Genomic DNA, 52,214 nt, shown 5'->3' with positions numbered 1-52,214 from the left:
AGCTTGCGCTCGCGCTGCTGCGCGTCGTTGAGGTCGTCCGTGGTCATGTTCCACGGCACGGTCTTGTTGTAGCCCAGGCCGATCGGCACGGACAGCTGCGTCACGTCCGCGAAGGAGGCGGAGATGTCGGTGCCGGCCGAGCCGTCGATGGAGACGGACACGTAGGGCATCGGACGCCAGACCTGCAGGTTCTGGGAGCGTTCCAGCAGCACCGGGTCGGCTTTGTAGACCGCCACGTTGCGGCCGAGGACCAGGCGGTCGTCGAAGCCGGCGAGCAGGTCGTCGAAGAAGACCAGCTCCTGCTTGGAGAACGCGGTGGCGCCGGCCACACCGATCATGCTGGCGGCCGGCGGATCGATCAGGCCGAACTGGAAGAGCGCGATCGCGGCGAGCGCAATCAGCAGCATGGGGATGTTGAGGGACGAGAACAGGCGTTTCATGATGGGTGCGAACCTCACTTCTTGCCGGCGGCTTGCAGCTGGCGCTTGAAGGCGGCCACCTTCGACCGGTCCCCCGTGCGCTCCGCCTCTGCCTCCAGGCGTTCAAGGGTTGCCTTCGAATTCCCGGAGGCGCCGCCTTGGCTCCTCACAGTCGTCTCGGGCGCGGGTTTGGTGCTGGTGCGCTTGGTCACTTTCACTTCCGTTTCCAGTTTTCCGATCGCCACAGCGAACTTCACCGGGTCCTTGATCGAGGCCAACTCCTGCAGCCGCTTCGGGTTCTTGCCCAGCGCATAGACCAGCGCGCCCGGATTCCTCGGACCGGTCTTCAGGATTGCCTGTCGCCAGTCCTCGGGGATCGCTGCCGCCACCGCGTCCTCGGCTTCGCCAAAGTCCTTGACCTTGAGCGAAGACTTGGACGCGCTGTAGGCCTCGTTCGCCTTCCGCGCGCGCTCTTCCTGCGCATTGGCCGCGGCTTGCTGGTTCGCCTCCCACGAGTCGAGCTCGCGCTTCTTGACGTCCCAGGCGTCGCGCGCCTGCTCGAACTTCTCTTCGTCGTAGTCGATGTCCGAATCGGACATCTTGGGCTTTGGCGGCAGCGTCGGCTTTTGCTGTGCGCCCGGTTGCCCGGTGCCCAGCTTGGCGCGCAGTTCTGCGTTTTCCTTCCGCAGCCGCTTCTGCTCTACGCGAAGTTCCTTCACCCACGGGGGGGCGGTTACACTCGTGTCCTCGGAGGCTGGGGGTTCCTCTTCGCCGAACTGGACGACCGTCTCGTCTTCGCCTTCGCTGCCTTCTTCGGCATCGTCGGCACCATCGCTGCCATCGGCCCCTTCTTCGCCTTCGTCCGCGCCGTCCTGCGGCTCGTCTTCGGCTTCGTTGTTGCCTTGTTCCAGCTCGGTATCGAGCGCGTCTTCCTGACCGGCTACACCCATTTGTCTGACCCTTCTTCACTCGCGCCTTGACCGTGGCGGCGGATACGTTGGGCGCGATTCTGTGAACGCGCGCACGCAACGCAAAGGGTTTCTGTGGGGTTTGCCTTAGTGAGGATCGCTGAGGAGTCGCTGCTTGCAGCGCTCCAACAGCCAGAGCACCGTGCCGCCATCCGCGTAGCTGGATGCGAACACCTCGTTGCCCTCTTTGTCCCAACCCATGATGACGACGCCGGACAGGTCGCCCTTGTTCCGCTCAAGGATCGTGTCCGGGTCGAGGTCGAGCCGCGTGATGCCCGTGAACTGGATGACCTTGGCCGTCATGCGGGCTGCTGCTCGGGCTGCGGCTGCGCGCCAGGCTGCGCCGCCGGTTGCGTGGCCTGCGTCAGGCTGTCCACCATACGCATGATCGTCTCGATGTCCAGCGCTTCGATCTTCGCGAGCTTCTCCGCGGCGGTGGCTTCGTGCTCCTTCGCCTTGGACAGCAGCGTCTCGATCTCCTGCATCATCTTGGCCGCGGCGGCGCGCGACTTGTCGGCCTCGGCCATCAGGAATGCATCCTGCGCGCTGGGCTGCTGGCTCTGGCGGGCTGCTTCCAGTTCGGCGGCCTCTTTCTCCGTGGGCTTCGTCACGCCCATGGTCAGCATCTTCTTGCGCCAGTACTCCTTCACGTCCTGCAGGCCCTCGCCCTCCAGGTTCTGGATCGCCACGCCCGTGAGGACCGCCTTGTCGTTCGGATCCTCCACGAACTGCAGCATGCCGGTGATGGCGCGCACCGTGCCGTCCCGGCGCGTCGTGAAGCTCGGACCGACGTCGGCCGTGACCTTGAACTTGCCGGCGCTCGGATCGTTCGCGTAGCCGGAAGCTCCGTCCTTACCGGTGGTGGGCTCGCGCAGCCTCAGCACCTCGTCGGAGCCGTCGGGCTTGACCACGCGCATCGGCCGCTCGTTCTCGTCGTACAGCTCCCGAGACATCGACAGCCACACCTCGCCGGCCCAGCGCATGGACTGCTTCAGGTTGTCCATGAAGATGAAGTCCGCCATGTCCAAGCGGTTCTGGATCAACTCCACCGCCTTCGCCGAGATGTTGGAGACGACCTCCTGCTGGTCGCCATCGGCGCCGAGCAATTCCTTCAGGTCCATGCCCACCAACTGGATCAGGCCGGCGAGGGCCGGGGGAACCGCAGGCGGCTTGGTGTACTGGATCACCCGCTGAATCGTCGTGCCGTCGGGGCCAAGGATCGGGTTCAGCAGCTGGTACGGGTGCGGGTTGACATCGTCCTCCGCCCAGAACTGCTCATGCCCCGCGATCTCCTCGGGGTAGAGGATCGGCTTTTCCACCGGGGACTTGACGCTGATCTCCGCCAGCAGTGAAGCCAGCATGTTGTACAGGCGCTGCGCATCGATCGCCAGGCGCACCCGGCCCGACACCCGCTCCACGCCGTCGACGATCTGGCGCTTACCGTAGTACGGGATGATGGGGATGAACTTGCCCGCGATGTAGCCGCAGTCCTCGATGACGCGGTTGCCGTCGATCAGGTACTTGTGCACGCGGCGGCGCTTGATCTTCTTCGAGCGCGCGAGGCGGAAGCCCTGGTCCTCCAGGCGCTTGATCGCCTCGGCGTATTCGTCCTTGTCGGCGTACTGGCTGCGCTTGATGCGCTCCTCTTCGCCGCTCGCGTCGCTGACGTAGACCGACAGCGTGTCCTTCGTCAGTTCGACCTCGTAGTACTCGGCGACGTAGATCACGTTCGGCTGGAACCAGTCGAACACGCCGATCTTGCTCACCTTGTCGAAGCTGGTGATGTCCTTCCTGTCGCCGCGGCGCAGGTTGTACGCAGCACGCTCGGGGATGGCGGCTTCCGCCTCCCCGGTTTCCTCACCATAGGCGTCGTCCTGCAGGCCGGTGATCACGAACGCGCACAGGGCGTCGCGCTTGTCGTAGCGCTTGGCATCGGCGTCGAAGAACACCGACTGGTCCGCGTCGGGGATGGGCACCAGGTGGATGCGCTGGCGCTCGTCCTCCTCGTCCTCGTCGTCCTCGTAGCAGTTCATCAGGCGCCAGGCGCCCATGCCGCCGGCGACACCCTCCTCGAACGCGGTGTCGTAGGCTTCCTGCCCGCCGGAATCCACTTCGTCCGCGCGATACAAGCCGTCGAGGAATTCAGCCGTGTCGTCGTTGGCGGCCTCGTCTGCGGGCCGGAAATCCACCGTCACCCGGTTGTTGCGGTACTCCGAGAACGTCCGCAGCACCGATTGGTGCATCTTGTTGATTTCGAAGCGGGGGCGGTTGGCGAACTGGTCTCCGAGCACCCCGTCGTACTGCGCCCCGGGGACGAAGACGAAGCGGCGGTCCTGCAAGCACTGCTCGCGGATGTCGCGCTGCAATGCGTAGGTGCGGTCGTAGCGCTCCAGGGCGCGTTCGTGCACCGCGGCGAGGCGCTGCTCTTTCGACTTTCCGGCCATGGTCGCGGACTCTATGACCTTCGGCCCGATCCGCTGAGCGTTACCGTGGGGTTTGCCTTAGCGGCGGGCCCAGTGGCTGACGGTGGGGACCGGTCGAGCCTGGGCCTGTTGGACAGGCGGGCGGCGCTGGATGGTCTCGATGGCGTCGAACATGGGGTCCATCTGGTCGTCGTGGGCGCCGTTCGGAAACTTCTCCGCCTCGGCCAGGAAGTCCGACAGCCATTCGGCATCGGCGGGCAGAAGCACGTTCCCGGATTCGATGAAGGGCGCAGCATCGTGGCCGCGGCTGATCTTGTCACGGTCGCGGGGGATCGGCAGGATCGGAATGCCCTCGCGGCGCAGCGTCTGGATCAGGCCGGTCCCGCTCACCTTGTCTTCCACGCCCATGCGGCGGGGATTGAACACCGTGCCCTTGTGCTTTTGCCAGAACGCCCGGGCATTCACCAGCAACTCCGGCGCCTGCCACTTGCTGCGGCGCTGGTCGATCAGCACGCCCTGCCCCGTGGTCGACCGTCCCCACAGCTGCAAGACGCAGTAGTCGTTCTCCTGGCCATCCTTCTGGGCGGTGTCGACGAAGATCTCGGTGAATTCGAGCTGCGGCAGGACCGTCCAGTACTTGAACCACGCCGTCTGAATGATGCCGCCGCCGCGCGGGGACGGGTTCTGCTGCAGCTGGCCGGCCGTGCCGTAGCTGCCCAAGGTCTTTTCCAGCTCCTGGACCTGCTCCTCGCCAAACCGCTCGGGGAACATCAGCTCCCCCTCCACCGTGCGCGGGTCTTCCCATCCGATGGAGGTCGTGCACTTGCGCGCGGGTTCGAACCGCATCGGAATGCACAGGTGGACGTAGGGCAGGCCCATGTCCTTGATCACGCCCGAGATGTCCTTCTCGTTCAGGCGCTGCATGATCACCACGATGGCCGACTTCTCGGAGTTCACCCGAGTCGGCAGGGTCTCGGTGAAGGCGATCCGCGCGGCTTCGAGCTTGGCATCGGAGTTCGCGTTGTCGGCGCTGATCGGGTCGTCCAGGATCACCCGGTCGCCGCGGACGCCGGTCATGGAGGTGAAGGACCGCGCCTGGCGCACGCCCTTGCGGGCGTTGCCGAACTCCCGCTTTCCATCCAGGTCGGCGGAGAGCTCCACCGGCCAGAGTTTCTGGTACCACTCCGACTTGATCAGGTCGCGGCAGCGGCGGGAATCCCGGATGGCCAGCTGCTCCTCGTGCGCGGTGCCGACGAAGCGCATCTCCGGCATGCCGCGCGGACCCCACTCCCACGCCGGCCAGATCACGCCCGTGAGCAGCGACTTCATCGAGCCGGGCGGCACGTTCATCAGCAGCCGCGTGATCCGGCCGTCCGTGACCGCTTCCAGGTGCTGGCAGATGGCGTCCAGCGCCCAGCCCCATTTGAGCTCGGCGACCGGCTCCAGCACCTTCCACGCGCGCTTGGCGAACTCCGCCAGCGATCGGCGGCAAAGCTCCCGCTCCACCGCGGTCAGGTCAGCCTCGCTGAGCTGCATCCTTGGCTCGCATGATCTCGGCCAGCGCCTGCGTGGACAAAGTCGAGACATCCAGCGCCGCCCGGACCGGGGGAAGGTCTTCCGCGCCGCCGATTGCGACCTTCTCGCCGTACTTCTTCGGCACCAGCTTGGACAGCAGCCACTTGCGGTTGTCCGACTGCAGCCTCAGACCGGCGACTTCCACCGCCGTCTTCGCCCGGGCCGCGCGCTCGCCGATGTCCTCCAGCTCCTCGGCTTTCATGTCGAGAAGCCTCACGCGTGCGCGCGCGTAGTGTTCGGCGAGATCAGGGTCGGTGTCGCACCATCCGAGGAACGTACCAGGCGGTACATCGGCGTGCTCGCAGGCCTGCCGCAGGCTCATGCCGCTTTCCATGGAGGCGAGGACGATCAGGGCGCGTTCTTCGTCCATCAGCGCACCGACACCCAGCCGCCAGCAGTGGTGACGTGCGTGACGCGGAACACCCGCGCTCGCGTCGGATGCGGACGCCTGGTCAGCCAGCACCAGAGCCGCACCCGCCAGCGCCGGTCCGGTTCGTTGATCGTGATCGCGTCGCCTACGCTGATCGTGCTCATCCCGCAGCCTTCGCCTGTTCGGCGGCGATGCGCCGATCCAGCACCGCCACGGCATCCGGAGCCGAGAGGCCCACCAGGCGCCCGTCGATGTCGTTGATGAATTGGCGCTTGGCCTGCTCGGGACGAATGGAGCCGTTGCCCATGGCTTCGCGGATCTCGACCAGGCGTTGGAGCTTGGAGGAATCAGGCACTCAGCGCCTCCGACCGGTAGCGGTATTCCGCGTCCAGCGCCGCCTGGGCCGGGCCCGCGCCTTGGTGGATGGTGAGGGTCTTGCCGTCGGCCGCGACGGTCACGGTTTGGCCCATGGCGATGCGGCGCGCGAGGTCTTGGCGATCGCGCTCGATGGCGCGCATCGTGCCCACCGCGTGCGTCGTGTGCAGTGCGCCGCCGTGATACAGAGCATCTACCGAGCAGCGAATGCGCGGTCGGTGTGGCCTGAATTGCATGTAAGTTGCGGGCATGACCTAGCCCTCCTTGGGAAGGCGTCCGTACTGTGGCGCGATGATCTTCTGCCGTCCAACGGCTCTGTTGGGTTTGCCTTGCTTCAGGCCGTTGGGGATCTTGGTGGTGAGGTGGAAGTCCCCGCAGAGGGTGCACCTGTAGGGGCACTGCTTGCCTGTGTTGGGGTACTTCTTGGCGAGGAGCACAGCCCGATCGCGAGCGGCGTTCCTGCTGTCGTATCTCACCTTGTCCAGGCACGACCGCTTGGCATGCTCCACCGTCACGGTGGTGCCGATGCGGTCGTAGCCGGATTTCATGCGGCCGCCGGTGTCAGACCTGGTACCAGTCTTCGGCCAGCATGTCGCTCTGCGACGGCAGCCACGGCACCGACTCGCCGCGGGTGTTGTGCAGGCACACGTGCGGCAGCCGCCGCGTGGTGCCGCGATCGCCGAAGGCGAACAGGCTGGAGCGGATGCCGGAGAGCAGGCCCGAGCGCTCGTAGGGGTCGCTCGGATCGGACCCCGCCTCGATGTAGATGAACTGGCCGGGGCCGTTCCACCCATGGCGCGACATGCGCTGGCCGTCCTTCACGCGGGCCAGCGCCAGCCCGAAGTCGAAGCCGATCCTTCGCTTCTGGTTGCCGACGTTGCCGGGGGACGTTGCGCGTTCGCCCAGCATCGAGCCGGCCCCGGTGACGATGCCAGCGCCGTCGCTGGTCCCGTACTCGCGCGCCTGCTGCGCGCTCTGGTTCATGCCTTCCATGGGGTGCATTGCTCCTGTCTGTGTCGCCGGGCATCAAGGGCCGCCCGGCCTGGCCCTTCAAGCTCGTTTGCCGACGGCCAGCATCAGCAACTGCTGCACCTCGTCGACGATCAGCCCGCGAGGAAACTTGCACTTGGCTCCCACGCCGTAGCGCACGCTCAGCTCCTGGTCGACGGTCGTCTCGCGCTTGCGAACGAGAAAGCCGTCGCGCACCATCTCCGCCAGCGCGTTCCAGATCGGCGAGTCCATATGCAGGTGGCGCTGGATTTCCTCGGCGGTCCACCAACCGCCCTCGGCGTACAGCAGCAGCCACACGCGCTTGCGCAGCGCCTGGCGGGGGTCGGGCTGGCGCGATGGCTGGCGGGCGATGGAGCTCATTGGACAGAGTCCCAGGGCGAGTTGCATGCGGTTCCTCCGTTCGTCTTCATTCCTCGTTCCACGCCTCGCTATCCGGCTTGCGGTGGTCCTCCTTGAACGCGATCAGCCCCACCTGCAGGGCCGAGGGAATGCTCAGTCCACAGCCGGCGCAGCGCAGTTCGCGGCCGCGCTCGTCGTAGTCGTCCATCGCTGCGGTGCAGTTCGGGCACCACAGGTAGTCCGCCAATTCCGGGGAGGCTCGCGGGGGCTGTCGTGGCGGATCCGCGCGGTAGACAGCGTTGCGCAGCGCATGGCCCGTGCTGTTCTCGAGCGCCCCGCCCGCCTCGCAGCTGAAGATGAAGCGGTCCCCGCGGGCCTCGTTCACCAAGCTGGCGCAGACCGGGCAGTGGATCTTGCGTAGCTGCGGTCTCGGCGCGGCGCCGCCGCCCTTGGGCACAAATCGCTTCATCGGCGCACCTCCGCAAGGCTCGTCGGAGCCGGGGCAAATGCGCGCGCGCGACGGCGAGAGGGGCGTGCACTTATCGACCGACTCCGGCGGGATAGTCCGATTCATGGGCGAAGCCGCACGACCAATCGGGCCGGTGTCAAGGGGGGTGAAGCGTTTCACCGTGCCTGCCGCCGGCTCCGGGGGCACGCTTCGCGCATCGAAAGGAAGCTCCGATGGGAAAGAAAAACCGCCCGCACCGCAGTTGCTGCACTCCGGCCGCCCCGTCGTGGTGGGATCGGCTGCTTCGAGCCGCGCCGGCGTACCCGCTGCTGCGCGCCGTCTGGCACCAGCTGCGCGAATGGGTCGATGCGTGGCCGCCGCTGTCGTGAGTTCGCGGACAGGTGCCGTCACTTCACCGCCTCGAGTCCGTGGGGGCTGGGCGGCGCGCCGCGGTGGCTCTTCCACTTGCACGTCAGCATCTTCGCGCCCTCACGCAGGCGGTCGTACGCTCGGTCACCCAGCGCGGTCTTCAGATCCTCGGCGGCGAGGTTGGACACCAGCACAGTCGGCCGGCGCAGCTTGTAGCGCAGGTCGACGACGTCGTACAGCTGCACCATCTCCGCCTCGGTACCGAACCCCACGCCGGCTTCGTCGATCACCAACAGCGGCGTTCGGCCCAGGTCGTCGATCATCGCTTCCTCGGTCTGAGGCCGATCGAGCCAGTCGCGGTCTTCGCGGCCGCCACGGTTGCCCCACATCGCGCGCAGCTTGCGGATGATCTCGCGGGACGTGTAGATCTCTGCGGTGGCGTCCCGCTCCTCGATGACGTGCCGCACGACCGCGCTGGCCAGGTGCGTCTTGCCGGTACCGGGAGGGCCGATCAGCCACAGCCCCGATCCCGAGTTCCAGGTCACCGTCCGCGCGAAGTCGCGGCAGGCGTTCAAGACGGCGCGCTGCTCCGCCGTGGTGGCCTTGAAGTTGTCGAACGTCGCCTCTGCGAACCTGCCCTGCAGCCCGCTGAAGGTCATTCGTCTCCTGCGGAGGTCCTCCTTCTCGGCGGCCAGCTGTTTCGCCTTCTGGGCAACGTGCTCCTCCTCCACGCACTTCGTGCAGCCGGTCCAGCGATCGCGCATGTAGTCGATCCGGTGGCTCGTGTAGGCGCCGTGTTTTTCGCAGTGCGCCTGGCGCTGCTGCTCGTCGTCATGGTGGGATTGGAATGCTGCCATCGGGAGCTCCTTCGTAGAGGGTCTGGTCGAAGCCGGTGTGTCTCGTCGCGCTGGCGCGGCCCTTGGCAACGCGCTGGGCGTACCAGCCGGCGTTGAATCCTTGCCAGCCGAACTCGCAACACGCGCGGACGGCCTCGGCAACGGTGACGCCGGCTTTTCGAGCCTCGCGGGTCAGGCCGGCAATCACCGTGGCCGTGAGAGGACCGGCACGCTTGTCCTTGCGCACTGCTTGCCAGTCGCTGACCAAGTCGTCCGGCACGTCAGGAATCGATGTGGTGGGTGCCGCCTTCCCTGATTCCTTACTGGTTCCCTTCCTGGTTCCTTTACTGATTCCGTACCCCGTTTTTGGGGTCGCTTCCAAGGAAAATTGGGGTCGCTTGTCCGGAAAAACGGGGTCGCTTGCCGGAAAAACGGGGTCGCTTTCGCCACGTGTAGTAACCCCAAATGTGGGGTTGCTTGTGGTCGAAGTGCCACCGTTTTCGGGGGTGCTTCCGGCGCTTGCATCGGGCAGCTGACGAGGCTCAGGTGACGGCAAAGCAACCCCGTTTTTGGTGGTGTTCAGCCGGTACACCACCACGCCACCGGTGCGCCCCTGCCGCTCGCCCGTGTCCAGGATGTAGCCCTCGTCGCGCAGCCACTTCACCGCCGTTTCGACGGTCTTGGGGTCCTGGCCAGTGCGCGCGGCGAGGTGCCGATACGAGGGCCAGCAGGTCCAGTGGCCGCCGACTTCCGCGTTCACGCAATCGGCCATCGCGACCAAGACGAACTTGGCCGACGATTTTTTGATGGGTTGGCCCAGCGCCCACCTGATGGCGTCGAAGCTCACCCGGCGGCCTCCTCCGCTGCGAGGAACTCGCGGGTCTTGGCCGCGACGTCGGCCAGGTCGAACACCGGGCAGTCCTCGGTGGAGCCGATCGCGTCGGCCGGGCGTGTCGCCAGCTTCGCCACCGCCGCGGCGCGCAGCAACGCGGTGTGCACCTCGTCGTCGCGCACCAGCTCGCCGAGCCCAAGCGCCGGAGCTGCACGCAGGATCTCGCCCAGGTGCATCACCCGCCACAGGTACGCCTGCGGGTTGTCCACGCCGGCGCCGCGCAGGAACTTCGCCGCGGCCATCGCGCCGCGGTTGATCGGGATGTCCGTCAGGTACAGGCCCGGCTTCATCGGCGCGCGCGGGTCGCGCAACGGAACGTCCATGCCCTCGTTCCAGGCCTTCAGCGTCGGCAGGAATATCCTGTCGTCACAGGCCGCGCCGAGGCCTTCGGCCCACTGGCTCGTCTTCGTCATGAATGCTCCATGTAGTCCACGTCCGACGCCCGATAGGTGCCTGCGCCGGACACGTGGGCCGGGCCCTGCAGCCCATCGTCCAAAGTGGCGTGTGCTGTGCCTTCGCGGGACCTAACGGACCGGCCCCACTGCACGTCGGAAACCTGGTCGGGCGTCACTGGACGTCGCTCCAGTCGACCGAGCGGGGCCCGTGATCGACGCCGTGCTTCGCCAGCTCGCGCAGCGCTTCCACGTACACGGGATCGAAGCACTGCACGCCCGCCGGAACCACCTTCAGCCCAATGTGCGCAAGCAGCTGCGCGGCCTGCCCGATGCCGCCGTCCTTGAACCGGCTGATCGTGCTTTCCGCGACGCCCATCGCGCGGGCGACCTCGCTCTGCCCGGTGTCGGCCAGCGCGTGCAGGATCACCTGCTCGTTCTTGCGGGCGCGCTGCTGCGGCGTCAGATCCGGCGGCATGTCGCCTCCACGCAAGCGGGCCGAAGCCGCCGCAAGTTCGCTTCGACGTTCTTGCGAGCACTTCCAGGCTCAGCCGTCGACAGTGGCTGCATGACCACCGCTTCGCCCTTGCACAGCAGCTTCCGGACCGCCACGAGCCTGAACACCCGGCCCGGAGGGATGCAGTCCCTCACCATCGCGACGACGCGCCTCCTGATGGCATGGGGCGACGGCCAGTTGCAGGTGCGCTTCCAGGCGATGTCGGCCTCGGCGCGCGTGGGCGCCAACGCCAGCAACGCCCCGATAGCCAGCTCCTCGCTCATGGCGTCAGCCCGCCTCGGGCCCGCGGGACTGCTGCCCGGCTTCCCTCGCAAGCAGAAATTCCCGCAGGTCCAGCAGCGTGCGATACCCGGGGTTGGTGATGTGGCCGTTGACGAACTTCGAGATCCAGGAGTGGCTGACCTTCGCCTGGTACGAGATCTCCGGCCAGTCGCCGCGGCACCTGACGAGCAGCACCTTCACCTCGGTGGCGGAGACGCTATCGGGAAGTGTGGTGACCATAGCTCCGCATTCTCAGGAAATGTTTCCTGCATGTCAAGGAACGATTTCCTAGGAAACTTAGGGATACTCGGCAGTATGTCCACGCCCGTCACCGAAGTCTTGGCCGCCAATCTGCGCCGCCTCATGCAGGAGAGACCGGATCTGAACACCCAGGTGAAAGTCGGCGCGGCCGCCGGCGTGAACCAGAAGACGATCAGCAACTGCCTGAACCCCGGCCAGCGCCAGGCTGGCAAGACCGGTAGGACGCCCTCACCTACCCTCGCTCAGGTGGAGAAGATCGCGGGCGCGTTCGGTCTTGAGGTGTGGGAGTTGCTCAAAGCGGAGGCTGACGAGTAGGTCGGCAACCGAATTTCAGCACGTCCAGAGTTCCGAACTTCCGATTTCCTGTTTACCGATTACCGGTAAACGTGCTACCATGCACCCATGGCCATACAGTCCTTCAACTGCGCCGACACGCAGGCGCTGTTCGAGACTGGCAAGTCCAGGCGGTTCGCGAACATCCGAGCCGTTGCAGAACGCAAGCTCCAGATGCTGGACAGCGCGGCGACGCTGGACTTCCTTCGATCGCCACCCGGTAACCGCCTCGAGCTGCTGACCGGCGATCGCGCTGGCCAGCACAGCATCCGCATCAACGATCAGATGCGGGTGTGCTTCATCTGGACCGACAAGGGCCCGGAGAACGTCGAGATCGTCGACTACCACTGAACGTCATAGCCATGGAGGGCAACATGATGAAGAACGGCATGCGAGCGATCCACCCAGGAGAGATCCTGCTGGAGGAATTCCTCAAGCCGCTGGGGGTCACGCCGCACGCGCTGTCGAAGGCACTGCGCGTGCCGCCGGCGCGCATCAACGACATCTGCCTGGAGCGCCGCGGCGTGACGCCGGACACGGCACTGCGCCTGGCGCGCTTCTTCGGTGGGGACGCGGAGTCGTGGCTGAACCTGCAGCTGGCCTACGACCTGAAGATGGCGGAGAAGGCGGTGGCGAAGACCATCGCCAAGGAAGTGCCTACGATCAAGCAGCTCGCGGCGGAGGACGAGAGGTTCGCGCTGGCCGCGTGAGAGGGGCTCTCACACTACCTGGAGCGCGGGCTGCTGCGGAACCAAGTCGAGAAGGACAGTGATCTTCTCGTAATTGGAGCCTAACTCCCACTGGCGGACGACCACGACGAACAAGCTGCTCACACCCGGAAAGACAACAATTTCGTTGCGCTGGCAGGCAGCACAGAACACACGGTTCTCTTCCGCTGAAAACTGCGATTGTGGGCGCCATCCGGCGAGCACTGCGTCTGCGGCAGCAGTAAAAGTAATGTCGTTGATCCGCGTGAAGGTCATGTCGGGCCTGCAGATGAGTGAGTTCGAACCTCAATCCTGCGGCCCCTGACGCACAGTGACATCCACCGACCAGCGGAGTCTTTAAGGCTTACTTCTCTCCCGCGCCTTCTAAGCGTCCCAAGACAGTCCCGCCGTTCCCTGGATTTCTTTGATGCGGCGGACGATCTCACCGGTCTTTGCGTCGGCTTCGAGAAACAGGCGAAGCCTTTCTCCAGTGAAAGACTCTCCACCAGTCTTCAAAAGAGCAACTGCGTGCAGAAACGCGCGCTCGTATTCAACAGTGAGATGCCGCAGTTCTGCGGCATCTTCGGGAGTGATAAAGGTTCGCTGGTTCATGAGATTCTCCGGAGCAGGCGTCCATGGCAGCTTGTATCAGCGGCCTCCCTTCTTTGCGCTTGTCTTGGCAGATGTTCGTTTGACCTGAGGTCGCTCGGAGTCGTCCTGGGCAGCGATTGCGCCGGGCGGCGCTTGGTAGGGGTCGTTTTCGACCACTTCGGTGGTGTCGAAAAACGAAGGCACCTCTGCCCTCTTCGCGAGCAACTCTTGGCGCTTCTCGGGCGTCTGGCGGAGGAGATATTCCTCCATACGACTTTCCAGGTCCCGCGTTTTGCTAGTTAGGAGTTCCCGCATGTCGTCCAGCCGCTTGACCAGGGCGTCTCGCTCTGCGATCACGACCTGCAGTTCTCGACCTACCTCTGGCAAGGCCCGCTCCAGACGACGGAGCTCCGAGACTTTGGCCTCCGCGCGCGCGAAGTCATCGTCTGTTTTGGCCGCCTTGACTATCGCGTCCACCTCCGAGGCGATCACTTGATGTCTCGCATGAAGATTTTCCGCGCGGAGCCGGATTACCTCGGCGCGCATCGCGAGCACCTCGGACTGCATCTGCACAGATCCAATTTGCAGCTGTAGTGCATGTCGCAGATCCAGAGCCCCTCCGTGCGGGGCGGGGGTCGTCTTCTGCTCTGAAACTGTGCGCACCTGTCTGATCAGGTCGTCCGAACGAGCACGCTCTTTCTCGATCAGCGCGCTCAGCTTGTCCCGCTCCTCCGTGAGTCGATTCTGGACCACCTTCGCGTCCACAAGGCGGCGGGAGAGATCCTCAATTTCGGCGCGTAGCTCCGGGACGGTCTTGCTCCAGTACCTTGTATCGCTCTCCGCCTTGGTCGCACGGGCCTTCGCGTCCTCTACCTGTTGCCGCAATACGGCGAGACGTTGCTTGGACTCTTGGCTCTCGACGAGCAGGCGCTCGGCTGCCTGCAGCCGGGCGATGATTTCGGCATTGATGCTTCTGTTGTTGCCTTTTGCCGCAGCAGCGATCTGTTCCCGCATGCCCTCCGGGAACCGGACGATGTATCGCCCGGCCAGCTCGCTTGGGTACCTCTGCTCCGCCATGCCAAGCATCATATTCCGACTTGGCATACGGGTCATTATGCCGACTTGGCATGCATGCCGACTTGGCATAGAGTAGTCATATTCCAACCCTTCGGCGGTGATCATGACTACCCGACGTGTGAAGCAGGAGTACAGGGCGACAGCCATTCGACTGCCCCCCGACGTGCATGCCGCCGTGCACGAGGCGGCCAAGCAGCAGGAGCGCAGCTTCAACGGGCAGATCGTCGCCGTCCTCCGGGCCGCGCTCCTGCGGCCGCAGGGCCCAACGCCGCACGAACCCTCGACCTGAGCAAGTCACTACAGAAAGGCGAACGCCGAGGGCTCTGACCTCCTCGGCGCTCTGTATCAACCCCCTGCCTAGCAAGCGAAAGGACTGACCTATGGATTCTCTCACCCATGCACGCGAGCGCGCAACCGCGGCCTCTCCGGCGCCGGCTCAACAGCCCCCGCGGCCGCCCTACGGCACCAGCGACTCCAGCAGCGCGGAAGCACCCCCTGACTGGAAGCGTGGTAAGGAGGTCCTCTGCGACCTCATGGCTGCCATTGAGAAGATCCCGAAGGATCACCGCTTTCTGGAGCGCGAATATCGCCCGATCGGCGTGGAGCTGAACCTGCAGCCGACGATGGATGCCCTTGCGCTGCTCGACGCGCACCCCGGTTGGCGGATCGGTTTCGCCCACGCGCTCACGGGCCTGATTGCTGCGGGCCTGCCCTCTTCCGACGTCGTCCCCTACGGCCCCGACGAGTTGCGCAAGTTGACGGCCGAGGCCTGCATCGGCCCGGGCACCTTCGACGCCGCTGCATGGCAATCGTCGGTTACCGCTGCGCCCGGCGGCGAGGAAACCTCCTATCGCGACCAATTCATGGCCGGCGTGCGGCACTGCGCCGACATGCTGGGACGAGGCGCGGAGGTTCGCGAACAGGACGGTGACGCAGCCGAAATTCAGGCGGGTTACCGCGGACCGGCGGTGGCGCAGAACAGATTCGTGCGACCGTTCTTCTCGCTCGAAGGCCGGAGCGCTGCCTTCAAGGACGGTTTCGCCGCATCGCTGTCGTCGTTCGTTGCAGAACACGCAGAGGAGGACGGAGGCGAATTCCGCTCGATCACCTTCGAGGAGATTCACGGCGGTCCCGACGTGCTGTACATGTCCAACGACGACCCGAACACCGTCTTTCTGGGAGAGATCTCCGAGCGCGTGTTCAAGTTGCGCAACTTCAAATGGTCGGACAAGAACGGCCGAATCGAGCAGGCACGCAGTGCGGCGGCCGACATGACCGGGACCATCGTTCTGAGCGAAGCGCGTGCCGCGCTGCAGGTGGTGCTCGATTCTCTCCGCCTGGCGCACGCCGAGATTTCCGCCACGAGTAAGCACCTGCCCGCGGGAAATTCGGTGGCCAGCATCACGAATTTCAACGCCGAGCTGCTCGACCTGATCGGCCGCATCGAAACCTACTCGAACGAGGCCGCCCCGGCTGTTGCGACCACCCCCATTGTCGAGAGCCAGCCTGCGCCGGAGACCGAGCCAGCGCAGGCTGGCGCCAATCCGGACGACGTGCGCAAGGGCCCGGAGTTCGAGGCCGACTGGCAGGTTATCGTCGACCCGCCCACCTTCGACGACCCGAGGCGCACGGCCATCGCTGAAGCGTTGAGCCACCTGAACTACTACACCGAGGCACTGGAGGAGCTCGGGAGCATCGGCGACGAGGCTTCCGATCTGGTGAGCCAACTGCACGAGGACTTCTGGCCTGCGGTGCGTGGGATGCGCACGGGCGTGCCGACCGCGACCCTCGAAACGCACGTGCACAACATGCGCGCCATCCTGGCAAAGGTGGTGGAGGTGACGCCCAAGCGCTCTGCAGGCCGCCTGCTCGCCAGCGCCTGCATCGAGCGGTTGGATGGCGATGCTGGCTGCGCCAGCACCGACGCGACCACGACCGACGCCACGCCGGACGCCCTCATGCCGGAACGCAAGGAGATCGCGTTTTTCGCCACCATCGACATCGATCCGCTGCTGCAGAAGGCGCTGGAGATCGTGGCCGGCGAAGGCGCGCGCGCGATGATGCCGGAGGACCACTCGGTGCTGAAGGCATTGCTGCTGCGCGCGGCCCGCCTTGCCGACGTCGCCTTCGACGCGCTCAGCGAAGACGAGACCGACCTCGACCAGCTGCGCGAGGTGCTGTCCGGAGCGGCGGAATGACCGAGACTCGGACGAGGGGAGCCGCGATGCAGCCAGCTGCGCACGGCCGGGTGTACGCCTTCCCAGGGGCGCCCGCTCCGGTGCAGAACCCGGCCCGCCGCGGCCGGTACCCCTCCGGCGTGGTGGGCCTCCAGGCCTACCGCCGGCAGAAGCTCATCGAAGCCGCGCCGCCGCGGCAGCAGGCCGCTCCGCTGCCGGAGGACGAGGGCGAGCCTTTCATGGGGCACCTAATCGGCGCGCGCCTGGTCGACATCCGCGGCAATGCCGTGGTGGTGATGGCATCCTTCGGTCGGTACCTGATGACCGAGCACGACACCGGCGAGGTGCACTATCGCAGAGGCTACCTGTGCAAGATGATCGAGACCGGGAAACGCTTCTTCTATCCGGCGTGGACCCTCTTCAACGCCGACGGCGACGTGACGCACCTGCGGTTGGCCACGGGTGGCCGCGACAAGCCATGAGCACCGGGCTCCTCTCCTCGCGGGCGGCCGACGAACACCGCATCGCCGTGGCCGCGATGGAGGCTGCCGTGCGCGCGCGCCGCCTGCGCAATCAAGCGGCGCGGGCCCGCTTCCCCTTCCAGCGCCAGCTCCTCGCGCGCCAAGCGGCCGCCATCGAGAACGGGATCGTGCTGGTGGCCAACATGCTCATGGAGCGCGCTGCGCAGCAGAAGGCCCGCGCGTGAGCATCCAGCAGATCCAGCCGCGCCTCGTGCGGTACCTGAACGCCCCCGGGTACCTGGGGCTGGACCGCAACAAGTTCGATGCCGAGGTGCGGCCGCGCCTGACCGAGATCTGGCTCGGCCCGCACAGCCTGGCCTTCGACCGGCTGGAGCTCGACGAGATCGCCGACGGGTATAAAGCCTCGCATGGACGCCCGGGCCCGCAACGGAAAGGAGAACAACCATGCGAACCCGGACAAGGGGAATCCAGCTTGCCCCCGATGGCAGCAGGACCCTCGACCAGGGCTACAAGGGAAGGCGCATCTTCGAGCGGCTCGGCAAAATCAGCCAGGCCGAAGCGGAGCAGCAGCTGCAGGCAAGACGCGACGCAATCGACCGGGAGCTCGAAAACGAAGGTCGACGAGGTGCTGAACGCCTGTGGGCAGATGGCGCGCGGAAGTACCTGATCGAATGCCAGCAGCGCAAGGTGCGCACGCTGGAGCTGATCGCGTACCACGTGAAGCTGATGCTGCCGTACATCGGCACCCAGCCGATGGGCGATGTCTGCAACGACAGCCTCGAGGATTTCAAACTAGATCGACTGGACGACGGCGTGAAGAACGCCACCATCAACCGGTCGCTCGAGGTGGTGCGCACCGTCATGAACCGCGCTGCACGCGTGTGGCGCGAGGATGGCAGGCCCTGGTTGTCGGCGCCGCCGCTGATCGAAATGCTGGACGAGGCTGCGCAAAAGCGCGAGCCCTACCCGCTCTCGTGGAGCGAACAGGCGCAGCTGCTGCCGCACCTGCCCTCGCTCAACGCGGACATGCTGGAGTTCTCCCTGAACACCGGCACGCGCGACGAGAACGTGTGCGGCTTGCGCTGGGAGTGGGAGGTTGAAGTCCCCGAGCTGCAGCGCAGTGTGTTCGTGATCCCGCCCGAGTTCTACAAGACCAACAGGAAGCACGTGCTGATCCCCAACGACACGGCCTGGCACATCGTGCAGCGCCACCGCGGCCGCCATGACGAATTCGTCTTCGTCTACCGCCGCGAGCGCACCGTGCACAAGGATCGGCCGCCTGCAATGGAGTTCCACAGGGTGGGAACCATGAACAACACCGCGTTCCAGGAGGCGCGCACGTCCGCCAAGCTGCCGAAGTTCCGGATCCACGACGCCAGGCACACCTTCGGGCAGCGCCTGCGCGACGCCGGGGTCAGCGAGGAAGACCGCGCGCTACTGCTGGGCCACGCGATCGAGGGCATGCCGCAGCACTACGCCACGGCCACGGTGGCCAGGCTGGTGGAGGCGGCGAACTGCGTCAAGAAGTCAGCGGACCGGACGACCCTGCTGCGGGTCGTGAACGGCTGAGTCTCGGAAGCGGAGAAGAAAAGTCACGCACAAAGTCACGCACAAAGAAAAACGGGCTAGATGCCTGAACATCTAACCCGTTGATCTAGAACCGAAATTCTGGTGCGGCTGGCAGGATTCGAACCCACGACCCCTTGGTTCGTAGCCAAGTACTCTATCCAACTGAGCTACAGCCGCGAAGCCTCGGAGTATAGCAGGGTTCTGGAGGCCTCTTCCCGGCCTTGCGACTTTTCGGGCTTGCGGGGTCCCGCGGCCGTGCGCCGCATCGTCAGCAAGCACCGCTTCCGCGCAGGCGGGCAACGGCCTTCGCGTCGCGCCCCAGTTCACGCAGGATCGCCTCGGTGTGTTCGCCGACCGCCGGGATCGCGTCCATGCGGTAGTCGAATCCGCTGTGCACGCCGGGAGGCAGCAGCGCCGCGATGGGCCCCGCAGGCGACTCCACTTCGGCGACGCGTCCGCGCGCCAGCAGCTGCGGGTGCCGCCACAGGTCGCCGACGCCGTTGACGTGCGCGTTGGCGATCTGCGCAGCTTCGAGACGTTCCATCACCTGTCCGGCCGTGAGCTGGCCGAAGACCTGCAGGATGATCTGCTGCAGCGCCTGCCGGTGTTCGTTGCGGCGGGCATTGCTCTCGAAGCGCGGGTCGGTCGCGAGTCCCGGCTGCAGCAGCACCTTGTCGCAAAAGATCTTCCACTCGCGTTCGTTCTGCAGTCCCAGCATCACCGTCTTGCCGTCGCCGGCGGCGAAGGGGCCGTACGGATAGATCGTCGCGTGGGCGGCGCCGCTGCGCGGAGGCGGCTCCGCGCCTTCATAGGCGTAGTACATGGGAAAGCCCATCCACTCTCCCAGCGCCTCCAGCATGGCCACATCGACGTGCGAGCCGCGGCCGGTGCGCTGACGCTGCAGCAGCGCGGCCAGGATGCTGGAGTACGCGTACATGCCGGCGGCGATGTCCGCGATCGAAATGCCGGCCTTGCTCGGTTCCTCGGGCGTGCCGGTGACCGACAGCAAGCCCGCCTCGCTCTGGATCAGGAGGTCGTAGGCCTTCTTGTCGCGATACGGGCCATCGTTCCCGTAGCCCGAGATGTCGCATACGACCAGTCGCGGATGCTTTTCCGAGAGCTGCGCGTAACCGAGCCCCATGCGCTCGGCGGCGCCGGGTGCGAGGTTCTGCACCAGGACGTCGGCGCGCGCGAGCAGGTCCGCGAGCACCTGCATCGCCTCGGGCTGCTTCAGGTCCAGCGTGAGGCTTTCCTTGGAGCGGTTGACCCAGACGAAATGCGAAGCCAGTCCTTTCGTCCTGCTGTCGTAGGCGCGGGCGAAGTCGCCGCTGCCGGGACGCTCGATCTTGACCACGCGCGCGCCGAGGTCGGCAAGCTGGCGCGTGCAGAAGGGCGCGGCGATCGCGTGCTCGATCGACACGACGGTGATGCCATCCAAAGGTCGCGTCATCAGAAGGACCTCGGCAGCCCGAGCAAGTGCTCGGCCACGTAGGAATAGATCAGGTTGGTCGAGATCGGAGCCACCTGGTAGAGGCGGGTCTCGCGGAACTTGCGCTCGACGTCGTATTCGTGCGCGAAGCCGAAGCCGCCGTGCGTCTGCAGGCAGGTGTTGGCGGCTTCCCACGAGGCCTTGGCCGCGAGGTACTTTGCCATGTTGGCCTCGCCGCCGCAGGGCTGGCCGGCATCGAACAGCGAGCAGGCCTTGAAGCGCATCAGGTTGGCCGCCTCGGTCTCGATGTAAGCGTCGGCGATCGGGAAGGCCACGCCCTGGTTCTGCCCGATCGGGCGGTTGAACACCACGCGCTCGCTCGCGTAGCGGCGCGACTTTTCGACGAACCAGTAGGCGTCGCCGATGCATTCCGCCGCGATCAGCGTGCGCTCGGCGTTGAGCCCGTCGAGGATGTACTTGAAGCCCTGCCCTTCCTCGCCGACCAGGTTCTCGGCCGGGATCTCCAGGTTGTCGAAGAACACCTCGTTGGTTTCGTGGTTCACCATGTTCGGGATCGGCCTGACGGTCATGCCGTTGTCGATCGCCTGGTGCAGGTCGACGATGAAGATGCTCATGCCCTCGCTCTTGCGCTTCACCTGCGCGAGCGGCGTGGTGCGGGCCAGCAGGATCATCAGGTCCGAGTGCTGGATGCGCGAGATCCAGACCTTCTGGCCGTTGACGACGTAGCGGTCGCCCTGTTTCACCGCGGTGGTCTTCAGCTGCGTGGTGTCGGTGCCGGTCGTGGGCTCGGTCACGGCCATCGACTGCAGCCGCAGCTTGCCGCTGGCGATGCCGGGCAGGTACTGCTTCTTCTGTTCCTGCGACCCGTGCCGCAGCAGCGTGCCCATGTTGTACATCTGGCCATGGCAGGAGCCGGCGTTGCCACCGGAGAAGTTGATCTCCTCCATCACGACCGAAGCCTCGGTGAGGCCGAGGCCCGAGCCGCCGTATTCGGCGGGGATCATCGCGGCCAGCCAGCCGGCCTCGGTGAGGGCGTCGACGAAGGCTTCGGGATAGCCGCGGTCGGCATCGACCTTCTGCCAGTAGGCGGAATCGAAACGGCCGCACAGGTCGCGCAGGGCTTCGCGCATGTCCTGGTGCGCATCGGGTGTGGGAATGCGGGTCTTCATGGGTTCAGCGGAAAGTGGCCTCGGCCTGCATCGTGAGCCAGCCCTCGTGGTCCTGCGCCCAGAGCTGCGCGCTCCTGCCGTCGGCGGCGGGCTGCCCGTTCACGCGGAAGGGATGCAGGTCGAAGGTGGGCCGCACGGCACGGAAGCTGAAACTCGCCAGCTTCGCGCCGGACGTTTGACGGCGCGCGAGATCGACGAGCAGCGTCGCGATCAGCGGGCCGTGCACGATCAGGCCCGGGTAGCCCTCGACCTCCGTCACGTACTTGCGGTCGTAGTGGATGCGATGGCCGTTGAAGGTCAGCGCCGAGTAGCGAAAGAGAAGTACGTCGTCGGGCACGATCTCGCGCGACCACGCCGCATCCCCGGGCGCGGGCTGCGGCGCCGGCACCGGATCGCCCGGCTGCGCGGCCGCGCGGTACACGATGTCGTGCTCCTCGGTGAGCGCGACGCCCTGCGCGTTGCTCACCTCATGCCGCACCAGCACGAACACGAGGTCGCCGGTGCGGCCCGCCTTGTGCGTGACCGACGCGATGGTGGACTTGCGCTCCACTTCGTCACCGACGCGCAGCGGCGCGTGCCACTGCAGGCGGCCGCCGGCCCACATGCGGCGCGGCAGCGGCACCGGCGGCAGGAAGCCGCCGCGCTTCGCGTGGCCGTCGACGCCGATCTCGCCCTGGCGATGACCGGGCAGGAAGTAGAGCCAGTGCCACAGGGGCGGCAGCTCGGTGCCGCGCGCGGGCAGCGGATCGTCACGGTCCAGCGTCGCGGAGAGATTGCGCACGGGCGCCGCGGTGATCTCGTCGTGCAGCGTTTCGCTGCGGCCTTCCCAGCTGCGCAGCTGGGCCAGCAGCTCGGGGGTGAGGTGGGCGTCGGACATTCGCCGATTACACCAGCGTTCACGGCCCGGCCCTTTTGTCCACGCCGGCAGTGGCTTCGCTGCGGTGCATCACGGCACGATGGAACCGCACCTCCCGATCCGGATCAGACCGAAGTGGACACTCGCGAAGGCGGCGAAGTTGTCCTACACCGCGTTTCGCGCTGAGCTTCGATCCTGCGCAGACCGCCGATGGAGGAGAAATGGAAAAGGGCGCTTACCGCATCCAGAGCAGCAGTCCCATTTCAGGCGCGCTGTGGCCGCCAGGCAGGCAGCATATGATCGTCCCCGACCGCAACCTGGCCGTGTCGCTCGCGGCCAAGAGCGTGACGGCGCCCGGCTCGGTGATCGAGGTCGTGCACGTGCCTTCGGGCGAGGTCGTGTTCCGCAAGCCCTCGAGCCCGTCGCCCGAGACCCTCCTGCAATGAGCCCCACCGCATGATTCACCCGTTGTCCGGCTGGACCGACACCCTGCGGGCCAGCATCAACCGCCGCGTCGTCGAACACCGTCTCGCCGAAGCCGTGGCCCGCCTCCCGCACGAACCGGAAAGCCGCTGCACCTACCAGCACCTGCTGGAAGAGCACCTGCGGCTCACGGGTGAGCCGCGGCCGCAGGCGCGCGAGAAGTAGTTACTGCTTCGTACCGACGAAGCCGATGGCCTGCTTGCCGAGCGCGGCGGGCAAGGCCACCGCGGCATAAAGCTTTTTCTGGTCTTCGCGATACCACGCGACACCGAAGAACGGAGCGCCAGGTGCAAAGCAGGGATAGGCGCCCAGCCTCATAACGAGGTCGTACGCCGCCTCGTCCTGGCGCCGACTGACCTGGCCCACGATCTTGCAGCCATTGAGTTCGGTGGTGACCGCGCCGTTCGCATACACGTTGAACGTCGTGCCCGGACGCGGACCGAGCGCGAACACCACGGTGCCGGTGTGGCGGCCGACGATGGGAGCGATGCTGTCCGCATACGCCGCCTCGGCGTCGTGGCGGGCCGAGAGCTTGCGCGGCGGCGTGCCGTCCAGCCTGACCGTGCCCTGGACCGCCATCTTCCGAGGATTCAGTTCGAGCTTGACCTCGGCGGCGCGCGCCACCGGCACTTCCCAATTGAAATCGGTCGCGCTGGACGTCGACGTCATCCCCTGGCCGATCGCACCCTTGCCGATCAACACGCCCGCGAGCGTTTCCTCGCCCGGACGCGAATAGAGCACGTAGTAGCTATCGTCGCCCAGGACGACGCCCGCCAGCTGACGGTCCGGCGCCAGCTGCCCGTACCACTGGCCCTCCGGCGATTCGCCGCCGCCGCAAGAGGCGAGCAGCACGGTGACGGAAAGGGAGGCAGCGAGCCTCGCGACGACTCCCAACGACTGGATGGCCTTCATGGCAGGACCCTTCGCAACAAAAGGTGTCAAAGAGTTGCAAAAACCAAGCGGGCCGTCAAAGCCGCCAATCCCGTGGGGGCGGGGGGCGGCAGTTTGTCACGGTTCGCAGGGTAGGACCCCGGGAAGACCCGAACGAGAAATCGCCCGGCAGGGCAGGCGTCGGCGGTTCAGCGGCCGTTCATGGCCCGTTGCCTAAAGTACTTGCATCGCATCGTTTTTACCGAGGGGACTTCATGAACTCTTCTGTCCGCACCTTCACTACCGCCGCCGCCCTGCTGCTCACCGCCGTTGGAACGCTCGGCGTCGCCACACCGGCCGCCGCCGAACATCGGTATGCCGTCGCCCCTTCCCATGCCGCGCCGGCCCTGCGCATCGAGCGCTTCGATATGCGTGACGAGGGCGATTTCCGGCCGGGCAACGAGCTGCGCTTTCGCATGGTGGGCACCCCCGGCGTCAATGCGTACTTCCAGATTCCCGGGGAACTGACCCTTGCCTCGATGACCGAAGTGCGCCCGGGCGTCTACGTGGGTAGCTATGTGATCCGCCGTGGTGACAACCCGGAGCACTTCTTCCGCGCCAACGGCATCCTCAAGAGCGGCTCGCACAACGTAAGCGCCAGGCTGGGCAACTCCGGCGTGGAAGACCGTGATTTCGCCTATCGCGGCCGGCCCGAACCGCAGATCTTCGAGCCGCATCGGTATTACAGCGACCGCGGCTGGGCCGACAGCAGCTACCGGCGCTATTGAGTGGTGACTGGTAGGCCGTGCTGGACTTGAACCAGCGACCAAGGGATTATGAGTCCCCTGCTCTAACCAACTGAGCTAACGGCCCGCCGGGTGATTGTAGGGATCGAAAGCGGGAGCCCTGGGCCCCCGCCTTCGCGGGGGTGACGATGAGCTCACCCCTTGTGGCTCAGCGCATTGCTCACCAGCCGCGAGGTGATGTCCACGATCTGGATCATGCGGTCGTAGGCCATGCGGGTGGGGCCGATCACTCCGAGGGTGCCGACCACCTGGCCGTCCACCTCGTAAGGCGCGCTCACCACGGACAGTTCCTCGAAGGGGACGATCTGGCTTTCGCCGCCGATGTAGATGCGCACGCCGTCGGCCTGGCTGGAGACGTCGAGCAGGCGCATCAGCTGGGTCTTGTGCTCGAACAGCTCGAAGGCGTGCCGCAGGTGCGACATGTCGCTGGCGAAGTCGCTCACGGCGAGCAGGTTGCGCTCGCCGGAGATCACCACCTCTTCCTGTTCCTGCTTCAGCGCCTCGGTGCTGGCCTCCACGGCCGTCCGCATCAGCGTGGCGATCTCGCCGCGCAGCTGCTCCACCTCGTTCTTCAGGCGCTCGCGCACCTCCTCGATGGCGAGTCCGCTGTAGTTCGCGTTGAGGTAATTGGCGGCTTCGGCCAGTTGCGACTGCGTGTAGTCGGCCGCCGTGTGGACCACCCGGTTCTGCACGTCTCCTTCCGGCGACACGATGATCACCAGGAAGCGGCGCTCCGACAGGCGCAGGAATTCGATGTGGCGAAAGACGGAGCTGCGGCGCGGCGCCACCACCACGCCCACGAACTGCGACATGTTCGACAGCATCTGCGCCGCCTGCGCGATCACCCTTTGCGGCTGGTCGGCCGGCAGCGGCACCGGCGCGGCGAAGTCGTCGCGGCGCGCCGTGAGCATGGTGTCGACGAAGAGGCGGTAGCCGCGGGCGGTGGGGATGCGGCCGGCGGAGGTGTGCGGGCTGGCGACCAGCCCCAGTTCCTCCAGGTCCGACATCACGTTGCGGATGGTGGCCGGGGACAGCTCGAGCCCGGACGCGCGCGACAGGGTACGCGAGCCCACGGGCTGGCCCTCGTCGATATAGCGCTCGATGAGGGCTTTCAGCAGCAGCTTGGCGCGGTCGTCGAGCTTCATGGCACTTCCCTCGGCCATTCTAGTGACGTTCCTCCCGCCACTGCCAGCCGATGTGCCCGAATCCGCATTGCCGCCCGAGGGGCCTGTGATGTAATTTGCCGATGAAATCCATCTTCCGGCAGGTCGGCCTGTTCGGCAAGTACCAGACCACGGCGGCGCCCGCGCTGGCGGCGTCGACGCGCGCCGCCCTGGAGGACATCGCGGAGTTCCTGTCGTCGCAAGGCTGCGAAGTGGTGGTGGAACGCGACACCGCCGCCAATGCGGGCCTGACCGGCTACCCCACCGCGGACGTCGTGGCGATCGGCACGCAGTGCGATCTCGGCCTGGTGGTGGGCGGCGACGGCACGATGCTGGGCATCGGCCGCCAGCTCGCGCGGCACGGCGTCCCCCTGATCGGCATCAACCAGGGTCGGCTGGGCTTCATCACCGACATCCGGCTGGACCAGTTCCGCACCGTGCTGCCGCCCATGCTGGCCGGCGAGTACGACGAGGACCACCGCTCCCTCATGCACGCGAACGTGGTGCGCGACGGCCAGGCGGTGTTCGATGCCCTGGCGATGAACGACGTCGTGGTGAACCGCGGCGCCACCTCCGGCATGCTGGAACTGAACCTGGAGGTGGACGGACACTTCGTCGCCAACCAGCGCGCCGACGGCCTGATCGTCGCGTCGCCCACCGGCTCCAGCGCCTATGCGCTGTCCGCCGGCGGCCCGCTGCTGCATCCGGCCCTGCCTGGCTATGTGCTCGTGCCGATCGCGCCGCACACGCTGTCGAACCGCCCGATCGTGCTGCCCGACGCCGTGGAGATCACGATCGAACTGGTGTCCGGCCGCGATGCCAGTGCCAATTTCGACATGCAGTCGCTCGCCTCGCTGATGCACGGCGACCGCATCACGGTGCGCCGTTCGCAGCACAAGGTACGATTCCTCCATCCCAAGGGGTGGACGTACTTCGACACCCTGCGCAAGAAACTGCACTGGAACGAGGGCGCCCCGCTGACGCCATGAGCCTCAAACGCATCGCCCTGCGCGATTTCGTCATCGTCCGCGAGCTGGAGCTCGATCTCGACGCCGGCTTCTCCGTGCTGACGGGCGAGACGGGCGCGGGCAAGTCCATCCTGGTCGACGCGCTGCAGCTCGCGCTGGGCGCCCGCGCCGAAGCCAGCGTGGTGCGCGAAGGCGCCGCCCGCACCGAAATCAGTGCCGAATTCGACCTCCCGCCCGCCCTGCTGCCCTGGCTGGAGGAAGCCGGATTCGAGGCCGGAGACAGCCTGCTGCTGCGCCGGAGCATCGACAGCCAGGGCAAGAGCCGCGCCTGGATCAACGGCAGCAGCGCCACCGCCACGCAACTGCGCGAGGTCGGCGAGCACCTGGTGGACATCCACGGCCAGCATGCCTGGCAAAGCCTCACCCGGCCCGCCTCGGTGCGCGCCCTGCTCGATGGTTACGCCGGCCTCGACCCCTCGAAGCTGCAGCAGCTGTGGACCGGCTGGCGCTCGGCGCAGAAGACGCTGGCCGACGCGCGCAGCGCGCAGGACTCGCTGCAGCGCGAACGCGAGCGCCTGTCCTGGCAGGTCGGCGAAGTCGACAAGCTGGCGCCGGGCCAGGACGAGTGGGACGAGCTCAATGCCAGCCACACGCGCCTGTCGCATGCGCAGGCGCTGCTCGATGCGGCGCAATCCGCGCAGGAAATGCTCGATGGCGACGAGGGCGGCGCGCGCAAGGCGCTGTCGCAGGCGGTGGACACGCTGCGCGGGCAGGAACACCTGGAGCCGCAGTTCCGCGAGATCGGCGAAGTGCTCGCCTCCAGCCTGGCGCAGATGGAAGACGCCGCGCATTCGCTGCAGGCGTACCTGCGCAAGACCGACCTCGAACCGGAGCGGCTCGCCGAACTGGACGAACGCATGTCCTCCTGGCTCTCGCTCGCACGGCGCTACAAGCGCACGCCGCCGGAGCTGCCGGGCCTGCTCGCATCCTGGCAGGACGAACTCAAGAAGCTCGACGCCGCCGCGGACCTCGCGGCGCTGGAAGCGGCGGAAAAGAAGGAGCACGAGGCTTTCCTGGCGGAAGCCCGCGCGCTGTCCAAGGCGCGCGCCAAGGCGGCGCCGCAACTCTCCAAGGCCGTGACGCAGGCGATGCAGGGCCTGGGCATGACGGGCGGCCGCTTCGAAGTGGCGCTGGAAAAGCTGGAGACGCCCACGGCTTTCGGACTGGAAGAGATCGCTTTCCTGGTCGCGGGCCACGCGGGCAGCACGCCGCGGCCGGTGGGCAAGGTCGCTTCGGGCGGCGAGCTCTCGCGCATCGCACTGGCGATCGCGGTCACCACCAGCCGCATCGGGGAAGCGCAGACGCTGATCTTCGACGAAGTGGATTCGGGCGTCGGCGGCGCCGTCGCCGAGACGGTGGGACGCCTGATGAAGCAGCTGGGGCGCGACCGCCAGGTGCTCGCCGTCACGCACCTGCCGCAGGTGGCCGCCTGCGCCGACCACCACCTGGTGGTGGCCAAGCAGAGCCAGGCCGGCGGCGTCAGCAGCAGCGTGGCGCCGGTCGAGGGCGAGAAGCGCGTGGCGGAAGTCGCCCGCATGCTGGGTGGCGAACGCCTGTCGGGCACGACGCTCGCGCACGCCAAGGAAATGCTCGGCGACGCCGCGGCGGCGGGCAGCTGAGGAGCGCCGCATGCCGATGGAACTGGTCCTCATCACCGGCATGTCCGGCTCCGGCAAGTCGGTGGCGCTGCGCGCACTGGAGGACGCGGGCTACTTCTGCGTCGACAACCTGCCGCCGGAACTGCTGCTGTCCTTCGTCGAACTGGAAGAGAAGAACGCGCGCCGGCGGGTCGCCATCGCCATGGACGTGCGCACCGCCACCTCGCTGCCGCAGGTGCCGGGCCACCTGGGCGAGCTGGTGCAGCGCGGGATCGCCGTGCGCCCCCTGTTCCTCGACGCCGCCACCGAGACGCTGGTGCGCCGCTTCTCGGAAACGCGGCGGCGCCATCCGCTGTCCGAGGCCGCCGGCGAAACCGGCGTCGACCAGCACCGCGCGCTGGTGGAAGCGATCGAGCTGGAACGCGAGCTGCTGGCGGAACTGCGCGAGCGCGCCCACGTGATCGACACCAGCGTGATCCGCGCGGCGCAGCTGCAGGAATACGTGAAGGGGCTGCTGTCGGCGCCGCTCGCGTCGCTGACGCTGGTGTTCGCGTCCTTCTCGTTCAAGCGCGGCATCCCGGTCGATGCCGACTACGTGTTCGACGTGCGCATGCTGCCCAACCCGCATTACGAGCCCGAGCTGCGCGACCTGACCGGGCTCGATGCGCCGGTGGTGGAATTCCTGCAGGAGATCCCGGAAGTCGACGACATGTACGCCGACATCGCGGCCTTTCTCGATCACTGGCTGGAGCCGCTGGCGCGGAACCACCGCAGCTATGTGACGGTGGCGATCGGCTGCACCGGCGGCCAGCACCGGTCGGTGTACCTGGTCGAGCGGCTGGCGGAGGAGTTCGGGCAGCGGTGGACGACGCTGAAGCGGCATCGGGAGCTGGGGAAGGCGTAGGGCGTGACGGTGGGCTTGCAGGGTGGGCAACTTGTTGCCCACCATCGGCCGACGGTGGGCAAGCAAGCTTGCCCACCCTACCGAACCCCAGCACTCAGCCTGCGTTCTCGAGGAACTTCCGCACCGGCGCCGGCAATCCCAGCCCCGGCCACTGCCCCGCGCCGAACCACTGCCCCTCGCCCGCATTCCACTCCGGCGGCACCACCGCCTGCACCGGATGCAGGTGCAGGTCCTTGTGCGTCAGCACGTGCACGAAGGGCTCGACGTCGCGCAGCCTCCTGCGTGCCGCGGCCGGCAGCACTTCCTCCAGCGCATCGCGGCTGCCGAACACCGGCAGGCAGTAGAGCCCGGCCCACACGCCCGGCGTGGGGCGCTTTTGCAGCCACACCGATCCGTCGCCGGCCTGCGCATGCAGCAGCCAGAGCGACTCCGCCGTGCGCTTCAACTTGCGCGTCCGGACCGGATAGTCCTGCGGATTGCCCTGCTTCGCCGCGACGCACTGCTCCTGCACCGGGCAGAGCAGGCAGCTCGGATTGCGCGGCACGCACACGGTGGCGCCGACGTCCATCAGCCCCTGCGTGTAGCGCGGCATGTTCTCCCGCAGCTCGCGCGCGGGCAGCAGCGACCGCGCGTGATCCCACAAGGCGCGCTCGTTGGCGCCGAGCGCGAGATCCCCGCCGAAGCCCAGCACGCGCGTCAGCACGCGCTTGACGTTGCCGTCCAGGATCGCGGCGCGCTCGCCGAAGCAGAAGGAGGAGATCGCCGCCGCCGTCGAAGGCCCGATGCCGGGCAGCGTCTGCAGCACTTCGGCCGTGCGCGGAAAGGCGCCGCCGTGCTGCTCCATCACCATCTGCGCGCAGCGGTGCAGGTTGCGCGCGCGGCTGTAGTAACCCAGGCCGCTCCATAACGCGAGCACGTCATCCAGCGGCGCCGCGGCGAGCGACTGCACGTCGGGAAAGCGCGCCAGGAAACGCTCGTAGTAGCCGAGCACCGCGGCCACCTGCGTCTGCTGCAGCATGATCTCGGAGAGCCACACGCGGTACGGCTCGCGCGTGTTCTGCCAGGGAAGGGAGTTGCGGCCGTGCGTGCGCTGCCAGCGCACGACGCGGCCGGCAAAGCCGGCCGGGAGATCCATTTACGCCGTCTTGAGCGCGGGCTGCACCGCGGCCGCATTGGACGCGGCCATCGACGTGCTGGTGAGGTGCGAGGTCAGCTCGGCGAGCTTGGCGTCGAGCACGTCGAGCGCGGTTTCCTGCGACGCGATCTCGGTGATGCGGTCGTCGAGGCCGCTGGCGGCCTGCTGGATGCGTTCGATGGCCTCCAGCCGGCGGCCGAAGTTGCGGCGGCGCTCGCGCAGCTGCGCATCGAGCTGCGCGCTGGCGGACTTGTTCCACAGCTCCACTTCGCCCAGCGCCGATTCGTAGATCACGCGCAGGCGGGTGGCCAGCGCGCGCACCAGGCGATCGGCGAATTCGGGCTGCGCCAGGCGCAGCGCGTTGCTCACGCCCAGGTACTGGTTGTGGCTGCGCTCGACGAGGTCGAGGTCGCGCTCGTAGCGCGCGAGGTCCGGCTCGCGCGGCGCCTGCAGCGAGAAGCCGTATTCGGCGTTCAGCTGGCGGAAGGTCCCCGTCAGCATGGTCTGGATCTCGCCGCTCACCTTTTCCGCCTTGCGCAATCCTTCGCGCAAGCGATCGAAGGTCTTGGCGTAGGCCTTGCGCACGCCCAGCTTCAGGCCGGGGGTGCGCAGGGCGTCGGTGAGCTCCTGCATTTCCGACTTCAGCGTGGCGGTGCCCAGCAGCGTGAACACGTCGCGCAGCAGCTTCAGGTGCACCGAGCGCACGGCATGGATCTTGGCGCCGCTCGCGTCGAAGTCGGCCTGCTCCTGCTCGATGCGCGCGCGCATGTGCTTGATGACCTGGATGTTCTTGCCGCGCAGCCCCTTGAGCTCCACCATCTGCTCGGCGAGGTCGCGGCGGCGAATGCCCAGCCCCCGGGTGGCCTCGGTGCGCAGTTCGGCGATGTTGGTGGAGACTGCGGAGTTCAGGATCTTCTGCCGCTCGCCCATCACGCCATTGGCCAGCGCGTGCTCCAGCGCGGGCAGGTTGCTCGCCTTGAGCAGTTCGGCGTTGCTGTTGACCTTGGCGACCAGGCCCTTCTGGCCCGACACCGGGATCACCTGCTGGTCCTGCAGGCCCAGCAGGTCGGCGGTGGTGCGGCGCTGGCGCTCGATCTGCGACTGCACCTGTGCGGGCGTGCTGAGCGCATCCCACATGGTGTCGATCTTGTTCAGGACGACCAGGCGCGAGGCGCCGCCGCCATCGCCGTCTTCCTCGGCGATCAGGTGTTCGCGCCAGATGGCGAGGTCGGACTTGGTCACGCCGGTGTCGGCGGCCAGGATGAAGACGACCGCGTGCGCCTGCGGGATCAGGTTGACCGTCAGTTCCGGTTCGGCGCCGATCGCGTTGAGGCCGGGGGTATCCAGGATCACCAGCCCCTGCTTGAGCAGCGGGTGGGCGATGTTGATCAGGGCATGGCGCCAGCGCGGCACTTCGACCAGGCCGTCGGCGCCCACCATCGGGTTGTCCTCGGGGCTGTCTTCGTGCCAGAAGCCCAGCGCCTTGGCATCTTCCACCGTCACGCGGCGGATCTCGGAGACCTTCTCGAAGGCCTGGGAGAGCTGCCCGGGATCGTTGACGTCCAGGTCGATGCGGTGCCACTTGTCCGGCACCATGCGCCACTCCATCAGCGGCTGCGTCTGCAGGCGCGTCTCGATCGGCAGAAGGCGCAGGCAGGGCGGGACTTCGGCGTCGTAGCCCAGCTCGGTCGGGCACATGGTGGTGCGGCCGGCGCTGGCGGGCATGATGCGGCGCTTGTAGCCGGCGAAGAAGATCGCGTTGATCAGCTCCGACTTGCCGCGGGAGAACTCGGCGACGAAGGCGACCATGACCTTGTCCGAGCGCATCTGGCCTTCGAGGCGGCGCAGCCGTTCCTCGACGCCGGCATCCATCAGGTCATGGTCCTTCAGCCATTCCGACAGCAGTTTGAGACGCAAGGCGAATTCGCGCCGCCATGCGCCGTGCTGGTCGAACTGCTCGTTGAAGGATGTACCCACTTTGTTCCCTGGCCTCGTAACTGAATATAGCATCGGGCCCTCTCCTGCTCATCATTTGCCTTCAGTGTTTCTGGCAATGTGCGCAGAAATACGTCGCGCGCTGGCCTTGCCGGATCATCCGGATCGGGGTTCCGCACACGCGGCAGGGTTCGCCGGCGCGGTCGTAGACCATGGCTTCGAGCTGGAAGTAACCCGATTCGCCCTGTGCATTGGAGAAATCGCGCAGGGTGCTGCCGCCCTTGGTGACCGCGCGCGCGAGCACGTCGCGGATCGCTTCCTGCAGCCGCGCCGCCCGCGGACGGGTGATGCGCGCAGCCGACACCGTGGGCCGGATGCCGGCGAGGAACAGCGCTTCGGATGCATAGATGTTTCCGACGCCGACCACGATGTCACCCGAAAGGAGAACTTGCTTGATCGGCGCCTTGCGCTTCTTCAGTGCGGCGTGGAAGGCATCGAGGTCGAAGTGCTCCCCCAGGGGCTCGACGCCGAGGCCGCCGAGCAGCTTGGCCGCCTCGGGTGCGGACTCGCTCTCCGCGTAGACGATGGCGCCGAAGCGGCGCGGATCGTTCAAGCGCAGCACGCCGCGGTCGGTCACGAGGTCGAAGTGGTCGTGCAAAGCCGCTTCCGGCATCGCGGCGTCGAAGCGCAGGCTGCCGGACATGCCCAGGTGCATCAGCAGCACGCCGCGATCCAGGTCCACCAGCAGGTATTTGCCGCGGCGGCGCACGCCGGAGACGATGCGGCCCACGAGGCGCTCCGGCGCGATGCCCAGCGGCCAGCGCAGCGGCTTGCCCACGCGCACCGCCTCGATGCGCGCGCCGGCGATGCGCTCGGCAAAACTGAGGCGCGTGACCTCGACTTCGGGGAGTTCGGGCATGGGAAGGAAAAGCCGTCGGATTATGATGGGTCGATGAAGAAACTCCGCCGGACCGCAGCCGCTGCGGTTCTCGCTCTCTGCGCCTTCGGACAGCCCGTCTTCGCGCAAGCGCCGCAGGTCGCGGCCGCCGGCAACAGCACCCTCGACGCCGAACTGTTCTACCAGTTGCTGCTGGGCGAGCTGAACGTCCGCGCCAACGAGCCGACCGCGGGCTTCGCGCTGATCCTCGACGCCGCGCGCAAGACCAACGATTCCTCCCTTTACCAGCGCGCGGTCGAACTCGCCCTGCAGGCCCGCTCCGGCGACGCCGCGCTGCAGGCCGCCCGCGCCTGGAAGCAGGCGGTCCCGCAGTCGCGCGAAGCCAACCGCTTCGTGCTGCAGATCCTGGTGGCGCTCAACCGCCTGCCGGAAAGCGTGGAGCCGCTGAAGACCGAGATCTCGATGGCCGAAGCAGCCGATCGCGCGGGGATCATCGCGGCCGCCGGCCGCATCTATGCGCGCGCCTCGGACAAGAAGCAGGCGGCGTCGGTGGTCGAACAAGCCCTCGCCGACCACCTGGGCCGGCCGGACACCGGCCCCGCGGCCTGGAGCACGATCGGCCGCCTGCGCCTGAACGCGGGCGACGCGCCGGGCGCCCTGGAAGCCGCGCGCCGCGGCCAGGCCATCAACCCGGGCGCCGAAGGTCCCGCGCTGCTGGCGCTGGACATGATGGATCCCAAGCAGCCGCAGGCCGAAGCGCTGGTACGCAAGTACCTCGAAGGCAAGCCGCTGCCGGAGCTGCGCATGGGCTATGCGCGCGCGCTGCTGGACGCCAACCGCAGCGCCGAGGCGCTGCAGCAGCTGCAGGTCGTCACCCGCGAGCGCCCCGAATTCCCCGAGGCCTGGCTGGCGACCGGCACCCTGCTGGTGCAGGACAACCAGCTCGCGCCGGCCGAAGCGGCGTTGAAGAAGTACCTGGAGCTCGCCGGCGGCCAGCAGGACGCCGAGGACCGCGGCCGCGGCACCGCGCAGGCCTACTTGTCGCTCGCACAGATCGCCGAGAAGCGGCGCGACTTCGCCCAGGCCGGCGCCTGGCTGGACCGCATCGAGAACTCGCAGGACCTGGTGCAGGCGCAGAACCGCCGCGCGTCCATCCTCGCGCGCCAGGGCCGCCTGGACGAGGCGCGCAAGCTGATCCGCGCGCTGCCCGAACGCAACCCGGCCGACATCCGCATGAAGACGCTGGCCGAAGTGCAGCTGCTGCGGGACAACAAGCAGCTCAAGGCCGCCTACGACCTGCTCGCGCAGGCCTCCGCCAAGGACCCCGCCGACGCCGACCTGATGTACGACCAGGCCATGGTGGCCGAGAAGCTCGGCGACTTCGCGCAGATGGAAAAACTGCTGCGCCAGATCGTGGCGAAGAAGGCGGATTACCACCACGCCTACAACGCGCTGGGCTTCTCGCTCGCGGAGCGCAACCAGCGCCTGCCGGAAGCCAGGCAGCTGATCCAGAAGGCGCTGGAGTACGCGCCCGGCGATCCCTTCATCACCGACAGCCTGGGCTGGGTCGAGTTCCGCATGGGCAACAAGGCGGAGGCGCTGCGCATCCTGCAGGGCGCCTACAAGGAACGTCCGGACGCCGAGATCGCCGCGCACATCGGCGAGGTGCTGTGGTCGGTCGGCCAGCGCGACCAGGCACTGTCGATCTGGCGCGAAGGCCTGCTGCTCAACGCCGAGAACGACACGCTGCAGGAAACGATCAAGCGCTTCAAGGTGAAGCCATGAGGACCGCACTGCGCGCTTCCTGGGCCGCATCGGCTCTCCTGTCCCTGACCCTGCTCGCGGGCTGCGCCGCACCGCCGCGCACGCCGACGCCGCCGGGCGTGCAGTCGTGGAGCGGGCGGCTGGCGCTCAGCGTGGAGGGCCAGTCCAGCCAGTCCTTCTCGGCCGGCTTCGAACTGAAGGGCGCGCCCGAGACCGGCGAACTCACGCTGACCAATCCGCTGGGCGGCACGGTCGCCCTGCTGTCCTGGGCGCCGGGGACGGCGACGCTGCGCTCCAATGGCAAGGAGCGGCAGTTCCCCTCGGTGGAAGCGCTGGCGCAGGAAGCGACCGGACAGGAGCTGCCGCTGGCGGCGCTGTTCGACTGGCTCGCGGGCAAGCCCACGCCGGTGCCCGGCTGGGAGGTCGACGTGAGCCAGGTCGCCGAAGGGCGGCTGCGCGCGCGCCGCACGGCGCCGCCCCCGCCCGCGGACCTGCGGGTGGTGTTCGAGCGCTGAGGCGCGCATGCAGGCCCTGCACGACGTCGCCGCGCCGGCGAAGCTCAACCTGTTCCTGCACGTCACCGGACGGCGTGCCGACGGCTACCACCTGCTGCAGTCGGCGTTCATGCTGCTGGACTGGCACGACACGCTGCACTTCGAGCGCCGCCCCGGCGGCAAGCTGAGCCGCGAGGACCTCGGCCCCCCGCTTCCTGAAGACGACCTGACGCTGCGTGCCGCGCGCGCCCTGCAACAGGCGAGCGGCAGCCGCGAAGGCGCGCACATCCGCGTGCTCAAGCGGCTGCCCGCCGAAGCCGGCCTGGGCGGCGGCTCGTCGGATGCGGCCAGCTGCCTGCTCGCGCTCAATCGCCTCTGGAACCTGCGCCTGCCGCTGTCTTCCCTCGAGAAGATCGGCCTGTCGCTCGGTGCCGACGTGCCCTTCTTCCTGCGCGGACGCAACGCCTGGGTCGAAGGGATCGGCGAGCGGATCACGCCAGTGCAGCTGCCCGCGGCGCGTTTCGTGGTCGTCAAACCGCGGCGCGGGCTGGCGACGAAGGACATCTTCCAGCACCCCGCGCTGAAACGCGATTCGGACGGTGCTACAATCGCAGGCTTTGCTGCAGACCCCTACGGTTTTGGTCACAACGACCTGGAACCGGTGGCCCGGCAGATCTGTCTCGAAGTGGACGAGGTCTTGCAATGGCTGGGTTCGCAAGGCCTGCAAGCCCGGATGACGGGCTCGGGCAGCGCGGTCTTCGCGCTGCTGCCGCCGGGAAAATCCCTGGCGCCGGCCCCGGCGGACTGGGTGATCCAGGTTTGCGGCAATATGGAGGTCCATCCCCTTTGGGGCTGGGCACCCAGCGACGATTCGGTTGACGGCTGATTTCAGCGGTCGACCAGTGTAGGGGAGTCGCCAAGTTGGTTAAGGCACCGGATTTTGATTCCGGCATGCGAGGGTTCGAGTCCTTCCTCCCCTGCCAAACCGTTTAGTTGGGTCTACAGACATTCCGATGCAGGCTTCTCCTCCCACCCCCGATTTCATGGTCTTCACCGGCAATGCCAATCCGGCGTTGGCGGAGGAAATCGCCGGCCACCTGGGCATCGCGCTCGGCGCGGCGTCGGTGAGCCGTTTCTCCGACGGTGAAGTCACCGTGGAGATCAACACCAACGTGCGGGCGCGGGATGTGTTCGTGGTGCAGTCGACCTGCGCCCCGACCAACGAGAACCTGATGGAGCTGCTGATCATGGTCGACGCGCTCAAGCGCGCCTCGGCCGAACGCATCAGCGCCGTGATCCCCTACTTCGGCTACGCCCGCCAGGACCGCCGCCCGCGCTCCTCGCGCGTGCCGATCTCGGCCAAGGTGGTGGCCAACCTGCTCGAAACGGTGGGCGTGGCCCGCGTGCTGACGATGGACCTGCACGCCGACCAGATCCAGGGCTTCTTCGACATCCCCGTCGACAACATCTACGCCTCGCCGGTGCTGCTGGGCGACCTGCGCCTGAAGAACTACGAGGACCTGATCGTGGTGTCGCCGGACGTCGGCGGCGTCGTGCGCGCCCGCGCGCTGGCCAAGCAGCTGGGCACCGACCTCGCGATCATCGACAAGCGCCGGCCCAAGGCCAACGTGTCGGAAGTGATGCACGTGATCGGCGAGATCGAAGGCCGCAACTGCGTGATCATGGACGACATGATCGACACCGCCGGAACGCTGGTGAAGGCGGCCGAGGTGCTGAAGGAACGCGGCGCCAAGAACGTCTACGCCTACTGCACGCACCCGATCTTCTCGGGCCCCGCGATCGAGCGCATCTCCAAGGGCTCGGCCCTGGACGAAGTGGTGGTGACCAACACCATCCCGCTGTCGGATTCCGCGCGCGGCTGCAGCAAGATCCGCCAGCTGTCCGTGGCGCCGCTGATCGCCGAAACGATCCAGCGCATCGCCAAGGGCGAGTCGGTGATGTCCCTGTTTTCGGACCAGGTCAACCTGTTCTGAATTTCGCGCCCCGCAAGGGGCATCTTGAAACCGGAATCGCACTGGTCGCGGTGCGTTCCTGATTGGAGCCAGATATGAAATTCGTCGCTTTCGAGCGCAAGTCGGAAGGTACGGGTGCGAGCCGCCGTCTCCGCAACGTCGGCAAGACCCCCGGCATCGTCTACGGCGGTGAAGGCCAGCCCCAGCTGATCGAACTCGATCACAACGCCCTGTGGCACGCCCTGAAGAAGGAAGCCTTCCATTCGTCCATCCTGGACATGGAACTGGGCGGCAAGTCGAACAAGGTGCTGCTGCGCGACGTGCAGTACCACCCGTTCCGCCAGCAGGTGCAGCACATCGACTTCCAGCGCGTGGACGCCAACACCCGCCTGCACATGAAGGTGCCGGTGCACTACACGGGCGCCGAGGAATCCGATGCGATCAAGCTGGACCACTGCCTGGTGAACCCGGTCATGACCGAACTGGACGTGTCCTGCCTGCCCGCCGACCTGCCCGAATTCATCGAGGTCGACCTGTCCGGCCTGAAGAAGGGCATGACCCTGACGCTCAAGGACATCAAGCTGCCCAAGGGCGTGAAGGCCGTGACGCACGGCAAGCCGAACCCGGTGCTGGTGTCCGTGGTGGTGCCGGCGGCCGAAGAGTCCGCCGAAGCCGCTGCCGGTGCCGAAGGCGCTGCTGCCGCTCCGGCCGCCGACGCCAAGGCCGCTGCTCCGGCCAAGGGTGGCAAGGAAGCCGCGAAGCCGGCCGCCAAGGCTCCCGCCGCGAAGAAATAATTCGTCCTGGGCCCCCGCCTGCGCGGGGGTGACGAATGCCAAAGCCCGCGCAAGCGGGCTTTTTTCATTTGCGCACGGTGACAATAGTCGTGTCGCGCCGCGGCGCTTCCTGAGAACCTTCCGAAATCATGATCAAGCTGTTCGTGGGCCTGGGCAATCCCGGGCCCGAGTACGAGGCAACGCGCCACAACGCCGGCTTCTGGTGGGTGGATGAACTCGCGCGCGATCTCAAGGTGAATCTCGTGCACGACCGCGGCTACCACGGGCTGGTCGCCCGCGCCAATGTGCACGGCCACACGGTGTGGCTGCTGGAGCCCCAGACCTTCATGAACGTCTCGGGCAAGTCGGTGGCGGCGCTGGCGCGCTTCTACAAGATCGCGCCGGAGGAGATCCTCGTGGCGCACGATGAACTCGATGTCGTGCCGGGCCAGGCCAAGCTCAAGCTGGGCGGCAGCCATGCGGGCCACAACGGCCTGCGCGACATCCACGCGCAGCTGGGCACCGGCGACTACTGGCGCCTGCGCATCGGCATCGGCCATCCGGGCGTGAAGGCCGAAGTGATCAACTGGGTGCTGAAGAAGCCCGCACCCGAGCAGCGCACGGCCATCGAGGAATGCGTCACCCGCACGCTCAAGGCCGTGCCCGCCATGCTGGCCGGCGAGATGGACAAGGCCACGCTGATCGTCCACACCCACAAGGCCCCGCGGCCCAAGCCGCCGCGGCCCGAAGGGGCCTGACCACCCACCCTGGAGTCGCATCCATGACGAACCGCAACACCCTCCTGTGCACCCTGCTGCTTGCCGCGAGCCCCTGGGCGACGGCGCAGGCGGTCTGGCGCTGCGGTTCGAGCTACGGCCAGCAGCCCTGCGAAGGCGGCACGGCCATCGCCACGCCTGCTGCGCCCTCCGCTGCCGACGCTTCGCGTGCGGCAGGCGCGGCGAAGGCGGACGCGAAGCGGGCCGACGAGATGCAGAAGACGCGGCTCGCCCAGGAGAAGAACGCGCCCAAGGCGGGCGCGTTCGGGCCGGTGGACAAGCCGGAGGTGAAGAAGGTGGCGGAGAAGAAGCCCGAGGCGGGCAAGAAGAAGAAGGCGAAGCCGGAGAAGCCCGGCGACTTCACCGCGGTCGTGCCCGGGTCGGGCAAGAAGAAGTAGCAGCCGTCATTCCCGCGGAGGCGGGAATCCAGGGCTTTCGGAAGGCAGGCGCTCCGCGCCGTCCTGGGCCCCCGCCTGCGCGGGGGTGACGGGAAGGGCGGGGGTGACGGGAGAGGCGGCGGTGACGGGCACGACCGCGGCCACCAATCGCTGGTACTTCTGGAACAGCGTCTCGCGGCTCTCCACCCGCTGCGGGTTCACCGGGATGCATGCCACCGGGCACACCTGCACGCACTGGGGCTCGTCGAAGTGGCCGACGCACTCGGTGCACTTGTCCGGGTTGATCTCGTAGATCTCCGGACCGAGGGAGATGGCCTCGTTGGGGCATTCCGGCTCGCACACATCGCAGTTGATGCATTCGTCCGTGATCATCAATGCCATGGCTGCCGGGTCTCCTGGAACGGTTCTGGCATTATCCGCCGCTGCATGGGCCTGTTCCTCTTCAAGCGGCTGATCACCCTCATCGCGACGCTGGTAGGGACCTCCATCGTGGTGTTCCTGGTGCTCGAGATCCTGCCGGGGAACGCGGCCCAGATCATCATGGGGCCGGACGCCTCGCCGGAGGCGGTGCAGGCGCTGGCGCAGAAGCTCGGCCTGGATCGCCCGGGCGCCGAGCGCTACTGGGGCTGGGTCACCGGGCTGCTGCACGGCGACCTGGGCCTGAGCTACGCGTACAGCACCCCGGTCGGCGAACTCGTGCTCGAACGGCTGACCCTGACGGTGCCGCTGGCCCTCATGGCCATGACGCTCACCACGATCCTGGCGCTCGCGGCCGGCATCTACGCCGCCTCGCGGCACAACAAGCTGGGCGACGTCGGCATCATGGGCCTCACGCAGGTCGGCATCGCCATCCCCAACTTCTGGTTCGCCATCCTGCTGATCCTGCTGTTCTCCGTGCAGCTCGGATGGTTCTCCGCGGGCGGCTTCCCGGGCTGGAGCGAAGGCATCCTCGAAGGCCTGCGCGCGCTGCTGCTGCCGGCGCTGTCGCTCGCCGTGGTGCAGGCGGCGATCCTCGCGCGCATCACGCGCTCCGCGGTGCTGGAAGTGCTGCGCGAGGACTTCGTGCGCACCGCCCGCGCCAAGGGCGTGTCGCAGCGCGCCACGCTGTGGGGGCACGTGCTGCGCAACGCGCTGATCCCGGTCATCACCGTGATGGGCCTGCAGTTCGCGGAACTGCTCGCCGGCACCATCGTGGTGGAAAGCGTCTTCTATCTCCCCGGCCTCGGCCGTCTGATCTTCCAGTCGATCGCCAACCGCGACCTGATCGTGGTGCGCAACTGCGTGATGCTGCTGGCGGCAATGGTGGTGATAGTGAACTTCGTCGTCGACATCCTGTACGCGGTCATCGATCCACGTGTGAAGGCGAGCGACATATGAGTGCAATGCTGGATACGGTGCCGACCGCGCCGCTGCAAGCCCCCGGATTCTGGCAGCGCGCACGCCGCAATCCCAGCTTCATGATCGGCCTGGTGCTGACGCTGCTGCTGGCATTCGCCGCGGCGCTGTCCTTCGCCTGGACGCCGCACGACCCGTACGAGATCGACATGGGCCTGAAGCTGCGGGCCCCCGACGGCAAGTACTGGCTGGGCACCGATCCCTTCGGCCGCGACATCGCCTCGCTGCTGCTGGTGGGCGCGCGGGCCTCCATCGCCGTCGGCGTGATCGCGGTGGGCATCGGCCTCTTGATCGGCACCGCGCTGGGCCTGCTGGCGTCGGCCAAGCGCGGCTGGGTCGAGGAGGTCATCATGCGCGTGGCCGACTTCGGCTTCGCGTTCCCCGCGATCCTCTCGGCGATCATGCTCACCGCGGTGTTCGGCCCCGGCATGGTCAACGCGATCGTCGCGATCGGCATCTACAACATCCCGACCTTCGCGCGCATCACGCGCGCCTCCGCCAACGCCGTGTGGGCCCGCGAGTACGTGCTGGCCGCGCGCGCCTGCGGCAAGGGCAGCTTCAGCATCACGATGGAGCACGTGCTGCCCAACATCCTGTCGGTGCTGATCGTGCAGGCGACCATCCGTTTCGCGATCGCCATCCTCGCGGAGGCCGCGCTCTCGTATCTCGGCCTCGGCACGCAGCCGCCGCAGCCCTCCTGGGGCCGCATGCTCAGCGAAGCGCAGACGCTGCTGTTCCAGGCGCCGCGGCTGGCGGTGTTCCCCGGCCTGGCCATTGCATTGGCGGTGCTCGGCCTCAACTTGCTCGGCGACGGCCTGCGGGACCTGTTCGATCCCAGGCTCGCGCGCAAACGATGAAGCCGCTGCTCGAAGTCCGCAATCTCTCGGTGGAACTGCAGACCCACCGCGGGCCGGCCTGTGCCGTGCGCGACGTGAGCTTCTCGCTGGCCCGCGGCGAGTCCCTCGGGCTGATCGGCGAATCCGGCTCCGGCAAGTCGATCACCGCGATGGCGCTGATGGGCCTGCTGCCGGAGAACGCGCGCGTCACCGGCAGCATCGTCTTCGAGGGCGAGGAGCTGGTGGGACGGCCGGAGCGCGCGATGTGCGAGCTGCGCGGCGACCGCATCGGCATGGTGTTCCAGGAGCCGATGACCGCACTGAACCCCGTGCACACGGTCGGCGACCAGGTGGCGGAGCCGCTGCGGCTGCACCGCGGCTTGTCCTCTTCCCAGGCGCGCAAGGAAGCGATCGCCCTGCTCGATCGCGTGGGCATCCCGGAGGCCGCGAAGCGCATCGACGCCTACCCGCACCAGTTCTCGGGCGGGCAGCGGCAGCGCATCACGATCGCGATGGCGCTGGCCTGCGGTCCCGACCTGCTGATCGCCGATGAACCGACCACGGCGCTGGACGTCACGATCCAGCGCCAGATCCTCGAGCTGATTCGCGAGCTGGTGGCCGAGCGCGGCATGGCGCTGCTGCTGATCTCGCACGACCTCGGCGTGATCGCGCAGAACGTGCAGCGCATGCTGGTGATGTACGGCGGGACTGTGGTGGAAAGCGGGCCGACCGCGCAGGTGTTCGGCCACCGCATGCACCCCTACACGCTGGGGCTGTTCGCGGCGCGGCCGGGGCTGCGCGCGTCGAAGGGGCAGAGGCTCGCGACGATCCCGGGGACCGTGCCGGAGCTGGTGGATTTGCCGAAGGGCTGTCCCTTTGCGGGAAGGTGCCGGTGGACGATTCCGGAGTGCAGCGCGCAGGTGCCGCCGCCCATCGAGGTGGAAGCAGGGCATGCGGTGAGATGCATCCGGCTGGATGATGTGGTGGCGGCCGAGAGCGCCCCCACCCCAACCCTCCCCCAGAGGGGGAGGGAGGAACGCCGATGACGGCGTTGCTGCAGGTCGAGGACCTCCACAAGCGCTACGCGCTGCCGCGCGAGAAGCTGTTCCAGCCGCCCGGCGAGGTGCACGCGCTGAACGGCGTGAGCTTCACGATCGAAGCCGGGCGCAGCCTGGGCATCGTCGGCGAGTCGGGCTCGGGCAAGTCCACGCTGGCGCGGCTGGTGATGGCGCTGGACACGCCGTCTTCCGGCCGCGTGCGCCTGCTCGGGCGCGACCTGCATGCGCTGCCGCGCGAGGAACTGCGCGCCGCCCGCCGCGACTTCCAGATGGTGTTCCAGGACCCGTACGGCTCGCTGGACCCGAGGCAGCCGGTGCGCCGCATCGTCACCGAGCCGCTGTCCGCGCAAGGTGTCTCGCGCGACGAGATGCACCAGCGCGCCACCGAGGTGCTGCAGGCCGTGGGCCTGCGTCCCGCCGACCTCGACAAGTACCCGCACGAATTCTCCGGCGGCCAGCGCCAGCGCATCGCGATCGCCCGCGCGCTGGTCACCCGCCCGCGCCTGATCGTCGCCGACGAACCGGTGAGCGCCCTCGACGTCTCGGTGCAGGCCCAGGTGCTGAACCTGATGCAGGACCTGCAGGCGCAGTTCGGCATCACCTACATGCTGATCAGTCACGACCTCGCCGTGGTGCACCACCTGTGCGACGAGGTGGCGGTGCTGTGGCAGGGCCGCATCGTCGAACAGGGACCGCCGGAGAAGCTCTTCGCCGCGGCCGAACACCCGTACACCCGCACGCTGCTGGCCGCGGTGCCCGGGGCCGAACCCCCGGCCACTCCTCTTGCCTCGGCTGGCGAAACTCGGGGATGATCCCCGCCAAGAATCCCACTTTCCACGGAGTCCCGGAACCATGATGAAACGCCGCAGTGTCCTCACGCACACCGCTTCGCTGGCCGCTCTCGCCACCCTGCCCGCGGGCGTGCTGGCGCAGAAACGCAAGGACTCCGTCGTGCTGGCCATGACGCTGGAGCCGGCGCCGGGGCTGGACCCCACCGGCGGCGCGGCGTCGGCCATCGGCGAGATCACGCTCTACAACATCTTCGAGACGCTCACCAGGATCCACCCGGACGGCTCGGTGACGCCGCTGCTCGCCGAGAGCTGGGAGGTGTCGCCCGACCTCACCACCTACACCTTCAAGCTGCGCCGCGGCGTGAAGTTCCACAACGGCGAACCCTTCAACGCGAACACGGTGAAGTTCGCGTTCGACCGCGCCGGCGCGGAGAAGAGCACCAACAAGGACAAGCGCACCTTCGCGAACCTCACGACGCGTGCCGTCGACGAGAACACGGTCGTGATCCTCACGAAGGAAGTGGATCCGGACTTCCCCTTCCTCATGGGACAGGCCACCGCCGTCATCGTCGAACCCAGGAGCGCCGACACCAACATGACCAAGCCCGTGGGTACCGGGCCCTACGTGCTGGACAACTGGGTGAAGGGTTCGTCGATCACGCTGAAGAAGTGGGACGGCTACCGCAACGCGAGCGCCATCAAGATGAACCGCGCGACCTTCCGCTTCATCCAGGACCCGGCGGCGCAGGTGGCCGCCATGCTGGCCGGCGACGTCGACGTGTTCCCGCGCATCACGCCGCGCAGCGTGGAGCAGTTCAAGGGCAACGCGCGCTTCCAGACGCTGGTGTCGGGCTCGCGCGCCAAGACCATCCTCGCCATCAACAACAGGAAGAAGCCCTTCGACGACGTGCGCGTGCGGCGCGCCGTGGCGGCGGCGATCGACCGCAAGGCGGTGATCCAGGGCGCCGGCGACGGCTACGGCGCACCGATCGGCAGCCACTATCCCCCCAGCGCGCCCGGCTACGTCGACACCACTGCCGTGAATCCCTACAACCCGGAGCGCGCCCGCGCGCTGCTGAAGGAAGCGGGCGTGACCGGTCCGCTGGAGGTGACCATCACGCTGCCGCCGCCGCCCTACGCGCGACAGGGTGGCGAGGTGATCGCCGCGCAGCTCGCCAAGGTGGGCATCAACGCCAAGCTGCAGAACGTGGAATGGGCGCAGTGGCTGTCCAACGTCTACGGCAACAAGAACTACGACATGACGATCATCTCGCATGTCGAACCGTTCGACCTCGGCAACTTCGCCAAGCCGGACTACTACTGGAACTACCAGTCCTCGAAGTTCAACGACCTGTACGCGAAGTACAAATCCACCGCGAGCCCGAAGGACCGCGCGAAGCTGCAGGCCGACCTGCAGCGCCTGCTGGCCGACGACTCGGTGCACGCCTTCCTCTACCAGCCGCAGTGGGTGACGGTGGCCAACAGGAACGTGAAGGGCCTGTGGAAGGACATGCCGATCTTCGTGAACGACCTGTCGGCCCTGAGCTGGGGTTGAAGCGATGTCGGAGCCCCTGCATGAACTCCCGGCTCCCGCGCTGATCCAGCTGTACCGCCGGCGCGAAGTGTCGCCGGTGGAAGTCGCCCGCAGCGTGCTCGGGCACGTCGAGCGCTGGGAGCACCACATCCAGGCCCTGTTCCTGCTGCGCCCCGAGCAGGTGATGGAACAAGCGCGCGCCAGCGAGTCGCGCTGGCTGCGCGGCGAGCCGCTGGGCCTGATCGACGGCGTGCCGGTCACGATCAAGGACAACATCGCCACGCGCGGCGATCCCACGCCGCTCGGCACCGCCGCTTCGGAATGCGTGCCGGCGGCGGCCGACGCGCCGCCCGCCGCGCGCGTGCGCGAGAGCGGCGGCGTGATCCTCGCCAAGACGACGATGCCCGACTACGGCATGCTGTCCTCGGGGCTTTCCAGCTACCACCAGCTCGCGCGCAATCCCTGGGACCTGGGCCGCACGCCGGGCGGTTCCAGCGCCGGCGCGGGCGCTGCGGCGGCGGCCGGCTACGGGCCGCTGCACATCGGCACCGACATCGGCGGCTCGCTGCGCCTGCCCGCGGGCTGGTGCGGCATCTTCACGCTCAAGCCCAGCCTCGGCCGCATCCCGATCGATCCACCCTATGCGGGACGCGCCGCGGGACCGATGACGCGCACCGTGGAAGACGCCGCACTCTTCATGGACGTGCTCGCGCGTCCCGACGACCGCGACGCGATGAACCTGCCGCACCAGGAGATCCCCTGGAACCGCTTCGACGCCGGCGCCGATCGCCTGCGCGGGCTGCGCATCGGCCTGCTGCTGGAAGCGGGTTGCGGCCTCGCGGTGGAGCGGGAAGTGCGCGCGGCGGTGGAACGCGCGGCGCTGCTGTTCGAGCGCGCCGGCGCGGTGGTCGCGCCGCTGCGGCCCTTCATGACGCAGGGCATGCTCGACGGCATGGACCACTTCTGGCGCATGCGATCCCTCATGGACATGCGCTCGCTGGCGCCCGATGCCAAGGCGCGCGTGCTGCCCTACATCCGGCACTGGGCCGACAGCGCCGCCGGCATGACCGGCGAGGCGATGTTCCGGGCGTCGCAACAGTTCCACCTGACGCGGCTCGCGGCGGTGAACGCCTGCCGGCCCTTCGACTACGTGATCTCGCCGGTGTCGCCGGTGCCGGCCTTCCCGGCCGAACTGCCCTCGCCCACCAACGACCCGCTGCGGCCGCTGGAGCACATCGGCTTCACCGTGCCCTTCAACATGTCGGAGCAGCCGGCCGCGTCGATCAACTGCGGCTACACGTCGGGCGGCCTGCCGATCGGCCTGCAGATCGCCGGCAAGCGCTTCGACGACCTCGGGGTGCTGCAAGTGGCGCGCGCCTTCGAGATGATCCGGGAGCCGCAACGGCCCTGGCCACTCCCGCCGTCGGAAGCCATCCACCATGTGGACTGATCCGCTCGGCAACGCGCTCACGCTGGAGGACGGCGGCAGCCTCGCCGCGCTGAACGATTTCGTCGAAGGCTTCATCGCGAGCGAGGTGCGCGCGGCGGACATCCTGCAGGCGAAGGACGATCCAGCCGCCATGGTGCAGGCGTGCTGCGCGGCGCTGCACATGTTCGCGGAAACGCGCGACGCTTCGGCGCACGCGCGGCCTTTCATCGAACGCGCGCAAGCCGCGTCGGCGCGCGCCACGCCTCGCGAGCAGCGCTTCGTCGCGGCGGTCGCTGCCTGGGTCGACGGCGACGTCGCGCGCGCCGTGACGCTGCACGAGGAGCAGGCGAGGCAGTTCCCGCGCGACCTGGTGTCGCTCAAGCTCGGGCAGTACCACCTGTTCAACCGCGGCGACGCGCCCGGCATGCTGCGCCTCGCCCTGCATGCGCAAGCTGCGGCGAGCGACGTGCCCTTCCTGCACGGCATGCTGGCCTTCGCCTGGGAGCAGTGCCACTTCCTGGAACAGGCCGAAGCCGCCGCGCGGCAGGCGATCGCGATGCGGCGCAAGGAACCCTGGGCGCACCATGCGCTCGCGCACGTGATGCTCACGCAAGGCCGTCTCGCCGAGGGCCACGCCTTCCTGCAGGACGTGAGCCCCACCTGGACCGGCCTGAATTCCTTCATGGTCACGCACAACTGGTGGCACCAGGCGCTGTTCGCGCTGGACCTCGACCGTCCCGAGGAAGTGCTGGCGATCTACGACCGGCACGTGTGGGGCGAGGTCAAGGCGTACAGCCAGGACCAGGTCAACGCGGTCTCGCTGCTGGCGCGGGCCGAGCTGGCGGGGGTCGACGTCGGCGATCGCTGGCAGGACCTGGCCGGTCACCTCGCCCAGCGTGCCCACGACCACGTGCTGCCTTTCCTGGACATGCAGTACCTGTACGGACTGGCGCGTGCCGGGCGGATTGACGCCGCACGCACCTGGCTGACAAGCATCGAGGCGCATGCGCTGCGGCAAACGGGGGAAGACGCCGTCGTGTGGCAGCGCGTCTGCCTGCCCGCCGCGCACGGCCTGTTCGCCCATGCGATGGGAGACTGGAACACCTGCGTCGATGCGCTGGGCCATGCGCTGCCCAGGCTGGTGGAGATCGGCGGCAGCCATGCGCAGCGCGACCTGTTCGCGCAGGTGCACCTGGATGCGATGCTCAAGGTCGGCCATCTCGCGGGCGCGCAGGACATCCTGCAGCCGCAGGTGCGCGCGCAGCCGGAATCGAAGCGCCTGCGCCGGCAGGCGAAGCGGCTTTACGCCGCCCTGGGCTTGCCCGAAACGTATTTCTTCTGATCGTAGACCGGCTGCGGCGGCATGTCGGCCAGGTGGCGCGTGTCGGCCCAGGCGAGGATGTCGATGGCGCCGTCGCGCATCTTGATGCGGTTGAATCCCGCGTTGGGGATCTCGCTCTGGCGCGGCCCGCCCAGGCCCAGCGAGCGGGCGGTGCGCCAGATCATGTCCAGCACGCCGCCATGCGTGACGACCACCACGGTCTGCTGCGGATGTGCCGCCACCAGGCGCTGCACCGCTTCCATCACCCGCGCATGGAACTGGCGCGTGGATTCGCCGCCCGGCATCGCGAAGTTCTCGTCGAAGCGCAGCCAGCCCGCCCAGGCGTCCGGCAGGTCGCGCTGGATGTCGTCCGCGCGCATGCCTTCCACCTTGCCGAAGTGCTGTTCGCGCAGGCCCTTCTCCGGCACTGCCTGCAGCGCCAGCTCGCCGGCGATCGGCCTGGCCGTCTGCCGCGCGCGCAGCAGGTCGCTTACGTAGACCGCATCGGCCTTCTCGCCGGCCATGCGGCCGGCAAGGCGCCGGGCCTGCTCCAGCCCCGTCGCATTGAGCGAGACGTCGAGATGGCCCTGGAAGCGCAGCTCCCGGTTCATGTCGGTCTCGCCGTGGCGGATCAGCACCAGCTCGGTCATGCGTCGATTATCCGGGCGGTCCGTCGGTGCAGGATGCGTGCAAGTGGGCGAAGCAGAACTATTCCTCACCGCCGTCATCCCCGCCTGCGCGGGGACGACGGAATTCACTCGCGACCGAGCGACCGCACCTTCTCCACCAGCCGCTTCTGCACCGACGGCGAAACGAACTGGTGCACCTCGCCTCCCAGCACCGCGATCTCGCGCACGAAGGTGCTGCTGATGAACTGGTACTTGTCGCTGGGCGTGAGGAACACCGTCTCCACGTCCGGCATCAGGTGGCGGTTCATGCCCGCGAGCTGGAATTCGTAGTCGAAGTCGGTGACGGCGCGCACGCCGCGCACCATGGCCTTGCCGCCGCGCTCCACGACGAAGTCGCGCACCAGGCCGCTGAAGCTCTCCACCGTCACCTGCGGATACTTCGCGAGCGCCTCTCGGGCCATCTCGACGCGCTCCTGCATGGTGAAGAGCGACTTCTTGTGGTGACCCGCCGCCACCGCCACGATCAGGCGGTCGAACAGCTGGCAGGCGCGTTGCACCACGTCCTCGTGGCCCAGCGTCATGGGATCGAAGGTGCCGGGGTAGACGGCGAGGACGGCTTTGGACATGGAGGCTCTCCTGGCGCCTGCGACGGCGGCGACCGCTGGTGCGCCGGATTATGCAGTCCGGCGCAGCAGGTGGCCGTGCACGGCCCCGGCTTTGAGGTAGCGCACCGCCTCGAGGCCGTGGCGCGCCAGCGCCTCGCCCTCCCAGGCAGCGGGGGCCTCCAGGTAGACGAAGCCGCCTTCCTTCAGCGCCGGCCGCGCGGCGGCCAGGGCCTTGTCGAACAGGTCGGATTCGAAAGGCGGATCCAGGAACACCAGGTCCACGCTGCCGGCGGGCAGCGAGGCGAGCACCGACAGGGCGTTGCCGCGCTGGATGCGCACGTTGCCGGCATCCAGCTTGCGCACGATCGCCCGGATCTGGTCCACCAGCGCGCCTTCGGCCTCCACCAGCAGCACGTCCGCGGCGCCCCGCGAAGCCGCCTCCAGCCCCAGCGCCCCGGTGCCGGCGAAGGCGTCGACGCAATGCCAGCCGCTGAGATCCTGCCCCAGCCAGTTGAACAGCGTCTCCCGCACCCGGTCCGGCGTCGGCCGCAACCCCGGCCGGTCCGCCACCGGCAAGGGCGTGCGCTTCCACTGCCCGCCGATGATGCGGACCTGGTTGGTACGTCGAGGCGATGTCGTGGTACGGGGCATGCGGCCGATGGTATGTCCTGGCCGCCCGCGACCTTTTCGCGTGGAACAAAAAAACGGGACACGGCCTTGTGGGCCGTGTCCCGACTCTCTCCCTGTGAAACCTGGTCTCGAGAAACCAAGAGCGTGTGACAGCGCTGGAAGGGATTGTTCAAGCTCCTTTCGCCGGCTGCCCGCGGCACCCTGTCAACATTGACAGGTTTTCACCCAAACGGAGGAGCGCTACTGTCGGGTCGGCGCGACTTGGGCCCCGCCGACGACCACCGTCACCATGCGATCGGGCTGCAGCTTGCGAGCGAAGGCGGCGCGGATGTCGGCCGCCGTGACTTTTTCCACTTGTTTCGTCCAGGTGTCCAGGTAGTCCAGCGGCAGGCCGTACCAGGCGATGTTCGCCAGGTTGTCCAGCAGCTTGCGGTTGCTGTCCAGGCGCAGGGCAAAGCCCCCGACCATGAAGTCCTTGGCCGCCTTCATTTCGGCGTCCGACGGCCCTTCGGCGACGAAGCGGCGCACCACGTCGCGCGAAACCTGCACGGCCTGCGCCGCCTGGTCCGGGCGGGTCTGCAGGCCCAGGGTGAAGGCCCCGGCATGCAGGCCCGGCGCGAAATAGCTGTAGACGCTGTAGCTCAGGCCGCGCTTTTGCCGCACTTCCTCGGACAGCCGCGACACGAAGCCGCCGCCGCCCAGGATGTAGTTGCCCACCAGCAGCGGGAAGTAGTCCGGGTCGTCGCGCTTGTAGCCCGGCTGGCCGATCAGCACGTGGGCCTGCGCCGAGGCGAAGGGAATGCTGTTCTCCGCCGGCGCGGTGAGCGCCGGGACCTCGGCCACCGCCGCCTGCGGCTGGCAGTTGCCCGCCGGCAGGCGCGAAAGCAGGGTCGAGACGATCTGGTCGGCCTGCTGGCGGTTCACCGCGCCCACCACGCTGGCCTTGGCGCGGCAGGGCTGCGCCAGCTTGTAGAACTCGCGCATGTCCTGCACCGTGATGCGGTTCAGCGCTTCCTCGGTGGCGTAGTTGCCGTACGGGTGGGTGCCGTACACCGCCTTCTGGAAGGCCTGGTCGGCCACCGTGCCGGGACGCGTGAGCGCCTCGCGCATGCTGGCGATGCTGCGGGCGCGATCGCGCTCCCACAGGGCCTGCGGGAAGGCCGGCTCGCCCATCTGGCGCGCCGCCAGCTGCACCGCGCGGTTCAGGAGGTCGGGATAGGTGAGCGAGCGCAGCGAAAAGCTCATGCGGTCGAGGCCGGCGTCCACGCCGTAGCCGGCGCCGAGGTCGGCCCAGGCTTCGCCGAGCTGGTTCTCGTCCAGCGCCGGCTGGCCGTTGCGGGCCTCGAGCCCCTTGCGGCTCATGCTGGCGGTCACGCTGGCGAGACCGGCCTTGTCCAGGGGGTCGCGGCGATCGCCGGCGTCGAAGTCGATCTGCACGTCGACGATGGGCAGCGCGGGGCTTTCGATCAGCCAGACCTGCGCGCCGTTGGCCTGCTGCCATTTCTGGATCGGCAGTGCGGCGAAGGCCGGCGCCGCCAGGGTGACGGCGAGCGCGGCGAGGGCGGCCCCGCGTGCGAGGGAATGCTTCATGGCGGGTCCTTTCAGTGGCGCGAGGGAGCGGCGGGAGCGCGCGGGCGGCGGTTGGGGTCCGGCGGCAGCGGCCGCAGGATGCCGACGCTCAGCTGGTCGTCGCCGAAATAGCGGGCCGCCACCGACTTCACCTGTTCGGCCGTCACTTCGTTCAGGCGCGCCATCAGGCGCTGGTCGGCGTCGAGCGGCAGGCCCAGGAGCCAGGCGCTGCCCAGTTCGCGCGCGACACCCATCACGGAATCGAGCTTGTAGATCTCGCCGGCGGTCCAGCGGATCTTCACGCGCTGCAGCTCCGCATCGGTGATGCCGTCCTTCGCGACCAGCGCCACCTGCGCGCGCAGGGCCGCCTCCACCTGCTCCGGCGTCTTGCCCGCGGCGGGCACGCCCGAGAGCGTGAAGAGTTGCGGGCCGCGCCCCCACAGGCCGTTGCCCGCATCGACGCTGTCGGCGATGCGCTCGGGACCGCGCGTGAGCGCCCGTTCCAGCCGCGCGCCGTCGTAGCCATCGAGCACGGCGGCCAGCACCGACAGCGCCAGCGCGTCGTCGTTCTCCGGCGTGCGCTCGAAGGAGCGCAGCTGCGGCACCTTGAAGGCCAGCGCCAGGTACGACTGGTCCGCCGGCGCCTTGAAATCCATGCGGCGGATGCCTTCCTGCTTCGGCTCCTCGCGCGGCTTGCGCGGCGGCACCACGCGCGTGGGGATGGAGCCGTAGTACTTCTCCGCGAGCCGGCGCACCTGCTGCGGATCGACGTCGCCCGCCACGATGACGGCTGCATTGGCGGGCACGTACCAGCGGCGGAAGAAGTCGCGCGCGTCGGTGGCCGTCATCGCATCGAGATCGCTCATCCACCCGACCACCGGGCGCCGGTAGGGGCTGGACTGGTAGGCGACGGCGCTGAGCTGCTCGTAGAGCTGCGCGCGCGGGTTGTCCTCGGTGCGGCTGCGGCGCTCCTCCTTCACCACCTCCAGTTCGCGCTTGAACTCGTCGTCCGGCCACTGGTTGTTGGCGAAGCGGTCGGATTCCAGCCGCATCACGTCCTCGAGCCGGCTGGCCGGGATCTGCTGGTAGTAGCCGGTCATGTCGCGCGTGGTGAAGGCGTTCTCGCGCCCGCCCAGCGCGGCGACCCTGCGCGAGAACTCGCCGGGCTTGACCGCCTTGGAGCCCTTGAACATCATGTGTTCCAGCACGTGGGCCACGCCGGTGGAGCCGTCCACTTCGTCCATCGCGCCGACGCGCACGTAGACCATGTGCACCGCGGTGGGCGCGCGCCGATCGGGCTTGACGATCAGCGTCATGCCGTTGGCGAGCGTGAACTGCTGCGGCTTTTCCTGCGCCGGTGGCGGCCCGGAAATCTGCCCGCTGGCGGGCAGCAGGAACAGCGACAAGGATGAGGTAAGGACGAGGAGGAAAGAGCGGAGGTGCTGTTTCATAGAATCCTGTGATTCTAGAAACGTCCCTGATGTTCAGCTTTTTCCGGAAAAAGCCGCCGGCCACCCCCGCACCCGCCCCCGCTCCCGCTGCCGAACCGGTG

At 67.7% G+C, this 52,214-nt stretch carries 65 protein-coding genes, 3 tRNA genes and 1 pseudogene (1 of these 69 running past the window's edge); 31 read left to right on the top strand and 38 right to left on the bottom strand.

The window, feature by feature from the left end; translation table 11 throughout:
- The 13 genes from VF522_RS19095 to VF522_RS19035 all read right to left on the bottom strand — a co-directional run.
- A protein-coding gene (locus VF522_RS19095) for a P22 phage major capsid protein family protein (RefSeq protein ID WP_330909896.1) crosses the window boundary here: on the bottom strand, positions 1-440 show its beginning. Its footprint begins 982 nt before the window's first position; the window shows 440 of its 1,422 coding nt (coding positions 1-440); it begins with the start codon at positions 438-440; its stop codon lies off the left edge, out of view.
- Between the two features lie 14 nt (positions 441-454).
- Complete coding sequence (locus tag VF522_RS19090; protein ID WP_330909895.1) at positions 455-1,369, bottom strand: hypothetical protein; 915 nt, start codon at positions 1,367-1,369, stop codon at positions 455-457.
- 105 nt (positions 1,370-1,474) lie between these two features.
- The gene (locus tag VF522_RS19085) at positions 1,475-1,690 is read right to left on the bottom strand and encodes a hypothetical protein (protein ID WP_330909894.1); all 216 of its coding nucleotides are present in this window, start codon (positions 1,688-1,690) and stop codon (positions 1,475-1,477) included.
- Positions 1,687-3,831 (bottom strand): portal protein, encoded by a 2,145-nt coding sequence (locus tag VF522_RS19080; RefSeq protein WP_330909893.1) that lies wholly within the window; start codon positions 3,829-3,831, stop codon positions 1,687-1,689. The genes VF522_RS19085 and VF522_RS19080 overlap by 4 nt, the downstream gene beginning before the upstream one ends.
- Before the next feature lie 57 nt (positions 3,832-3,888).
- Positions 3,889-5,346 carry a phage terminase large subunit gene (gene terL, locus VF522_RS19075; RefSeq protein ID WP_330909892.1) on the bottom strand — a complete coding sequence of 486 codons (1,458 nt, stop codon included), beginning with the start codon at positions 5,344-5,346 and terminating at the stop codon, positions 3,889-3,891.
- The gene (locus VF522_RS19070) at positions 5,327-5,755 is read right to left on the bottom strand and encodes a hypothetical protein (RefSeq protein WP_330909891.1); all 429 of its coding nucleotides are present in this window, start codon (positions 5,753-5,755) and stop codon (positions 5,327-5,329) included. The genes terL and VF522_RS19070 overlap by 20 nt, the downstream gene beginning before the upstream one ends.
- Positions 5,755-5,919, bottom strand: coding sequence for a hypothetical protein (locus VF522_RS19065; RefSeq protein WP_330909890.1), 165 nt, complete (start codon positions 5,917-5,919; stop codon positions 5,755-5,757). The genes VF522_RS19070 and VF522_RS19065 overlap by 1 nt, the downstream gene beginning before the upstream one ends.
- On the bottom strand, positions 5,916-6,110 hold the full coding sequence (locus VF522_RS19060) for a hypothetical protein (RefSeq protein ID WP_330909889.1): 195 nt from the start codon (positions 6,108-6,110) through the stop codon (positions 5,916-5,918). Before VF522_RS19060 ends, VF522_RS19065 begins: the two co-directional genes overlap by 4 nt.
- The gene (locus VF522_RS19055; RefSeq protein ID WP_330909888.1) at positions 6,103-6,381 is read right to left on the bottom strand and encodes a hypothetical protein; all 279 of its coding nucleotides are present in this window, start codon (positions 6,379-6,381) and stop codon (positions 6,103-6,105) included. Before VF522_RS19055 ends, VF522_RS19060 begins: the two co-directional genes overlap by 8 nt.
- Positions 6,382-6,384: 3 nt before the next feature.
- The gene (locus VF522_RS19050) at positions 6,385-6,678 is read right to left on the bottom strand and encodes a hypothetical protein (protein WP_330909887.1); all 294 of its coding nucleotides are present in this window, start codon (positions 6,676-6,678) and stop codon (positions 6,385-6,387) included.
- 13 nt (positions 6,679-6,691) lie between these two features.
- A complete protein-coding gene (locus VF522_RS19045) occupies positions 6,692-7,132 on the bottom strand; it encodes a DUF2829 domain-containing protein (protein WP_330909886.1) in 441 nt (146 codons plus the stop codon).
- 48 nt (positions 7,133-7,180) lie between these two features.
- Positions 7,181-7,528: a hypothetical protein gene (locus VF522_RS19040; RefSeq protein WP_330909885.1), complete on the bottom strand. Its 348-nt coding sequence runs from the start codon at positions 7,526-7,528 to the stop codon at positions 7,181-7,183.
- A 19-nt stretch (positions 7,529-7,547) separates the two neighbouring features.
- Positions 7,548-7,949, bottom strand: coding sequence for a hypothetical protein (locus VF522_RS19035; protein WP_330909884.1), 402 nt, complete (start codon positions 7,947-7,949; stop codon positions 7,548-7,550).
- A gap of 212 nt (positions 7,950-8,161) precedes the next feature.
- Between VF522_RS19035 and VF522_RS19030 the strand changes: the two genes are divergently transcribed.
- Positions 8,162-8,317, top strand: a complete 156-nt coding sequence (locus tag VF522_RS19030) for a hypothetical protein (RefSeq protein WP_330909883.1) — start codon at positions 8,162-8,164, stop codon at positions 8,315-8,317.
- Between the two features lie 18 nt (positions 8,318-8,335).
- Here VF522_RS19030 and VF522_RS19025 read toward each other — a convergent pair whose 3' ends face one another.
- The 6 genes from VF522_RS19025 to VF522_RS19000 form a co-directional block, all read right to left on the bottom strand.
- Positions 8,336-9,154, bottom strand: a complete 819-nt coding sequence (locus tag VF522_RS19025; RefSeq protein WP_330909882.1) for an ATP-binding protein — start codon at positions 9,152-9,154, stop codon at positions 8,336-8,338.
- Positions 9,129-9,980, bottom strand: a complete 852-nt coding sequence (locus VF522_RS19020; RefSeq protein WP_330909881.1) for a helix-turn-helix domain-containing protein — start codon at positions 9,978-9,980, stop codon at positions 9,129-9,131. Before VF522_RS19020 ends, VF522_RS19025 begins: the two co-directional genes overlap by 26 nt.
- Positions 9,977-10,438: a hypothetical protein gene (locus VF522_RS19015; RefSeq protein ID WP_330909880.1), complete on the bottom strand. Its 462-nt coding sequence runs from the start codon at positions 10,436-10,438 to the stop codon at positions 9,977-9,979. The genes VF522_RS19020 and VF522_RS19015 overlap by 4 nt, the downstream gene beginning before the upstream one ends.
- Before the next feature lie 154 nt (positions 10,439-10,592).
- Positions 10,593-10,895 carry a CII family transcriptional regulator gene (locus VF522_RS19010; RefSeq protein ID WP_330909879.1) on the bottom strand — a complete coding sequence of 101 codons (303 nt, stop codon included), beginning with the start codon at positions 10,893-10,895 and terminating at the stop codon, positions 10,593-10,595.
- Positions 10,880-11,197 carry a hypothetical protein gene (locus tag VF522_RS19005; protein WP_330909878.1) on the bottom strand — a complete coding sequence of 106 codons (318 nt, stop codon included), beginning with the start codon at positions 11,195-11,197 and terminating at the stop codon, positions 10,880-10,882. Before VF522_RS19005 ends, VF522_RS19010 begins: the two co-directional genes overlap by 16 nt.
- A gap of 4 nt (positions 11,198-11,201) precedes the next feature.
- A complete protein-coding gene (locus tag VF522_RS19000; RefSeq protein WP_330909877.1) occupies positions 11,202-11,435 on the bottom strand; it encodes a hypothetical protein in 234 nt (77 codons plus the stop codon).
- 75 nt (positions 11,436-11,510) lie between these two features.
- Between VF522_RS19000 and VF522_RS18995 the strand changes: the two genes are divergently transcribed.
- The 3 genes from VF522_RS18995 (at position 11,511) to VF522_RS18985 (ending at position 12,499) form a co-directional block, all read left to right on the top strand.
- A complete protein-coding gene (locus VF522_RS18995) occupies positions 11,511-11,771 on the top strand; it encodes a helix-turn-helix transcriptional regulator (protein ID WP_330909876.1) in 261 nt (86 codons plus the stop codon).
- 87 nt (positions 11,772-11,858) lie between these two features.
- Positions 11,859-12,140, top strand: a complete 282-nt coding sequence (locus VF522_RS18990; protein WP_330909875.1) for a type II toxin-antitoxin system RelE/ParE family toxin — start codon at positions 11,859-11,861, stop codon at positions 12,138-12,140.
- 23 nt (positions 12,141-12,163) lie between these two features.
- Positions 12,164-12,499: a HigA family addiction module antitoxin gene (locus VF522_RS18985; RefSeq protein WP_330909874.1), complete on the top strand. Its 336-nt coding sequence runs from the start codon at positions 12,164-12,166 to the stop codon at positions 12,497-12,499.
- A 9-nt stretch (positions 12,500-12,508) separates the two neighbouring features.
- Here VF522_RS18985 and VF522_RS18980 read toward each other — a convergent pair whose 3' ends face one another.
- The 3 genes from VF522_RS18980 to VF522_RS18970 all read right to left on the bottom strand — a co-directional run bounded on the left by VF522_RS18980 (position 12,509) and on the right by VF522_RS18970 (position 14,164).
- The gene (locus VF522_RS18980) at positions 12,509-12,772 is read right to left on the bottom strand and encodes a hypothetical protein (protein ID WP_330909873.1); all 264 of its coding nucleotides are present in this window, start codon (positions 12,770-12,772) and stop codon (positions 12,509-12,511) included.
- A 108-nt stretch (positions 12,773-12,880) separates the two neighbouring features.
- Positions 12,881-13,108 (bottom strand): hypothetical protein, encoded by a 228-nt coding sequence (locus VF522_RS18975; RefSeq protein WP_330909872.1) that lies wholly within the window; start codon positions 13,106-13,108, stop codon positions 12,881-12,883.
- A gap of 36 nt (positions 13,109-13,144) precedes the next feature.
- A complete protein-coding gene (locus VF522_RS18970; protein WP_330909871.1) occupies positions 13,145-14,164 on the bottom strand; it encodes an Arc family DNA-binding protein in 1,020 nt (339 codons plus the stop codon).
- Between the two features lie 103 nt (positions 14,165-14,267).
- Here VF522_RS18970 and VF522_RS18965 point away from each other — a divergent pair, with 103 nt between their 5' ends.
- From VF522_RS18965 to VF522_RS18940, 6 genes are all read left to right on the top strand, one after another.
- Positions 14,268-14,453, top strand: coding sequence for an Arc family DNA-binding protein (locus VF522_RS18965; protein ID WP_330909870.1), 186 nt, complete (start codon positions 14,268-14,270; stop codon positions 14,451-14,453).
- Between the two features lie 244 nt (positions 14,454-14,697).
- Entirely contained in the window at positions 14,698-16,362 is a 1,665-nt protein-coding gene (locus VF522_RS18960) for a hypothetical protein (RefSeq protein ID WP_330909869.1), read from the top strand.
- 26 nt (positions 16,363-16,388) lie between these two features.
- Positions 16,389-16,823 carry a hypothetical protein gene (locus VF522_RS18955; RefSeq protein ID WP_330909868.1) on the top strand — a complete coding sequence of 145 codons (435 nt, stop codon included), beginning with the start codon at positions 16,389-16,391 and terminating at the stop codon, positions 16,821-16,823.
- On the top strand, positions 16,820-17,047 hold the full coding sequence (locus VF522_RS18950; protein ID WP_330909867.1) for a hypothetical protein: 228 nt from the start codon (positions 16,820-16,822) through the stop codon (positions 17,045-17,047). The genes VF522_RS18955 and VF522_RS18950 overlap by 4 nt, the downstream gene beginning before the upstream one ends.
- Positions 17,044-17,490 carry a hypothetical protein gene (locus VF522_RS18945; RefSeq protein ID WP_330909866.1) on the top strand — a complete coding sequence of 149 codons (447 nt, stop codon included), beginning with the start codon at positions 17,044-17,046 and terminating at the stop codon, positions 17,488-17,490. Before VF522_RS18950 ends, VF522_RS18945 begins: the two co-directional genes overlap by 4 nt.
- 20 nt (positions 17,491-17,510) lie before the next feature.
- Positions 17,511-18,392, top strand: coding sequence for a tyrosine-type recombinase/integrase (locus VF522_RS18940; protein WP_330909865.1), 882 nt, complete (start codon positions 17,511-17,513; stop codon positions 18,390-18,392).
- A 100-nt stretch (positions 18,393-18,492) separates the two neighbouring features.
- Here the strand turns inward: VF522_RS18940 and VF522_RS18935 are convergent.
- From VF522_RS18935 to VF522_RS18920, 4 genes are all read right to left on the bottom strand, one after another.
- A tRNA-Arg gene (locus tag VF522_RS18935) sits at positions 18,493-18,569 on the bottom strand.
- A 91-nt stretch (positions 18,570-18,660) separates the two neighbouring features.
- Positions 18,661-19,842, bottom strand: coding sequence for a CaiB/BaiF CoA-transferase family protein (locus VF522_RS18930; protein WP_330909864.1), 1,182 nt, complete (start codon positions 19,840-19,842; stop codon positions 18,661-18,663).
- Positions 19,842-21,011 carry an acyl-CoA dehydrogenase family protein gene (locus tag VF522_RS18925; protein WP_330909863.1) on the bottom strand — a complete coding sequence of 390 codons (1,170 nt, stop codon included), beginning with the start codon at positions 21,009-21,011 and terminating at the stop codon, positions 19,842-19,844. The genes VF522_RS18930 and VF522_RS18925 overlap by 1 nt, the downstream gene beginning before the upstream one ends.
- A 4-nt stretch (positions 21,012-21,015) precedes the next feature.
- Positions 21,016-21,888 (bottom strand): FAS1-like dehydratase domain-containing protein, encoded by an 873-nt coding sequence (locus VF522_RS18920; RefSeq protein WP_330909862.1) that lies wholly within the window; start codon positions 21,886-21,888, stop codon positions 21,016-21,018.
- Positions 21,889-22,163: 275 nt separating this feature from the next.
- On the opposite strand from VF522_RS18920, the gene VF522_RS18915 reads away from it, so the two are divergent.
- Both VF522_RS18915 and VF522_RS18910 read left to right on the top strand, forming a co-directional pair.
- On the top strand, positions 22,164-22,313 hold the full coding sequence (locus VF522_RS18915; protein ID WP_330909861.1) for a hypothetical protein: 150 nt from the start codon (positions 22,164-22,166) through the stop codon (positions 22,311-22,313).
- 10 nt (positions 22,314-22,323) lie between these two features.
- A complete protein-coding gene (locus VF522_RS18910; protein WP_330909860.1) occupies positions 22,324-22,515 on the top strand; it encodes a hypothetical protein in 192 nt (63 codons plus the stop codon).
- On the opposite strand, the gene VF522_RS18905 is transcribed toward VF522_RS18910, so the two are convergent.
- Entirely contained in the window at positions 22,516-23,262 is a 747-nt protein-coding gene (locus tag VF522_RS18905; protein WP_330909859.1) for a hypothetical protein, read from the bottom strand.
- A gap of 233 nt (positions 23,263-23,495) precedes the next feature.
- On the opposite strand from VF522_RS18905, the gene VF522_RS18900 reads away from it, so the two are divergent.
- Positions 23,496-24,008: a hypothetical protein gene (locus tag VF522_RS18900; protein WP_330909858.1), complete on the top strand. Its 513-nt coding sequence runs from the start codon at positions 23,496-23,498 to the stop codon at positions 24,006-24,008.
- Between the two features lie 8 nt (positions 24,009-24,016).
- Here the strand turns inward: VF522_RS18900 and VF522_RS18895 are convergent.
- Positions 24,017-24,093: transfer RNA gene (locus VF522_RS18895), tRNA-Ile, on the bottom strand.
- Between the two features lie 67 nt (positions 24,094-24,160).
- Positions 24,161-25,171 (bottom strand): heat-inducible transcriptional repressor HrcA, encoded by a 1,011-nt coding sequence (gene hrcA / locus VF522_RS18890; protein ID WP_330909857.1) that lies wholly within the window; start codon positions 25,169-25,171, stop codon positions 24,161-24,163.
- A gap of 101 nt (positions 25,172-25,272) precedes the next feature.
- Here hrcA and VF522_RS18885 point away from each other — a divergent pair, with 101 nt between their 5' ends.
- The 3 genes from VF522_RS18885 to rapZ are packed head-to-tail and all read left to right on the top strand — an operon-like array spanning position 25,273 to position 28,719.
- Entirely contained in the window at positions 25,273-26,178 is a 906-nt protein-coding gene (locus VF522_RS18885; RefSeq protein ID WP_330909856.1) for an NAD kinase, read from the top strand.
- Positions 26,175-27,836 carry a DNA repair protein RecN gene (recN, locus tag VF522_RS18880; RefSeq protein WP_330909855.1) on the top strand — a complete coding sequence of 554 codons (1,662 nt, stop codon included), beginning with the start codon at positions 26,175-26,177 and terminating at the stop codon, positions 27,834-27,836. Before VF522_RS18885 ends, recN begins: the two co-directional genes overlap by 4 nt.
- 10 nt (positions 27,837-27,846) lie before the next feature.
- A complete protein-coding gene (gene rapZ / locus VF522_RS18875; protein ID WP_330909854.1) occupies positions 27,847-28,719 on the top strand; it encodes an RNase adapter RapZ in 873 nt (290 codons plus the stop codon).
- 94 nt (positions 28,720-28,813) lie between these two features.
- Here the strand turns inward: rapZ and mutY are convergent, their stop codons facing one another.
- From mutY to mutM, 3 genes are all read right to left on the bottom strand, one after another.
- Positions 28,814-29,854, bottom strand: a complete 1,041-nt coding sequence (gene mutY / locus VF522_RS18870; RefSeq protein ID WP_330909853.1) for an A/G-specific adenine glycosylase — start codon at positions 29,852-29,854, stop codon at positions 28,814-28,816.
- The gene (locus VF522_RS18865; protein ID WP_330909852.1) at positions 29,855-31,831 is read right to left on the bottom strand and encodes a dynamin family protein; all 1,977 of its coding nucleotides are present in this window, start codon (positions 31,829-31,831) and stop codon (positions 29,855-29,857) included.
- Positions 31,832-31,892: 61 nt separating this feature from the next.
- Positions 31,893-32,708, bottom strand: a complete 816-nt coding sequence (gene mutM, locus VF522_RS18860; RefSeq protein WP_330909851.1) for a bifunctional DNA-formamidopyrimidine glycosylase/DNA-(apurinic or apyrimidinic site) lyase — start codon at positions 32,706-32,708, stop codon at positions 31,893-31,895.
- Positions 32,709-32,741: 33 nt separating this feature from the next.
- Between mutM and VF522_RS18855 the strand changes: the two genes are divergently transcribed.
- The 8 genes from VF522_RS18855 (at position 32,742) to VF522_RS18820 (ending at position 38,865) form a co-directional block, all read left to right on the top strand.
- Positions 32,742-34,472: a tetratricopeptide repeat protein gene (locus tag VF522_RS18855; RefSeq protein ID WP_330909850.1), complete on the top strand. Its 1,731-nt coding sequence runs from the start codon at positions 32,742-32,744 to the stop codon at positions 34,470-34,472.
- Positions 34,469-34,966: an outer membrane lipoprotein LolB gene (locus tag VF522_RS18850; RefSeq protein WP_330909849.1), complete on the top strand. Its 498-nt coding sequence runs from the start codon at positions 34,469-34,471 to the stop codon at positions 34,964-34,966. Before VF522_RS18855 ends, VF522_RS18850 begins: the two co-directional genes overlap by 4 nt.
- 7 nt (positions 34,967-34,973) lie before the next feature.
- Positions 34,974-35,831: a 4-(cytidine 5'-diphospho)-2-C-methyl-D-erythritol kinase gene (gene ispE, locus VF522_RS18845; protein ID WP_330909848.1), complete on the top strand. Its 858-nt coding sequence runs from the start codon at positions 34,974-34,976 to the stop codon at positions 35,829-35,831.
- Between the two features lie 20 nt (positions 35,832-35,851).
- Positions 35,852-35,928: transfer RNA gene (locus tag VF522_RS18840), tRNA-Gln, on the top strand.
- Between the two features lie 30 nt (positions 35,929-35,958).
- On the top strand, positions 35,959-36,939 hold the full coding sequence (locus VF522_RS18835; protein WP_330909847.1) for a ribose-phosphate pyrophosphokinase: 981 nt from the start codon (positions 35,959-35,961) through the stop codon (positions 36,937-36,939).
- A 74-nt stretch (positions 36,940-37,013) separates the two neighbouring features.
- Positions 37,014-37,712 carry a 50S ribosomal protein L25/general stress protein Ctc gene (locus tag VF522_RS18830; RefSeq protein ID WP_330909846.1) on the top strand — a complete coding sequence of 233 codons (699 nt, stop codon included), beginning with the start codon at positions 37,014-37,016 and terminating at the stop codon, positions 37,710-37,712.
- A 128-nt stretch (positions 37,713-37,840) separates the two neighbouring features.
- On the top strand, positions 37,841-38,449 hold the full coding sequence (gene pth, locus VF522_RS18825; RefSeq protein WP_330909845.1) for an aminoacyl-tRNA hydrolase: 609 nt from the start codon (positions 37,841-37,843) through the stop codon (positions 38,447-38,449).
- Between the two features lie 23 nt (positions 38,450-38,472).
- Positions 38,473-38,865, top strand: a complete 393-nt coding sequence (locus tag VF522_RS18820) for a hypothetical protein (protein WP_330909844.1) — start codon at positions 38,473-38,475, stop codon at positions 38,863-38,865.
- A 135-nt stretch (positions 38,866-39,000) separates the two neighbouring features.
- Here VF522_RS18820 and VF522_RS18815 read toward each other — a convergent pair.
- Positions 39,001-39,246: pseudogene (locus tag VF522_RS18815) on the bottom strand (YfhL family 4Fe-4S dicluster ferredoxin); the annotation flags it as partial.
- A gap of 45 nt (positions 39,247-39,291) precedes the next feature.
- Here VF522_RS18815 and VF522_RS18810 point away from each other — a divergent pair.
- From VF522_RS18810 to VF522_RS18780, 7 genes are read left to right on the top strand one after another with little or no spacing between them, the layout of a single operon-like run.
- On the top strand, positions 39,292-40,242 hold the full coding sequence (locus tag VF522_RS18810; protein ID WP_330909843.1) for an ABC transporter permease: 951 nt from the start codon (positions 39,292-39,294) through the stop codon (positions 40,240-40,242).
- Positions 40,239-41,117 (top strand): ABC transporter permease, encoded by an 879-nt coding sequence (locus VF522_RS18805; RefSeq protein WP_330909842.1) that lies wholly within the window; start codon positions 40,239-40,241, stop codon positions 41,115-41,117. The genes VF522_RS18810 and VF522_RS18805 overlap by 4 nt, the downstream gene beginning before the upstream one ends.
- A complete protein-coding gene (locus VF522_RS18800; RefSeq protein ID WP_330909841.1) occupies positions 41,114-42,142 on the top strand; it encodes an ABC transporter ATP-binding protein in 1,029 nt (342 codons plus the stop codon). The genes VF522_RS18805 and VF522_RS18800 overlap by 4 nt, the downstream gene beginning before the upstream one ends.
- Positions 42,139-42,966, top strand: a complete 828-nt coding sequence (locus tag VF522_RS18795; RefSeq protein WP_330909840.1) for an ATP-binding cassette domain-containing protein — start codon at positions 42,139-42,141, stop codon at positions 42,964-42,966. The genes VF522_RS18800 and VF522_RS18795 overlap by 4 nt, the downstream gene beginning before the upstream one ends.
- A gap of 40 nt (positions 42,967-43,006) precedes the next feature.
- Positions 43,007-44,500, top strand: coding sequence for an ABC transporter substrate-binding protein (locus VF522_RS18790; protein WP_330909839.1), 1,494 nt, complete (start codon positions 43,007-43,009; stop codon positions 44,498-44,500).
- Positions 44,501-44,504: 4 nt separating this feature from the next.
- The gene (locus VF522_RS18785) at positions 44,505-45,929 is read left to right on the top strand and encodes an amidase (RefSeq protein WP_330909838.1); all 1,425 of its coding nucleotides are present in this window, start codon (positions 44,505-44,507) and stop codon (positions 45,927-45,929) included.
- Positions 45,919-47,250 carry a tetratricopeptide repeat protein gene (locus tag VF522_RS18780; RefSeq protein ID WP_330909837.1) on the top strand — a complete coding sequence of 444 codons (1,332 nt, stop codon included), beginning with the start codon at positions 45,919-45,921 and terminating at the stop codon, positions 47,248-47,250. Before VF522_RS18785 ends, VF522_RS18780 begins: the two co-directional genes overlap by 11 nt.
- Here VF522_RS18780 and VF522_RS18775 read toward each other — a convergent pair.
- From VF522_RS18775 to VF522_RS18755, 5 genes are all read right to left on the bottom strand, one after another.
- A complete protein-coding gene (locus VF522_RS18775) occupies positions 47,211-47,879 on the bottom strand; it encodes a histidine phosphatase family protein (protein WP_330909836.1) in 669 nt (222 codons plus the stop codon). The genes VF522_RS18780 and VF522_RS18775 overlap by 40 nt on opposite strands.
- Positions 47,880-47,983: 104 nt before the next feature.
- Positions 47,984-48,484 (bottom strand): pantetheine-phosphate adenylyltransferase, encoded by a 501-nt coding sequence (gene coaD / locus VF522_RS18770; protein ID WP_330909835.1) that lies wholly within the window; start codon positions 48,482-48,484, stop codon positions 47,984-47,986.
- A gap of 48 nt (positions 48,485-48,532) precedes the next feature.
- Positions 48,533-49,114, bottom strand: coding sequence for a 16S rRNA (guanine(966)-N(2))-methyltransferase RsmD (rsmD, locus tag VF522_RS18765; RefSeq protein WP_330909834.1), 582 nt, complete (start codon positions 49,112-49,114; stop codon positions 48,533-48,535).
- Positions 49,115-49,333: 219 nt separating this feature from the next.
- Positions 49,334-50,683: a pitrilysin family protein gene (locus tag VF522_RS18760; RefSeq protein WP_330909833.1), complete on the bottom strand. Its 1,350-nt coding sequence runs from the start codon at positions 50,681-50,683 to the stop codon at positions 49,334-49,336.
- A gap of 11 nt (positions 50,684-50,694) precedes the next feature.
- On the bottom strand, positions 50,695-52,113 hold the full coding sequence (locus VF522_RS18755; RefSeq protein ID WP_330909832.1) for a pitrilysin family protein: 1,419 nt from the start codon (positions 52,111-52,113) through the stop codon (positions 50,695-50,697).
- Between the last annotated feature and the right edge of the window lie 101 nt (positions 52,114-52,214).

Source organism: Ramlibacter sp. (assembly GCF_036383835.1).
Lineage (GTDB): Bacteria > Pseudomonadota > Gammaproteobacteria > Burkholderiales > Burkholderiaceae_C > Ramlibacter.
This window is presented reverse-complemented; position numbering and strand designations above follow the sequence as displayed.

Excerpts from the sequence above, each read along its gene's own strand:
- rapZ (WP_330909854.1), top strand. The coding sequence starts at position 27,847 with ATGCCGATGGAACTGGTCCTCATCACCGGCATGTCCGGCTCCGGCAAG.
- VF522_RS19025 (WP_330909882.1), bottom strand. The coding sequence starts at position 9,154 with ATGGCAGCATTCCAATCCCACCATGACGACGAGCAGCAGCGCCAGGCG.
- VF522_RS18885 (WP_330909856.1), top strand. The coding sequence starts at position 25,273 with ATGAAATCCATCTTCCGGCAGGTCGGCCTGTTCGGCAAGTACCAGACC.
- VF522_RS18920 (WP_330909862.1), bottom strand. The coding sequence starts at position 21,888 with ATGTCCGACGCCCACCTCACCCCCGAGCTGCTGGCCCAGCTGCGCAGC.
- VF522_RS18985 (WP_330909874.1), top strand. The coding sequence starts at position 12,164 with ATGATGAAGAACGGCATGCGAGCGATCCACCCAGGAGAGATCCTGCTG.
- VF522_RS18810 (WP_330909843.1), top strand. The coding sequence starts at position 39,292 with ATGGGCCTGTTCCTCTTCAAGCGGCTGATCACCCTCATCGCGACGCTG.
- VF522_RS18975 (WP_330909872.1), bottom strand. The coding sequence starts at position 13,108 with ATGAACCAGCGAACCTTTATCACTCCCGAAGATGCCGCAGAACTGCGG.
- VF522_RS19010 (WP_330909879.1), bottom strand. The coding sequence starts at position 10,895 with ATGCCGCCGGATCTGACGCCGCAGCAGCGCGCCCGCAAGAACGAGCAG.
- VF522_RS18995 (WP_330909876.1), top strand. The coding sequence starts at position 11,511 with ATGTCCACGCCCGTCACCGAAGTCTTGGCCGCCAATCTGCGCCGCCTC.
- VF522_RS18910 (WP_330909860.1), top strand. The coding sequence starts at position 22,324 with ATGATTCACCCGTTGTCCGGCTGGACCGACACCCTGCGGGCCAGCATC.
- VF522_RS18915 (WP_330909861.1), top strand. The coding sequence starts at position 22,164 with ATGATCGTCCCCGACCGCAACCTGGCCGTGTCGCTCGCGGCCAAGAGC.
- VF522_RS18970 (WP_330909871.1), bottom strand. The coding sequence starts at position 14,164 with ATGGCGGAGCAGAGGTACCCAAGCGAGCTGGCCGGGCGATACATCGTC.
- VF522_RS19080 (WP_330909893.1), bottom strand. The coding sequence starts at position 3,831 with ATGGCCGGAAAGTCGAAAGAGCAGCGCCTCGCCGCGGTGCACGAACGC.
- VF522_RS18855 (WP_330909850.1), top strand. The coding sequence starts at position 32,742 with ATGAAGAAACTCCGCCGGACCGCAGCCGCTGCGGTTCTCGCTCTCTGC.
- VF522_RS18780 (WP_330909837.1), top strand. The coding sequence starts at position 45,919 with ATGTGGACTGATCCGCTCGGCAACGCGCTCACGCTGGAGGACGGCGGC.
- VF522_RS19040 (WP_330909885.1), bottom strand. The coding sequence starts at position 7,528 with ATGCAACTCGCCCTGGGACTCTGTCCAATGAGCTCCATCGCCCGCCAG.
- VF522_RS18790 (WP_330909839.1), top strand. The coding sequence starts at position 43,007 with ATGATGAAACGCCGCAGTGTCCTCACGCACACCGCTTCGCTGGCCGCT.
- VF522_RS19055 (WP_330909888.1), bottom strand. The coding sequence starts at position 6,381 with ATGCCCGCAACTTACATGCAATTCAGGCCACACCGACCGCGCATTCGC.
- coaD (WP_330909835.1), bottom strand. The coding sequence starts at position 48,484 with ATGTCCAAAGCCGTCCTCGCCGTCTACCCCGGCACCTTCGATCCCATG.
- VF522_RS18835 (WP_330909847.1), top strand. The coding sequence starts at position 35,959 with ATGCAGGCTTCTCCTCCCACCCCCGATTTCATGGTCTTCACCGGCAAT.
- VF522_RS18990 (WP_330909875.1), top strand. The coding sequence starts at position 11,859 with ATGGCCATACAGTCCTTCAACTGCGCCGACACGCAGGCGCTGTTCGAG.
- VF522_RS18900 (WP_330909858.1), top strand. The coding sequence starts at position 23,496 with ATGAACTCTTCTGTCCGCACCTTCACTACCGCCGCCGCCCTGCTGCTC.
- VF522_RS18785 (WP_330909838.1), top strand. The coding sequence starts at position 44,505 with ATGTCGGAGCCCCTGCATGAACTCCCGGCTCCCGCGCTGATCCAGCTG.
- VF522_RS19015 (WP_330909880.1), bottom strand. The coding sequence starts at position 10,438 with ATGACGAAGACGAGCCAGTGGGCCGAAGGCCTCGGCGCGGCCTGTGAC.
- VF522_RS18905 (WP_330909859.1), bottom strand. The coding sequence starts at position 23,262 with ATGAAGGCCATCCAGTCGTTGGGAGTCGTCGCGAGGCTCGCTGCCTCC.
- rsmD (WP_330909834.1), bottom strand. The coding sequence starts at position 49,114 with ATGCCCCGTACCACGACATCGCCTCGACGTACCAACCAGGTCCGCATC.
- VF522_RS18965 (WP_330909870.1), top strand. The coding sequence starts at position 14,268 with ATGACTACCCGACGTGTGAAGCAGGAGTACAGGGCGACAGCCATTCGA.
- VF522_RS18800 (WP_330909841.1), top strand. The coding sequence starts at position 41,114 with ATGAAGCCGCTGCTCGAAGTCCGCAATCTCTCGGTGGAACTGCAGACC.
- pth (WP_330909845.1), top strand. The coding sequence starts at position 37,841 with ATGATCAAGCTGTTCGTGGGCCTGGGCAATCCCGGGCCCGAGTACGAG.
- VF522_RS18925 (WP_330909863.1), bottom strand. The coding sequence starts at position 21,011 with ATGAAGACCCGCATTCCCACACCCGATGCGCACCAGGACATGCGCGAA.
- VF522_RS18760 (WP_330909833.1), bottom strand. The coding sequence starts at position 50,683 with ATGAAGCATTCCCTCGCACGCGGGGCCGCCCTCGCCGCGCTCGCCGTC.
- VF522_RS19000 (WP_330909877.1), bottom strand. The coding sequence starts at position 11,435 with ATGGTCACCACACTTCCCGATAGCGTCTCCGCCACCGAGGTGAAGGTG.
- VF522_RS18850 (WP_330909849.1), top strand. The coding sequence starts at position 34,469 with ATGAGGACCGCACTGCGCGCTTCCTGGGCCGCATCGGCTCTCCTGTCC.
- VF522_RS18950 (WP_330909867.1), top strand. The coding sequence starts at position 16,820 with ATGAGCACCGGGCTCCTCTCCTCGCGGGCGGCCGACGAACACCGCATC.
- ispE (WP_330909848.1), top strand. The coding sequence starts at position 34,974 with ATGCAGGCCCTGCACGACGTCGCCGCGCCGGCGAAGCTCAACCTGTTC.
- mutM (WP_330909851.1), bottom strand. The coding sequence starts at position 32,708 with ATGCCCGAACTCCCCGAAGTCGAGGTCACGCGCCTCAGTTTTGCCGAG.
- VF522_RS19085 (WP_330909894.1), bottom strand. The coding sequence starts at position 1,690 with ATGACGGCCAAGGTCATCCAGTTCACGGGCATCACGCGGCTCGACCTC.
- VF522_RS18960 (WP_330909869.1), top strand. The coding sequence starts at position 14,698 with ATGGCTGCCATTGAGAAGATCCCGAAGGATCACCGCTTTCTGGAGCGC.
- VF522_RS19035 (WP_330909884.1), bottom strand. The coding sequence starts at position 7,949 with ATGAAGCGATTTGTGCCCAAGGGCGGCGGCGCCGCGCCGAGACCGCAG.
- VF522_RS18980 (WP_330909873.1), bottom strand. The coding sequence starts at position 12,772 with ATGACCTTCACGCGGATCAACGACATTACTTTTACTGCTGCCGCAGAC.
- hrcA (WP_330909857.1), bottom strand. The coding sequence starts at position 25,171 with ATGAAGCTCGACGACCGCGCCAAGCTGCTGCTGAAAGCCCTCATCGAG.
- VF522_RS19065 (WP_330909890.1), bottom strand. The coding sequence starts at position 5,919 with ATGAGCACGATCAGCGTAGGCGACGCGATCACGATCAACGAACCGGAC.
- VF522_RS18820 (WP_330909844.1), top strand. The coding sequence starts at position 38,473 with ATGACGAACCGCAACACCCTCCTGTGCACCCTGCTGCTTGCCGCGAGC.
- VF522_RS19005 (WP_330909878.1), bottom strand. The coding sequence starts at position 11,197 with ATGAGCGAGGAGCTGGCTATCGGGGCGTTGCTGGCGTTGGCGCCCACG.
- mutY (WP_330909853.1), bottom strand. The coding sequence starts at position 29,854 with ATGGATCTCCCGGCCGGCTTTGCCGGCCGCGTCGTGCGCTGGCAGCGC.
- recN (WP_330909855.1), top strand. The coding sequence starts at position 26,175 with ATGAGCCTCAAACGCATCGCCCTGCGCGATTTCGTCATCGTCCGCGAG.
- VF522_RS18930 (WP_330909864.1), bottom strand. The coding sequence starts at position 19,842 with ATGACGCGACCTTTGGATGGCATCACCGTCGTGTCGATCGAGCACGCG.
- VF522_RS19090 (WP_330909895.1), bottom strand. The coding sequence starts at position 1,369 with ATGGGTGTAGCCGGTCAGGAAGACGCGCTCGATACCGAGCTGGAACAA.
- VF522_RS19070 (WP_330909891.1), bottom strand. The coding sequence starts at position 5,755 with ATGGACGAAGAACGCGCCCTGATCGTCCTCGCCTCCATGGAAAGCGGC.
- VF522_RS18755 (WP_330909832.1), bottom strand. The coding sequence starts at position 52,113 with ATGAAACAGCACCTCCGCTCTTTCCTCCTCGTCCTTACCTCATCCTTG.
- VF522_RS18830 (WP_330909846.1), top strand. The coding sequence starts at position 37,014 with ATGAAATTCGTCGCTTTCGAGCGCAAGTCGGAAGGTACGGGTGCGAGC.
- VF522_RS18805 (WP_330909842.1), top strand. The coding sequence starts at position 40,239 with ATGAGTGCAATGCTGGATACGGTGCCGACCGCGCCGCTGCAAGCCCCC.
- VF522_RS19050 (WP_330909887.1), bottom strand. The coding sequence starts at position 6,678 with ATGAAATCCGGCTACGACCGCATCGGCACCACCGTGACGGTGGAGCAT.
- VF522_RS19045 (WP_330909886.1), bottom strand. The coding sequence starts at position 7,132 with ATGCACCCCATGGAAGGCATGAACCAGAGCGCGCAGCAGGCGCGCGAG.
- terL (WP_330909892.1), bottom strand. The coding sequence starts at position 5,346 with ATGCAGCTCAGCGAGGCTGACCTGACCGCGGTGGAGCGGGAGCTTTGC.
- VF522_RS18775 (WP_330909836.1), bottom strand. The coding sequence starts at position 47,879 with ATGACCGAGCTGGTGCTGATCCGCCACGGCGAGACCGACATGAACCGG.
- VF522_RS18955 (WP_330909868.1), top strand. The coding sequence starts at position 16,389 with ATGCAGCCAGCTGCGCACGGCCGGGTGTACGCCTTCCCAGGGGCGCCC.
- VF522_RS19030 (WP_330909883.1), top strand. The coding sequence starts at position 8,162 with ATGGGAAAGAAAAACCGCCCGCACCGCAGTTGCTGCACTCCGGCCGCC.
- VF522_RS18795 (WP_330909840.1), top strand. The coding sequence starts at position 42,139 with ATGACGGCGTTGCTGCAGGTCGAGGACCTCCACAAGCGCTACGCGCTG.